We start from the raw sequence: 56,458 nt of genomic DNA on the forward strand, positions 1-56,458 counted from the left end.
CATCAAGCGTAGCCGATGGCTGTTGCTGCGCAATCGTGACAATCTGGACGATGATCATGCCGTCAAACTTGAAGAACTGCTCGCCGCGAATGTCCCTTTGGCCACGGTCTACTTACTCAAGACTGAGCTCAAGGAAATCTGGTATGCGCCGTCCGTTCGTGAGGGTGCCCGGCGTTGGAAGCGTTGGATGAAATTGGCGCGCGATAGCGAGATTGCGCCCGTCATCCAGTTCGCCAAGCGGCTGCGAAAATACGTCCGAGGCATCATCGCTTCGGCCATCTATCCGATGAATTCCTCCATCCTGGAAGGCGTCAATAATCGCATTAAAGTCATCAAGCGCATGGCCTATGGATTTCGCGACTCGGCATATTTCTTCCTGAAAATCAAGGACGCCTTCCCCGGCAAAGTGCGATGAACCTTCTTTTACCCAAATCACAATTTATTTCGATGTCAGTTAGCTACGCTTATTTCATCCGGGGAATTTTGATCCACATCAAAGTTTTTTCGCGGTCAAACACTTACTCTCTGGCCACCATCATAAATAGTAATTCCAGGGAGAGTCTTTGTGGATCAATCGCTGAACTATAACTACAAGATCGTGAAGCAATTCGCGGTCGCTACTGTGGTATGGGGCATCATCGGCATGCTGGTTGGCGTTATCATCGCCGCTCAGTTGGCCTGGCCTGCCCTGAACCTCGACATACCTTGGCTGACATACGGACGCTTGCGTCCGCTGCACACGAATGCGGTCATTTTCGCCTTCGGCATCTGCGGCCTGTTCGCCACCTCGTACTACGTTGTACAACGCACCTGCCAGGTGCGCCTGTTTTCCGACAAACTGGCCGCCTTCACCTTCTGGGGCTGGCAAGCAGTGATTCTGGCAGCGGTGGTCACCCTGCCGATGGGCATGACGCGCGGCAAGGAATACGCCGAGCTGGAATGGCCCATCACCATCCTCATCGCCGTCGTCTGGATCGCCTACGCCATCGTGTTCTTCGGCACCCTGATCAAGCGCAAGGTCAAGCATATCTACGTGGCCAACTGGTTCTTCGGCGCCTACATCCTGGCCGTGACGATCTTGCACGTGGTCAATGGCGCCGTCAGCCCCGCTTCGGCCACCAAATCCTACTCCGCCTACAGCGGCGTGCAGGACGCGATGATCCAGTGGTGGTACGGCCATAACGCGGTGGGTTTCATCCTCACCGCCGGCTATCTGGGCATGGTTTACTACTTCATCCCGAAACAGGCCGAGCGCCCCGTGTACTCGTACCGCCTGTCCATCGTCCACTTCTGGGCGCTGATCTTTACCTACATGTGGGCCGGCCCGCATCACCTGCACTACACGGCCTTGCCTGACTGGACGCAATCGATCGGTATGGTTTTCTCGCTGGTTCTGCTGGCACCAAGCTGGGGCGGCATGATCAACGGCATCATGACCCTGTCGGGCGCCTGGCACAAGCTGCGCACCGATCCGATCCTGAAATTCATGATCGTCTCGCTGTCGTTTTACGGCATCGCCACCTTCGAAGGTCCGATGATGTCGATCAAGACCATCAACTCGCTGTCGCACTACACCGACTGGACCGTTGCCCACGTACACGCGGGCGCCCTGGGCTGGGTGGGCTTCATCACTATGGGTTCGATCTACTATCTGCTGCCACGCCTGGCGGGCCGCACGCAGATGCACAGCACGCGTTTGGTCGACGTGCACTTCTGGGTGGCCACCATCGGCATCGTGCTGTACATCGCCGCAATGTGGATCGCCGGCGTGATGCAGGGCCTGATGTGGCGCGCGGTCAATCCGGACGGCACCCTGACCTACACCTTTGTCGAGAGCGTGAAAGCCACGTATCCGTACTACGTGGTGCGCGTGGCCGGTGGCCTGCTGTACCTGTCGGGTATGTGCATCATGGGCTACAACACCTGGATGACCTTGCGCGGCAGCAAACTCCCCGTCGCCCGCATTCCGGAACTGAACGCGGCGCACGCCTGATAGGAGCGAAAGCAAATGAAATTTTCACATGCATGGATTGAGAGAAACCCCTGGCTGCTGATCGCCCTGGTCACGGTAGTGATCAGTATCGGCGGCGCCGTCGAGATCGTCCCCCTGTTCTTCCAGAAGAGCACGACGGAGCCGGTCGCCGGCCTGAAGCCGTATTCGCCGCTGCGCCTGGCTGGCCGCGACATTTACGTGCGCGAAGGCTGCTACAACTGCCACTCGCAGATGGTGCGTCCGCTGCGCGCGGAAACGGAACGCTATGGCCACTATTCGGTCGCTGGCGAGTTCGTGTATGACCGTCCGTTCCAGTGGGGTTCCAAGCGCACGGGGCCGGACCTGGCCCGCGTGGGCGCCCGCTACAGCGATGAATGGCACCGCACGCACTTGAACAACCCACGCGACGTGGTGCCCGAATCGAACATGCCGGGCTACCCATGGCTGGCGAAGACCAAGCTGGTGCCTGACGACATCATGCCGAAGATGCGCGCCCTGAAACGCCTCGGCGATCCGTACAGCGATGCGGAAATCGCCGCCGCGCCGGCCCAGCTGCAGGACAAGACGGAAGAAGACGCCCTGGTCGCCTATCTGCAAGGCCTCGGTACATTAATCAAAACAAGGAATTAGCATGGCAATCGAAAACCTGTTTGACAGCGCCAGCAGCGTCATGACGGTGGTTTCCTTTACGACGTTCGTAGGCATCCTGTGGTGGACGTTCAGCCGCAGCAATAGCGACTTCGACGCGGCGGCGCGCCTGCCGTTCGACGACGAGGCGCTCGACTACGCGGCCGAGGCCGCACCGGCACAAGGGGAGCGCAACCATGGCTGACTTTACCAATGGCTTCTGGAATATCTACATCATCGTGCTGTCCCTGCTGGGCATCATCGGCTGCGGCGTGCTGCTGTACTCGCAGTCGAAAATCAAAGTGGTCGAAGGCGCGCCTGCCGACGGCACCACGGGCCACGTCTGGGACGAGGACTTGAAGGAGCTCAATACGCCGATGCCGCGCTGGTGGATGTGGTTGTTCTACATCACCATCGTCTTCGCCCTGGCGTATCTGTTCCTGTACCCTGGCCTGGGCAACTATGCCGGCAGCCTGGGCTGGAAATCGACGGGCCAGTACGAAGAAGAGCTGAAGAAGGCGGAAGCCGACTACGGTCCTTTGTTCAACAAGTACCTGAGCCAGGACTTGAAGACGGTGGCCGCCGATCCGCAGGCGCATGCCATCGGCCAGCGTTTGTTCCTGACCTACTGCGCGCAATGTCACGGTTCGGATGCACGCGGCAACAAGGGCTTCCCCAACCTGACCGACAAGGACTGGCTGTATGGCGGTGAACCCGACATCATCAAGACCACCATCCTGCATGGCCGCAATGGGCAGATGCCACCGATGGGCGCCGCCCTGGGCTCCGAAAAGGATGTCGAGAACGTGGCCCATTATGTGCTGAGCCTGTCCGGTTCCACCTCGGACCCCGTCAAATCCGTGCTGGGCAAAGCCAAGTTCGGCGCCTGCATGGCCTGTCACGGTGCCGATGCGAAGGGCAATCAAATGCTCGGTTCGCCTAACCTGACGGACAAGATCTGGCTGTACGGCGGCAGTGCTGATACCATCATGGAAACCATCCGCAAGGGACGCAGCAACACCATGCCGGCCTTCAGCGATTTCCTCGGCGAGTCCAAGGTCCACGTGCTGTCGGCCTATGTCTGGAGCCTGTCGAATCCCCAGACGCCCGTGAAATGATGTAATGGAACCTCAAGTCATCAAGATGTATGCGGCCCGCGAGCAGATCTACCCTCGCGAGGCCAAAGGACGCTACGCTACCTGGCGATGGGTATGCGTATGGCTTACCCAGCTGGCGTTCTACGGCTTGCCGTGGTTGACCTGGAATGGCAGGCAAGCCCTGCTGTTCGATTTGACCACGCGCAAGTTCTACATTTTCGGCGTCGTGCTGTGGCCCCAGGATTTCATCTATCTGGCGGCCCTGCTGATCATCTGTGCGTATTTGTTGTTCCTCGTCACGGCCATCGCCGGGCGGGTGTGGTGCGGGTTCTCTTGCCCGCAAACGGTATACACGGAAATCTTCCTGTGGGTCGAACGCCGCATCGAGGGCACGCGCAGCGCGCGCATGGCCCTCGACAAGCAGGGCCCCTCCGTGCGCAAGGCCTTCAAGAAGACGGCCAAGCACCTGGCATGGGGCGCCATCGCCCTGTGGACGGGCTTTACCTTTGTCGGCTATTTCACGCCGATCAAGGAACTGGCGCGCGAGGTGACCACCCTCAATTTCGGTCCCTGGGAATGGTTCTGGGTCTTGTTCTACAGCCTGGCAACCTACGGCAACGCGGGCTGGCTGCGCGAGCAGGTGTGCAAATACATGTGCCCCTACGCGCGCTTCCAGAGCGCCATGTTCGACCAGGACACGCTGATCATCACCTACGATGCCAAGCGCGGCGAACCGCGTGGCGCCATCAGCAAGAAGGCTGGCAACAACGACAAGCTGGGCGATTGCATCGACTGCACCCTGTGCGTGCAAGTGTGTCCGACCGGCATCGATATCCGCAACGGCCTGCAGTATGAATGCATCGGCTGCGCCGCCTGCGTCGATGCCTGCAATACCGTGATGGACAAGGTCGACCGGCCGCGGGGACTGGTACGCTACAGTACCGACCATGCGATGGAAAACAACTTCAGTTCGAAGCAGATCCGCCAGCGCGCCATGCGCCCGCGCGTGCTGATCTACACTTCCATCCTGGCCCTGATCATCATCGCCGTGTGTACCTCGCTGGCGCTGCGCACGCCCCTGAAAATGGACGTGATCCGCGACCGCGGTTCGATGGGACGCGAAGTGGAAGACGGCATGATCGAAAACGTCTACCGCTTGCAGATCATGAACACCTCGGAGCAAACCCAGCATTTCAAAATCAGCGCTTCCGGCTTGCCGGGCCTGACCTTGCTGACGCGCGAAGAGGTGACCTTGCAGCCGACGGAAACGCTGGGCTGGCCGATCCGCCTGCGCGTACCGCACGGCGTGGGAGAAAAGGGCTCGAACAAGATTGCGATCGAATTGCACTCGCTGGACGACCCATCGCTGCATGTGCGTGAAAGCGCGGTATTCATCGTACCGCGGTGATGTTGATTCGGGGTCGGACCCTCTGGGTCCGACCCCGGTATTTCGCCGTAGGGGTAGCATCAAACATGCGTTAGCTTTACTTTATTTTCAACCCAGAAGCAAAAGCTGGGGTCAGACCCAAAGGGTCTGACCCCAAGGAGAACAAAATGTCCGACAGTCTCAAGCTGCAAGCCCCCGTTGCCCCGTGGTACAAGCATCGCTGGCCATGGCTGCTGATGATCGGTCCCGGCCTGTCCGTGGTCGTCGGCAGCTGCATGGCGTATATCGCGTTTACGCAGCCCGATGCCCTGGTGGTGGGTGATTATTACAAGCAGGGCAAGGCGATCAACCAGGATTTGCGGCGCGACACGATCGCCAGCGACCTGGCGATGGATACCAGCCTGTCGTATGACGTTGCTGCAGCGCGCCTGAGTGGTTCCGTGCACAGCTTCGGCAAGGCTTACCAGGGTCCGCTGCAGTTGCATCTGGCGCATGCGACCTTGCCGGAAAAAGATATCAAGCTGCTGGTGCAGCCCGATGCGGCCGGCAATTTCTCCGTGGCGCTGCCGATGCTCGAGCGCAGCCGCTGGCAAGTACTGGTGGAAAACGACAAACGCGAGTGGCGCCTGTCCGGCATCTGGACCTGGCCCCTGCAGCGCAGCATCGCGCTGCATGCGGATGAAGAGCTATAACGTACAGCGCCGGGAAAAAACCGTAGCGAGCGGCAGTGATTTGTGGCTAAGAAGCGCAGCTGTGCTAGAGCACAGCGAGCATCGCAGGCCGCAAAGCGCGACGCGCAGTAGGTTTTGACGGTGCTGTTATTTACAGACGTCCGTGCCGGCTGTAATGGCCTTCAATTTTGCTGGCTGCAAGATCTCGATCTCGCGGTTGGAGACGCGCAGCCAGCCTTCCTTCTTGAATTTCGACAATAAACGGCTGACGCTTTCGATGGTCAGCCCCAGGTAATTGCCGATTTCCTCGCGCGACATGCGCAGCTGAAATTTGCTGGCCGAATAGCCGCGCGCTTCATAGCGCGAGGCCAGGTTGACGATAAAGGCGGCAAAACGCTGGGTCGCCTGCATATTGCCCAGCAACAGCATGACGCTTTGCTCGCGTGTGATTTCCTGGCTCATCATGCGATGGAAATGGCGCAGCAGGGTCGGCATATTGCCCAGCAACTGTTCCAGGCTGGAAAACGGAATTTCACACACTTCGCTGTCTTCCAGCGCCACCGCATTACAGTGGTGGCGGTCGGCGCTGATGGCGTCCATGCCCAGCAGTTCGCCAGCCATCTGGAAACCCGTCACCTGCTCTTCACCGCCCGGATTGATCTGGTACGTCTTGAAGTGCCCCAGGCGGATCGCGTACAGATTCTGGAACGAGTCGCCGATGCGGAACAGCGAGGCACCGCGCACGATCTTGCGGCGGCGGCCGATGATCTGGTCCAGCCTGTCCATGTCGCCCACATCGAGGCCCATCGGCAGGCACAATTGATGCATGCTGCAGGTCGAGCATCGCGCACGCAACGCTTCCACGGTCACTGTGGGCATGGTGGGAGTGAGTAGCGCTTCAGTCATGTCGGTACCTTTTAGAAAATGCAATAACGAGTTTACTGCATACAGGGTTGCCGTGTGCCAATTTCACCGCATTTCCGCTGAATAAACGACGTTCCAACCTTGATTATATGGCAACATCGTTAAAAGCCCATGTGGGAAAGGCAATTTGCGCGACGCCGCTTGCCAAGTTGATGTATTGATAGGAAAATTCCCGACAGCATTCTCTGCCGCCTGTACCGCCCGGTACTGAAAAGGAAATCATGAAGCCTCTCGGCATCAAAGCAAAAGTCGCGCTGGCCACCAGCCTGACCTCGATCGCCATGATCGCGCTGGTCACCATGATACAGGTGCAGCACATGCGCGCCGACTTCACCCGAGTACTGCTGAGCCAGCAATCTGCCCTGATCAGCCGCACCGCTGCCGAACTCGACGACAAGCTGGGCATGCTGCTGCAGATCGTCACGCTGACGGCCAGGCAGCAGCCGCCGGAATTGATCGCCCAGCCCGCCCAATTACGCGAATACTATTCGCGCCGCTCGATGCTGGTGCTGTTCGACGACGTGCTGGTGCTCGATGCGCAAGGCGCCGTCGTGGCCGACATGCCGGAAGTGGCGGGGCGCGCCGGCATCAACGTCGCCGAGCGCGAGTATTTCCAGACCGTCCTGCGCACGCGCCAGCCCATGATCACCGAGCCGATGCTGGGCAAATCGAGCGGCATGCCCATCGTGCAGATGGTGGCGCCCGTGCTCACGGCCGATGGCCAGGTGGCCGGCGTGGTGATCGGTGTGCTGCGCCTGTACAAGGACAACCTGCTGGGACGCCTGCGTTCGGAAAAGATCGGCAAGAGCGGCTATTACTTCATCCTCACGCGCGGCGCCGTGCCGCGCTACGTGCTGCACCCCGATACCAACCGTTTGCTGCAGCCACGCCTGCCGAACGCCAACCTGACCACCACCGAGTTGTTGAGGCAAGATGGCGAAGGCAGCATGGTCAGCACCAACAGCCGCAGCATCACGGCCGTCAACAGCTTCAAACGCCTGAAATCCGTGAACTGGCTGCTGGCCGCCTCGCTGCCTCTCGACGATGCCTTCGAACCGTTCGATGGCGTACTGTACCGGCTGGTGCTGTGGAGCATCCTCGCTTCGCTACTGGCCGCGTTTATTCTGGGCTGGGTCACCGTGCGCCTGCTGTCTCCGCTGGTGCGCCTGCGTGACACGCTGCAAGCCATGCGCACCAGCGGCAGCCGTTTCACGCCCGTGCCGGTGCGGCAGCGCGACGAGATCGGCGAACTGACGGAAGCGTTCAACGGCCTGATGAGCGAACGCGACCGCCTGCAGCAGGAACTCGAAGCGCGCGCGACGGAGCTGGAACAGGAGCGCGACCGGGCCGAGGCGGCCAACCGCGCGAAGAGCGATTTCGTGGCCAATATGAGCCATGAAATCCGCACGCCCCTGAATGCCGTACTGGGCATGGTGTATTTGCTGGGCAATACCAGGCTCGATACGGAACAGCGCAAGTATCTGACCATGGTGCGCGTGGCGGGCCAGTCGCTGCTGGGCATCCTCAACGACGTGCTCGACTATTCGAAGATTGAGGCGCGCCGCATGGAATTGTCGCCCGTCGAATTCGACCTCGACGAGGTCATGAACACGCTGGCCACGACGATGACCATGAATGCGGGCGAAAAGGAGCTGGAACTGGCCATCGCCGTCGAACCCGACGTGCCGCGGCGCCTGGTGGGCGACGCCCAGCGCCTGCAGCAAATTCTCGTCAACCTGGCCGGCAACGCCATCAAGTTTACCGAGAGCGGCGAGGTGGTGGTGGCCGTCAGCCTGGCCGAAAGCCAGCAAGGCCGCGCCTGGCTGCGCTTCGAAGTACGCGACACGGGCATCGGCATGACGGAGTTGCAGCAACAGCAGCTGTTTGCCGCCTTTTCACAGGGTGACCAGAGCATCACGCGGCGCTTCGGCGGCACGGGCCTGGGCCTGGCCATCAGCAAGCAGCTGATCCACATGATGGGCGGTGATATCGCCGTGGCCAGCAGCGAAGGCAAGGGCAGCCGCTTCTGGTTCAGCGTGCCGTTCGAGATGCTGGCGCAGCCGGCCGAAACGCGGCGCACGCCAGCCCTGGGCCAGTTGCGCCTGCTGGTGGCCGACGATAACCGCACCACGCGCGAACTGATCGTCAAGCTGATCGAGGCCTGGGGCTGGCTGGCCGACGAAGTGGACTCCGGCTTTGCCGCCATCGAACTGTACCGCGAACGCCTGGCGCAGCAGCAGCCGTACGACGTGGTGCTGGCCGACTGGCACATGCCCGTCATGGACGGCCTGGCCACGGCCAAGGCCATCCGCCAGGCGGCCAGCGGCCAGCGCCAGCCCATCGTGGTGATGGTCAACGCCTTCGCGCGCAACCACCTGGAGGAAATCTCCAGCGCGGCCGAGGCCGATGTCGTGCTGATGAAGCCAATCACGGGTTCGAGCCTGTTCGACGCCCTGCACCAGGCGCTGATCGCCAAGAACGACGGCGGCGAACAGCGCATCCTGCACCAGCCGCTGGGCACGGAACTGGCCGGCGTGCATTTCCTGCTGGTGGAAGACAATCATTTGAACCAGGCCGTGGCGCGCGGCATCCTCGAGCACATGGGCGCCACCCTGGACGTGGTGGGCGACGGCTTGCAAGCCGTGGAACGGCTGCGCACGGAGGCGCTGCGCTACGACATCGTGCTGATGGACATGCAAATGCCCGTCATGGACGGTTTCAGTGCCACCCATATCATCCGCACGGAACTGCGCTTGAACTTGCCCGTGATCGCCATGACGGCCGGCGTGCTGGCGTCCGAGCGCGAGCGCTGCATGACGGCCGGCATCAGCGATTTCATCGCCAAACCCGTGGTGGTGGAAGAGATGATGGCAGTCATCCTGCGCCACCTGCCGAAGCGCCCGCCAGTGCAGACGGCCGAGCCGGTGACAGTTGCCGATGAGGAGGTATTTTCCATGGCGCCGCTGATGCGCGTGATGGGCCGCGATGCAAAAGGCCGCGGCGTGCTGCGGCGCATGGTGGAAGACGCCCTGAACAAGGGCATGACGCCCGTGCGCGACGCCGAAACAGCGTTGCAAACGGGCCGCCACAGCGACGTGGCGCGCATCCTGCACGGCGTGCGCGGTTCCGTGGGTACCCTGGGCACGAAGCGCCTGATCCGCGCCGCGTTTGCCACCGAGGAAGCCATCGACGCGGGCCGCCTGGACGCCGTGCCGGCGCTGCTGGCGCACACGGCGCAGGAACTGGAACTGGCGCTGGCGGCGGCGGCCGATTGGTTGTCCAGGCTGAAGGACTAGCACCCAAACGCCTAAGAAAACCGTAGCGAGCGGCAGTGAGTTGTGGCTAAGAAGCGCAACCGTGCTAGAGCACGGTGAGCATCGCAGGCCGCAAATCGCGACGCGCAGTAGGTTTGCTTCGGCATTTTAAGCGGGTACGCCCAGAATCACGCTAGACGCCTTGAAAATCGCCGTCACGCTGCTGCCGATGGCGATGCCCAGGTCGGTGCTGCTCTGGTTGGTGATGATGGCGGCTATCGTGCCGCCGCGCGGCAAGTCCAGCACCACTTCCGTGTTGACGGCGCCCGTCTGCACGCGCGTCACAAGCCCGGCCAACTGGTTGCGCGCCGAAAAGCGCGCCCCTTCGCTGTCCGCCACGAGGATGATCGACGACGCCTTGATCAGCGCAAACGCTTCCGCGCCCGGCACCAGGCCCAGGCTTGCGCTGCTACCCTGCGTGACGATGGCAACGATGTGCTGTCCACCCGGCAATGCCAGGGTCACTTCATCGTTGACGGCACCTTGTTTCAGTTCAGTAACTTTGCCCAGGAATTGATTGCGTGCCGTGGTTTTCATGGCCATTCTCCGTATGAGTAAAAGATCGTCGGCGATGCCTTCGGCCTGGCTGCCCAGTTGGCGCAGGTAGCGCGCATGCTCACGCTCGATGATACGGAAATTGTCGACCAGTTGGCGACCCCGTTGCGTCAGCCGCGTGCCGCCGCCGCCCTTGCCGCCCGTCAAGCGCTCGACCAGCGGCTCGCCAGCCAGGTTGTTCATCGCGTCGATGGCGTCCCAGGCCGCCTTGTAGCTCATCTTGACGAGCTTGGCCGCCTGCGTGATGGAGCCGCACTCGGCGATGGCGCCCAGCAATTCCACCCTGCCGGCGCCGCCCAGATTTTCTCCGCCCACCGTCATCCATACCGAACCTTGCAGGCCGATTTCTGCTGCCGCTGATTTATCCAATGCGTTCACCCAATGCCTTATGTTCTTCCATGCTGTCAATTTGTCCGTCACGCAAGTACAGCACATGTTCACCCAGGATGCGCGCATCTTCCGGATCATGGGTAATCAGGATCATGGGCACGTCCAGGCGCTGCTGCCACTGGCTCAGTTCCAGACGCATTTTGACACGCAGGGCCGGATCGAGGGCGGCAAACGGCTCGTCGAGCAGCAGCGCGTTTGGCTCGGCCACGAGTGCCCTCGCCAGCGCCACCCTTTGGCGCTGGCCACCGGACAACTCGTCGGGAAACTGGTGCGCCAGTTCCTGCAAATGAAACGCGTCCAGCCAATGCTCGACCTTCTGTAATTTTTCGCGCGCGCGCGGGTTGAACCAGCCGCGACTCAGGCCGAAGCCCACGTTCTGGCGCACCGTCAGGTGCGGGAACAGCGCGTAATCCTGGAACAGGTAGGCCACGTTGCGCTGCTGCGGCGGCAGGTTGATGCCGACGGCCGAATCGAACAGGGTGCGGCCGTTCAGGCGAATATGCCCCGCCTCCGGTGTAAACAGTCCGGCAATGGCTTTCAGGGTCATGCTCTTGCCGGCGCCGGACGGGCCATACACGGCGATGCGCTGGCTGCTGGACGTGCATTGCACGTGCATGTCGAAACGGCGTTTGCCGGAGCGCAAGGTGGCGCGAATGTCGAGGTCGAGTTGCATGGGCATCATCATAGGCCTCATTTGTGTGCGATGCGCCCGGGTGCCAGGCGGCCAGCCGACAGCAACACCACGATGCAGACAAGGGAGATAATCACGACCAGCGTATTGGCCACATCGTCCTGGCCCGCCTGCACGGCTTCATACACGGCCACCGACAGGGTCTGCGTCTTGCCGGGGATGCTGCCGGCCACCATCAGGGTGGCGCCGAATTCGCCCAGCGCGCGCACAAAACCCAGCAGCACGCCGGCGAGGATGCCGCGCCAGGCCAGCGGCAAAGTCACGCGGAAGAAAATCGCCATTTCCGAGATGCCCAGCACGCGGGCCGCCTGCTCCAGTTGCCCGTCGACGGCCTCGAAGGCGGCGCGCGCGGGCTTGAAGACGAGGGGAAAAGCCACTACCGTGGAAGCGATGACGGCACCCTGCCAGGTGAAGATGAGGTTGATGCCGAAGTTGTCCTGCAGCCAGATGCCCAGGGTGCCGCGCCGGCCCAGCAGCACCAGCAAGTAATAGCCGAGCACGGTGGGCGGCATCACCATCGGCAGGGTCAACAGGGCGTCGAGCAGCTCACGCCCGGGAAAACGCGTGCGCGCCAGCAGATAGCCCGTACCGATGCCGAGCAACAAATTGAGCGCCGTGGCCCAGGCCGCTACTTTGAGCGACAGGGCCAGCGCGGTCCAGGCGATATCCATGTGCAGTCGTTTTACTTTATGGCTTTTTAAACCCGTATTTGGCGAGGATGGCTTGCGCCGGCGCCGTCTGCAGGTAGCTGACGAAGCGCTTCGCTTCGGCGGGATTGCTGCTGCCCTTGATGGTGGCGATCGGGTACAGCACGGGCGAGGCCAAAGGCACCTCCAGCACCACGTTCACCTTGTCTTTCATGATGGCTGCGTCGGTGGCGTAGACAAAGCCCGCATCGACTTCGCCGCGCGCCACATAGTCGAGCGACTGGCGCACGTTCTGCGTGCCGATGGCTTTCGGCTGCACGGCATCCCACAGCTGCGCCTTCTTCAGCGCGCCTTCCGAATAGCGGCCGACGGGCACGCTGGCCGGGTTGGCGATGGCCACGCGGGTCACGCCCTTGTGCGTCAGGTCGCTCAAGCTCTTGATGCCCAGCTTGCTATCGTGCGGCACGATCAGCACCAGACTGTTGCTGACGAAATCCATGCGCTCGGCCGGCAGCACCAGGCCCTGCTTTTGCGCCGCATCCATGGTTTCCTGGTCGGCCGAAGCAAACACGTCCACGGGCGCGCCCTTGACGATCTGCTGCAGCAGCACGCCCGAGGCGGCGAAGTTCAAGGACACCTTGCTGCCCGGATATTGCGCCTCATAGCCTTGCGCCGCATCCTTGAACGCATTCGTCAGGCTGGCCGCGGCCGACACCACCACTTCGCCGGCAAAGGCGGAGGTGGCGGCGCTAGCGAGCAAAGCGGTGCCAAGCAGGCGGGCGAGGGAGGTGAGGCGCATGATCGTATCCTTGTAAAGTGAACGGTGAACAAGGAGCGTAATATACACTTATATATAGCGTTATGCCATCGTACAGGTCAAGACAGCACAAACCAGATATCCTGATATACTGTATATAAGTACAGTCATATCATTGAGCCCTGGAATTGACGAACCAACTAGCAGGGAGAAGAATGCAACACGTGAAGCCGCAAGCAATCGTCCCCTTGGGCAACATGACGTTAAAGCAGATGCTGCATGATGACACGGCCTCGAAGAGGGTGCTGGCCGGCAAAAATTTGCAAAAATATCATTTAGGCTCATCAACTTAATTTATGTTGGATCTAAATAGCAGACCTCGGCTCTTAATCAAAAAGTAAACTGTAGATAAATTATTACAATCTGCACATTACAAGTCAGCATACCGACGATTGGTAAAGACACTACAAGTTTCGATTCAGTGGCAGAAAACGATCGACTTTTGACGACCAACAAAGTAAAATACAGTTAATTTTTTTGAATCAGTACGAAGTATGGAGAATTACATGAGCCGTCCAATAGGAATCGACTTGTTTGCAGGGGCAGGCGGTTTATCGTTAGGTTTTGAACAAGCTGGATTTGATATTGCTGCGGCTATCGAAATCGATCCGATTCACTGCGCGACGCACGAATATAATTTCCCAAAAACAAAAACGATTTGCGCGAGCGTAGTCGATCTATCAGGTAATGATATTCGCATTCAAAGTGGAATAGGTAATCGCGAAATTGATGTAGTGTTTGGTGGTGCACCATGCCAAGGCTTTTCAATGATTGGAAAACGCGCACTGGACGACAATCGTAATCAGTTGGTCTTTCACTATGTTCGTCTTGTGCATGAACTAAAACCAAAATATTGCGTTTTTGAAAATGTAAAAGGATTGACGCTTGGCAAACATTCACAATTCCTTACTGAGTTAATCGATGCATTAGGTGATGCAGGATATAATGTTCTGATGCCATATAAAGTCTTAAATGCATCTGCATTTGGTGTCCCACAGTCAAGAGAACGACTCTTCCTTATGGCCGCTCGAAAAGATCAAGTGCTCCCTGAATATCCAGTAGCAGCTAAGGATTGTGTGACGGTGGGAGACGCTATAGCTGATTTGCCAGACGTAAATCAACACCGCGCTTTAGAAAACTCAGACTCAGTAAAGCTGCAATGGAAAACCGATTCTAAATACGCACGCTGCTTACGAGGAATGATCAAAGATTCATCCGATTACAGCTACAGGCGTGCTTTCGACGTAAATGAGCTGACATGCAGTTCGATCACCGAACATACAGAAACGTCAAAGGCTCGATTTCTTGCAACAACACCAGGCCAGACCGAAAAAATCAGTCGTTTCTTAAGACTTTCTCTCGAAGGAGTCTGCAACACGCTACGCGCCGGTACAGATAGCGCTAGAGGAGCGCATACATCTCCTCGTCCGATCCATCCAGTTTACCCACGAGTTCTGACTGTCCGCGAGGCTGCGCGTCTTCACTCATATCCCGATTGGTTCCGAATGCATGTCACTAAGTGGCATGGATTTAGACAAATTGGCAATAGTGTTCCGCCATTGCTTGGACGTGCTGTTGCATCGGCTGTTATACAAGCGCTGGGCATCCAACCGACGATTCCAAACGGCACAATAAAGCTTGGTGATCCAGCACTTTTAGCTATGAACATGGGACAAGCAGCGTCTTACTTTTCTGTCCTGCGAACAGTTATTGCCCAGCGAAATAGAAAACCATCGGAAACATCAAAGACTGCAGACCTATTTGAAAAATAGCACCTTTACCGGAGCATACTTCAGTTTATTATTCAATGTCCTTAGCCAATCGCAGGAAACTCCCTGCGATTGAAAAAAATTCTTTGTTTACTATATACCTTGAACCGATGGTTGCAAAACAAACATAGCTTCCCGATGAAAAATTGGTACATCGAACGTTGCGATATCAGCGCGGTGAACCGATTTAAATTCAACGACATACATTCCCTTTCCTTTAATTGCAGCAATTGCTGTGGGAACAATTAAGTCATTCGAAGTAGATTCAAAAGCAGCTTTAACCTGTCGGGCTATCTGCTCAGTCAAAATGCGTTGATTCCCTTGTTTAGCCTCCACTGTGATAAGTACACTACCTGATGGGTTTACAATACTAGGAATACATTTCGCAAGATATAATGCATCGATTTGGACCTTTCGCAATTTAATGTCCATCTGCAGATGATTTAATTCCAATGCCTCAATTTGTCTGTTTTCACCAATAGCAAAATGACTTTCAATAATACGAAGATTCACTGCTACCTGTAAAAGCCACGATTCGTCAGTTCGGCCAAGTGCCTTCGATGCAAGTGGCAGGCTTAAGCTTTGAATCTGATAGCGGGGCGTATCGTCCGTTGGGCGGAAATCAACATCGAAGCTCTCTGAAACACCTGCGACCACAGGCACGAATGCAAATACATTTCCATCACCGGTTCGCTGCTCACCAATAAACCCTAGCTGTCGAACACTGTCAGGCCAAATCTTTGCAGCTCCTGTTCCTCGTACTATGTCTTTCATGAAGTTGTATGGATTACTATCCAACTTGATGGTGGCGCCTAAAAAATCATTGCAGTAACGTTTTGCATCCTCCAAATCTTTTGCAGTAACGACTCTTCTACTTAACTTACCCGTGCTTGGATCGTACAATAAATTAAAGATACGCTCGATAACGATAGTTTTCTGACTTTTTGACATTGATGACCTATTTTTATTTAACATCCTAAATGATTAATTATCTTCAACAATATTGATTTTTTACTTTAGCGAATCATGATAATTTTGATAGTACGCAAGGTTTAATTCAAGTTTAGATCAGTGGTTTTAAATTTGGCAAGGCCAATTGAATAATTATTTTTCACACCGTCAACAGGGATCTGAAAATTGTATATTGGTGATTGAAAAAGTTCTCTATATTTAAGGCGTAGATATCGAAACTTTCGATATCTCATCGCGCCGCGCATAGCGTTGCGCGATCACGGCGCAAATCATCAGCTGAATCTGGTGGAACAGCATCAGCGGCAAAATCACCATGCCCAGCGAGTGGGTGGCAAACAGCACCTTGGCCATCGGCACGCCGCTGGCCAGGCTTTTCTTCGAACCGCAAAAGACGATGGCGATCTCGTCTTCCTTGTTAAAACCCAGGCGGCGGCTGATGAACGTCATCAGGCCCAGGACCAGCGCCAGCAGCAAGATGCTGAACAGGCCCAGCGCCACCAGCGTTTCCACCGAAATCGTATGCCACAGGCCTTCGCTGACGGCTTCGCTGAAGGCCGTGTAGACCACCAGCAAGATCGAGCCCTGGTCGACGTATTTCAGGGTGGCTTTATGGCGGTCGACCCAGCGGCCGATCCAGCGGCGCAGGAACTGGCCGGCCAGGAACGGCAGCAGCAGCTGCATGACGATGGACAGCACGGCGTCCACCGACGACTTGCTTGCCCCGCCTTTCGCCACCAGCAAGCCGACCAGGATGGGAGCAAGAAAAATGCCGATGAAATTCGAGGCCGAGGCGCTGCAGATGGCGGCCGGTACATTGCCGCGCGCCATGGCCGTCAGCGCGATCGACGACTGTACGGTCGATGGCAGGGCGCACAGGAACAGGATGCCCACGTACAGCTCGGGCGTGAGAAAAGTCAGCGCCAGCGGGCGCAGGGCCAGGCCCAGCAGGGGAAACAAGATGAACGTGCTGGCCAGTACCAGCAAATGCAGGCGCCAGTGCATGACGCCGGCCACCACGGCTTCGCGCGACAACTTGGCGCCATGCAGGAAGAACAGGGCGCCGATGGCGACGGTGGTGACGTGACCGAAGACCACGGCCGTCGTGCCCGTGCAAGGCAGGAAACTGGCCAGCGCCACGGTGACGAGCAGGGCGATGGTGAAATTATCGGGTTTCAGATTGCGCAGCAGGGCGGCGGGGGAAAAAGAAGACATGCGGTAGCCTGGTAGCGGCCCAGCCTTGCAACACTGCGCCATGGATGACAAAAAGCGCCGGAAACGGCGCCAGTGCTGGCTATTCTACCGTTGATATGGATTCCTCATCGGTAAAAATCATGCAATGACAATGACGGTGGATTTGCTATGAAGCCGATGTGTACTTCCAATGATTCATCATAAAAGAAACAAAATTTCCACAATTAAAATATTTTCATAGATAAATAAACAATGCCAATTTACACTAATTTGTTTTAAAAATTACAACTACATCTAGGGTAAACATGTATAAATTATCTGTTGTTTTAGCATCACTGGCGTTAACTGGCTGCGCATCCGTCGCGGGCGAAAAATTTCAGCCTGTATCTATTCAAACCATTCATGAGAGCAAGGAAGTGTCCGGCATTGGTTGCAATCTCAGCAACGATGCGGGCAACTGGTTCGTTGTCAGCCCTGGCAGCGTTATGGTGCATAAGAGCACCGGCGACATGATCGTCGACTGCAAAAAAGGCAATCTGTCTGGAAGTTCGACTCTGGTATCGAAGTCGAATGGTGCCGTATGGGGCAATATTCTACTGGGTGGTGGCATCGGCTACATTGTGGACCGGAACACCGGCGCTGGCTTTGATTATCCCAATACGACGACAATCCAAATGCGGGACATCGCCATAGCCCCGGTGGTACTGCCGCCCCCGCAAGCGTCTGCCGAAACTGTCAAGTCCAACTGAAATAGACAAAAAAATGCCCTGTCCGCAGACAGGGCAACCCGGAGTAAAGTACAGCGCGAGGGCGATTAACCGGCGGCTTTGACTTTCAGCTCGTTCTTGATTTCTTTCACGCCGCTCACGGAAGCGACGATCTGCACGACGCGGTCACCCGCTTCGGCGCTCGGTACATCGCCCGACAGGACGACGACACCTTGCTGGGTTGCTACCTTGACTGGCAGGGCAGCGGCTTGCGCATCGGCGCTCAGGGCGGCCTTGGCCGAGGAAGTGATGGTTTCATCAGGGACGGCGGCGGCGGCGTTGGCGGCCACGACAGTGTCAGCAGGAGCTTGTGCTTTTGGTGCGGAGTCAGCGGCATGCGAAGCGGTGATCGAGGCGCCCGACAGTACGATAGCGGCGACCAGGGTATTGAACAGTTTCGATGTTTGCATGGTAGTTCCTCTCAATGAAGTTAAAAGCTTCTTACTTGGATAAAGCAACACGTTGAAGCGTCACATCTACCCATACAGCAAGCACCGTGCCAGCTTTTAAATTTCATTCAAAATCAACGACTTACATTAAAACTCGATTTTTCCAGCGCGTTTCCGCCGGATCTGGCCCGAAAATCGGGGCTTTTTGTCGCCTGACGACGACAGCTTGTGGCAAGACAATCAATATTTAACAGTAAGCCATTGATTATTCACGCTTTATTTTTGTCGCTCATCAGCGACAGGGTCGCCGTCAGCCCGGAACAGGGCCGGCGTCAGCTCGTATTTCTGCAGTAAACGGTAGAACTCCGTGCGGTTGCGGTCGGCCAGGCGGGCCGCATCGGCGACGTTGCCGTCCGTCAGGCGCAGCAATTGAATCAGATAGTCACGCTCGAAGCGCTGCTTGGCTTCGTTATAGCTGAGCGCTTCCAGCGATGGCACGCGCAGCGCACGTTGCACCAGGGACAAGGGCACCAGCGGCGCCGTGGCCAGCGCGCACACTTGCTCGACCACATTGACCAGCTGGCGCACGTTGCCGGGCCATGGCGCCGCCACCAGGGCCGTGAGGGCGTCGGGCGCGAAACCGTTCAGTGCTTTCTGGTACTTGGCCGCCAGTTTCTGCAGGAAATGGTTCGCCAGCAGGGAAATGTCTTCGCGGCGCTCGGCCAGCGGCGGCAGGGTCAGGGTCACCACGTTCAGCCGGTAATACAAATCTTCACGGAACTGCCCTTCCGCCATGGCCACGTCCAGGTCGCGGTGCGTGGCGGACAAGAGCCGCACATCGACCGGGCGCGTCTGGTCGGCGCCCACGGGGCGCACGGCCCGCTCCTGCAGCACGCGCAACAGTTTGACTTGCAGCGGCAGCGGCATGTCGCCGATCTCATCTAAAAACAGGGTACCGCCATCGGCCGCCAGGAACAGGCCTTCGCGGTTGCCGACGGCCCCCGTAAAAGAGCCCTTCACGTGGCCGAACAGCTCCGATTCCAGCAATTGCTCGGGAATGGCGCCGCAGTTGACGGCGATGAACGGCGCCTTGGCGCGGCGGCTGGCGTTGTGCAGCGCGCGCGCCAGCAACTCCTTGCCCGTGCCGCTGGGACCACGGATCAAAATACTGGCGTCGGACCCGGCCACCAGCTTGGCTTCGGCCAGCAACTCGGCCATCTGCGCGCTGCGGCTGATCAGCTCGGCACGCCAGCTCTCGTCACCGGACGCGGGCGCCGGCATGACGGTAGACAAGTTGATGGCATACGCCACTTTTTCCATCAAGAGCTTGCCGTCGAACGGTTTCGTCAGGTACGCAAACGCGCCGCGCGCCGTGGCATCGACGGCATCGGGAATGGTACCGTGGGCGGTGAGCAAAATGACGGGCAGGGCCGCATGCTGGCGGCGGATTTCATCGAACAGGGCCAGGCCGTCGCGGCCCGGTAATTGCACGTCGGTAATGACCAGGGCCGGCAATTCCACGGCCAGGCGCGCCAGCGCCGCTTCCGCGCTGCCCACGGCCGTGACCCGATAATTACCCGCCTTCAAGCGGATGGTCAGCAGGCGCAGCAGGTCGGGATCGTCGTCGACCAATAAGATGTGGGCCTGCTCGCTCATTTCGGCGCTCCCGCGGCAGGGCGCACGGACAGGCTGCGCTCGATGTTTTTCAGCGCCTCGAGTTTTTCATTGAGCAAGTCGTTGCGGCGCTGGGCGTCGCGCAGCTGCGCATTGAGCTTGTCGATACTCTCGTCCTGGCGGCGCAGTTCCGCATACTGGCTGCTGAGCAATTGCACCAGCGGCGCCAGCAGTTGCGCGTCCTTGCCCGTGGCCGTGGCCAGCGGTTCCAGCAACGCTTGCGCGCGGGCCAGGTCGCCGGGGCCGCGCACTGTCGCTTGCAGCATGGCGCGGCGGACGGTGTTGTGCGGCGCGTGATCGGCCTTCGCCAGGTCCAGCTGCGCTTTCACCAGTTCCGACGGCGTCATCAGGCGCAAGGCGCTCTGATACGCGAGCAGTTCGGTCAGCTGGGGGTCCATCACCACCACCACGCGCGGCGGCGTTTGCACCAGCACGGGCGTCTGGATAGGGGGCTTGGCGGCGCAAGCGCCCAATAGCAGCGCGCAGGCGGCCATGCCGGCCAGGGAAGTTCTCGTCATCATAAGGGCAGTTCTATCCGAAAATGCGCGCCAGCCTGGCGCGGTAAAAGAGTGACGCTGCCATCGTGGGCGGCGATATATTCACGCACGATGGACAGGCCGATGCCATTGCCGTTGCGCGCGCCGGCCGCCTGGCGCACTCCCTGGTAAAACGGTTCAAAAATACGCGCGGCATCCTCGGGCGCCACGCCGGCACCCTCGTCGATGCAGTCGATGCGCACGCGGCGGCCTGCACAAGACAGGGTAAAGCGCACGGTGCCGCCTTCCGGGCTGAAGCGCACGGCATTCGACAGCAGGTTCGCCAACACTGTTGCCAGCTTGTCGCGGTCGGCCTGCACGATCAGCGATTCGCCCTGCACTTCGACCGTCAGGCGGCGCGCCAGCCATTGCAGGCGCTGCCCGGCCACCACATCTTGCAGCAAGACCAGCAAGTCGACCTTGCTGTGCGCCAGATGCTGGGCGTCAAAGGCGGCGGTATTGTAGCGCAGCAAGTCTTCAATCTGGTTTTGCAGCGAGGCCGTGTTTTGCTGCAGGATACCGGCGATTTCGCGCTGGCCATCGCTGAGCTTGCCGGCCACTTCGTCCTCCAGCAAGGCCACGCCTTCGCGCAGGGCAGCCAGCGGCGTCTTCAGTTCGTGCGAGATGTGACGCAGAAAACGTTCCTTGTCGGCATCGAGGTCCGCCAGGCGCTGGCGCAGCCAGTCGAGCTGCTGGCCCAGGCGGCGCGTATCGGCCGGGCCGCCGACGACGATGGGCTGATCGTAGCGCTTTTCGCCCAGGCGCCCGATGGCCGACTCGATGCGGCGCAGCGGACGCGACAATAGAAAACCGAAGCAGGTGGCCAGCACGGCCGCCAGCAGCACGGCGCCACCGACCAGCACGCCCAGCACGCGGCGCTGGCGCTCCAGCTCGGCCAGCAGAGCATCGTTGCGGCTGCCGATTTCCGTCTTGCTTTCGCGCGCCAGGCTGTCATTGATCTGTGTCATGCGGGCAAACGCGCGGTACACGACGGCGTGGCCATCGCGCTTGCGGCGCTTACCCGCTTGCAAGACTTCCCACGCCGCTTGCGCCTGCGCCGTCCACTCGTCGGCCAACTGCGAGGCAAATTCGGGCGTGGCGCGGTTCAGCACTTGCAGCGCCGCCGTCGCTTCGTCGCGCGCCGCCGCATAGCGCTCGCGGAACACGCGATCATCGAGCACGAGGAACTGGCGCGCGCTGCGCTCCATGGCCAGGGTGCGCTCGGACAAACGCTGCGACTGTTCCGTCAGGGCAATCGCCTGCGCCGCCGTCTCGCGCCCCAGCCGCGCCAGGTGTTCCAGGGTCAGCAGGGCTTGCACGGAGGTGGCCGTCAAAATGCCCGTCGTCAAAATGAAGGCGGCAAATAACAGTTGGCGAAAGGACAGTCTGGACAAGGTAAGCGCCTTCGGTTCGGTCAGCAAGGGGGAAAAGGCGCATGGTACGCTAAGCTTTCATTCGCAGACGCCACCCACCCGGAAATGATTAATTTTGCAACACTGTCGCTTTTCCAGCCGCCAGCAAGGCCTTGGCGGCGGCGCATGAATACTCCTAGTACAATAGGGAAAAACTTCACGCAGGCATCAAAGTGGCCCCCGGCCCTGGCATTGCGCCGCTTTGCCCCCACATGTGATGCAGCCCACCGACTATCCGTTTCACCTACTGAAGAGATCCCATACCGCATGAGCACATTTGAAAAAGTCAGCAGCAACTTCATTCCAGTCTTGCAGGCAACCATCGAGCAATATGTCGAGCCGGCAACGGGCATGCGCCATATCCACATGCATACCGAGCAGGCTGAGATGGTGTTCCTGGTGGCCTTTCCCACTGTGCCGGAAGTAAGCGACGGCCGCGCCCACATCCTCGAACACCTGGCGCTGTGCGGCTCGTCGCGCTACCCGGTGCGCGACCCGTTCTTCTCGATGCTGCGCCGCTCGACGGCCACCTTCATGAATGCGATGACCTATCCGGACCGCACCGTGTATCCGTTCGCCAGCACCGACCGCAAGGATTTCTTCAACCTGCTCGACGTGTACCTCGATGCGGCCTTCTTCCCGAACCTCGATTACCTGAACTTCCGCCAGGAAGGCTGGCGCCATGCGTTCGAAGGCGACAAGCTGGTGTACCAGGGCATCGTCTTCAATGAAATGAAGGGCGCCTTCAACAGCCCCATGCGCGCACTCGACAGCGGCATCGCCAGCACCTTGCTCAAGGGCACGACGTATGAAGTGGAATCGGGCGGCGATCCGCTGGTGATCCCGGAACTGACGCATGCCATGCTGAAAGAATTCCACGCCAGCCACTACCATCCGTCGCAAGCCGTGATCATGACCGCCGGCAATATCGAAGCGTCGGCCGTGCAGGAACAAGTGGCCGAACGCGTGCTGTCCAAACTCAGCGGTTTCTCCGAACGCCGCCTGCCGCAACTGGCGCCCGCGTGGAGCGCGCCGCAGGAAAATATCGTCAAAATTCCGTCGCAGGAAGCGCGTGACGATGAGTTCGGCCTGCAATTCGCCTGGCTGATGGGCGAATCGAGCGACCCCATCGCCTACTACCACGCGCATTTGCTGTCGCACGGCTTGCTGGGCGAATCGTCGGCGCCTGTCATGCGCGCCATGGAATCGGCCGGCTATGGCCGCCCATCGGACATGAATGGCCGCGACGCGGGCATCCGCCAGATGGTGTTCCACATCGGCATGGAAGGGTTGACGCAGGAACAGATCGCCGACGCGCACCAGCGCATCTGGACGGCCCTGGAAGAGACGGCGGAAGAGGGCATTCCGGCCGCCGTGCTGCACGCGGCCTTGCGCGACATCAAATACAGCCAGCGTGAAATCAGCAGCGGCCGCATGCCGTACGGCCTGGGCCGCTTGCTGCACGCCTTGCCGCTGGCCATGTATGGCGGCGACGTCATGGACGCGTTCGACAATGCGGCGATCCTGGAAACGCTGGAGCAGCAGATCGAAGATCCAGAATTCTTCAAGCAACTGGTGCGCGAGCTGATCGCCAACCCGACCCGTCTGACCACGCACGTGGTGCCCGACAGCGCCTACTTCACGGACCGCGCCGCCCAGGAAGACGCCAAGCTGGCGGCCCTGCAAGCGCGCCTGACGGATGCCGAGCGCGAACACATCGTGGCCGAGTCCGCCGCGCTGGAAGCGCATCAGCAGCTGCCGTCGAATTCCGAAGTCTTGCCGCGCATCCGCCCTGGCGACGTCAGCGCCGCGCCGCGCCCGGCCCTGCCGATTCCCCCCGCCGTCGATGGCGCCGTAGCGTTCAGCATTGCCTCGAACGGCATCAGCTATGCCAACGTGCTGTACGACGTGTCGAGCCTGCCGGAAGCGTCGTGGCCATGGCTGCGCCTGTACACGGACCTGGCGCCGGAACTGGGCGTGGGCGACATGTCGTTCGACGACGCCAGCGCCTGGCGCCAGAGCATGGTGCCCTCGTTCCACATCGGCCTGGAAGCCATTCCCCGCCCGCAGCAAGCCATGCGCGTGGAACTGTCGTTCTCGGCCAGCGGCTTGCGCGAAGAACACGCGGCGATCGCCGCCGTGCTGTCGGCCTGGATCGCCAAGCCCCGCTTCGATGAAGAAGAGCGTCTGGCTTTCCTGATCGAAAGCCTGGTGCAAGACAAATTGAGCAGCCTGGCCGAATCGGGCAACCGCTACGCCATGCTGGCCTCGGCAGCGCCCCTGTCGCCCACGCGCCGCTTCGACGACATCGTCGGCGGCCCGGCCGCACTGCCGTTCTACCGCCGTTTGCAACAGCTGAGCAAGACGTCGTCAGGCTTGCAGGAAATCGCGCGCGAGCTCGACACCCTGCACGCACACATCATCGCCCAGGCGCCAACCGTGCTGTGCGCGGGCCTGGAGCACGATGGCATCGCCCTGGCCCGCTTGCTGGAATTGCCGGCGGCCAGCGTCGACAAGGCTGTCCCTACGGCAACGGAAGTCTCTGCACCGGCGGCCTTGCCGCTGGCCAACACGGCCCTGCATGCGACGAGCCAGATCAACCATTGCTTCGTTTCCTGGGCCGTACCGGGCGTACACAATCCGGACGCTTCCGCCCTGGCCGTGGCCGCCGAACTGATGACGAATCAAGTGCTGCATACGGCGCTGCGCGAAAAAGGCGGCGCGTATGGCGGCAGCGCCAGCTATGCGGCCGGCGCCGGCACGTTTACATTAAGTTCCTACCGCGATCCGCGCCTGGCCGGCACGTTCGCCGACTTCGGCACGACGCTCGATCAAATCCTCGACGGCGATTTCTCGCAAGAGCAAGTGGAAGAAGCCATCATCTGCGTCATCAAGGGCCTCGACAAGCCGCATTCGCCGTACGCGGAAGCGCTGACGGCGTGGAACATGCAGCAACGGGGCACGACGGAAGCCGTGCGCCAGCAGTTCCGCACCGGCGTCCTGACCTGCACCCTGGCGCAGATCAAGGATGTCACGCGCACCTGGCTGAAAAACGGCCAGCAAAGCCGCGCCGCGTTTGCGGGCAACACGACGCAAGACCTGGCCGGGCTGGAAGTGGTTGATCTGTTGGCGCTGGCTTCTTAAGCTGAGCAGACGGATCGTGTCGGATTACGCGGCGTGCCGCCGCTAATCCGACCTACGCTGCTATTGGGGTACCGAATTGGGCTCCATAAACATCAACTCCCACTGATGTCCATCCAGGTCCTGGAAACTGTGGCCATACATGAAGCCGAAATCCATCGGCTCCTTGTAGATGCTGCCGCCCGCCTGGACGGCCTTTGCCACCAGCGCATCGACTTCGCCGCGGCTCTCGGCCGACAAACACACCAGCACTTCCGTCGCCACCTTGGTGTCGCACAGCTGCTTGGGCGTGAACTGCTTGAATTTATCGTGCGTCAACAGCATCACGAAGATGTCGTCGGCAACGATCATGCACGTCGCCGTTTCATCCGTGAAATGGGCATTGAAGCTGAAGCCCAGGGCCGTGAAAAACGCCACGGAGCGTTCCAGCGACTGGACGGGCAGATTGACAAAGATTTTGCGGGCCATCATGTCTCCTTGTAGGTCGAATGAGTACAGCGTGCCCGCCGATTCTACACCGGCTTTTTACCCCCCGGCGCGTCCCACGGTCTTCGGCGCGTAGCCGAAATAGCGGCTGAACGCGGCGCTGAAATTGGCCGGATGGCGATAACCCGTTTGCCAGCCCGCCTGCGCCACCTGACAACCATTTTCCAGCAGCAACTTTGCCCGCTGCATGCGCAGCGCCAGCAGGGTGCGCTGCGGGCTGTCGTTGTAGCGGTAGCGCCACCCCTGCTTGAGTTTAAACAGGCTCAAGCCCGCTTGCGCGCACAGGTAGTCGAGCGTGAGTTCCTGCGCCATCTGTTCCTGCATCAGCGCGTAGGCCCGCTCCAGTTTGGCAATATCGGCCTCGGACCAGCGCGGCACGGGAGAGGGCGCCGGCCGCAGTGCCCGCAGTTGCTCCGCCAGCAAGCTGAGCACGCCGATATGCACGGCCAGCGGGTCCGTCGCGCGCAGCAGCGCGCGCGCGTGCAGGGCCGCAGTGGGTGTGGTGGCCGCATGCGCCAGCTGGCGCGCGCCACCGTTGGGCAGCAGGGAAGTCAAGCCCTCCGGCCAGTAGCGCGCCAGCGCCTCTTCGCCGACCAGCACGCGCAATTGCGCCGCCCGGTGATGCGCCTCGAAACGGCGCTCGCCGCTGACGTGGTGAAACGCCGTCAGCGTCGTATGTCCGCTTCGGAAATACAATTGCCCGCCATCGCGCGTGGTGTAGCCGGACGCGCCTTCCAGGCCGATGGTAATGACCAGGCCGCCCGCATCGTCATGCTGCGACTGCTCGACGAGCGCAAGGCGCGGGCGGTAATCGGAATGCACGAGCAGCAAGCCCTGCTCGACCTGGCGCTGGTCGGCGCGGCACTCTTTCAACTCCGGGTCCAGCTGGCGCCGCGTCCAGCCTGCTGCTTCCCTGTCATATCCTGCCATCGCTCCTCCTGTCCCTGCGCACCGTCGCGCATACGAAATGCGCCGTGTCGCATACAAATGCAAATGATAATTATTCTCATTGTTGCATAAAATGAGCGTCATGCCCACCTTTGCAGGAGCCTTGTCCAGATGACGCCTTTTCTTCCCCGCTATCCCTTGCGGCCCCATTACTTCCTGCCGGCCTTGCTGTTTTCGCTGCACGGCGCCGTGCGGGCCGACGAGAGTGCCATGCCGATGGTAAGCGTCAGCGCCAGCAAGCAGGCGCAATTGCTCAACCGGGTGCCAGCGAGCGTGACGGTGCTCGACGATGAGTCCCTGCGCGCGGCTGGCGCGCGGGGGCTGGAAGACGTGGGCAAGCTGACGCCGGGGCTGTCCTTCCAGCCCTTCGGCCAGGCTGGCGTGCTGTCGCCCGTGATGCGCGGCATGACGGCGAATTTCTTTTCCTTTTCCAGTGCCACCCTGCTGCTCAACGATGGCGTACCCGTGCTGATGGCGCAGGGTTTCGACGACAACCTGCTGGGCATCGACAGGATAGAAGTGCTGCGCGGCCCGCAGGGCACCTTGTACGGCCGCAATGCGGAAGCGGGGGTGATCAATATTTACTCGAGCATACCCGGCAATGTGCCGCGCAGCAGCGTGGAAGTGGAGGCGGGCAGCCGCAAGCGACGTGCCTTGCGCGCCGACCTCGGCCGCGCGCTGGTCGCCGACCGCCTGTATGCCAGCATCAGCGGCGAAAAACGCCGCCAGGATGGGTTTATCCCGAATCGCCACACGGGCCGCAAGGAGGACGGACGCGACAGCGAAAACCTCAAGCTGGCCCTGCGCTGGACGCCCGATGCGCTGACGGACGCCATCGTGCGCTACCGGCATTTTTCCTACGACGACGGCGCTGCGCTCTGGGCCGCTCCCACGGCCGCGCGCGCCACGGTGCAATCGGGCACGCCCAGCTGGAACCATATGCGCGGCAGCAGCGTCTCGCTCGACGTGGCGCGGCAACTGGCGCACGGCATCAAGCTGCGCGCCATCACGGCGCGCAGCGATGTGTTCGACAAGGCGCAGCAGGATACGGATTTCCGCCCGGCCGACCTGCTGCACATCGCGCGCGACCACCATTTCCGCACCACCTCGCAGGAAGTGCGCCTGGAAGGGCGGCTGGGCACGGCGCAATGGCTGGCGGGCCTGTATGGCGACCGCGACGAGCATGACTTGCTGAACGAACAGAAACTGCCCATGGGCCTGAGCCGCAGCGCAGCCAAACTGGGAGGTAATTCGACGGCGGCATTCACGCACTGGAACGTGCCCCTGGGCGGCGCCTGGAGCCTCAACGGCGGCGCGCGCTACGAGCGCGACAAGGTGCGCTACAGCACGCCTGCAGGCTTGCGCCAGGACAGCGCCTGGAGCCGGCTGACACCCAAGCTGGCCGTGCAATATCAAGCGGCACCGGCGCTGCTGCTGTATGCCAGCGCCAGCGAGGGCTTTCGCGCGGGCGGCTACAACGTCTTTGCGCCCTCGTCGCGCTACACGGCGTTCTCTCCGGAAACCGTGCGCGCGCTGGAACTGGGCGCGAAAGGCTGGCTTGCCGGCAAACGCCTGCGTTATGCGGCTGCCCTCTACCGCATGCAGGTGGACGACATGCAGGTGCAGCAAATGCCCAGCCCCGGCCTGGTCTACCTGACCAACGCGGCCAGCGCCCGCTCCACGGGCGCCGAAGCGGAGCTCGATTACCTGCTCGGCGGCGGCTGGCAATTGCAAGCGGCACTGGCACTCAACCGCACGCGCTTCGGACGCTTCCGCGATGGCGCCAACACCTATGACGGACGACACAACCCGTTCGCGCCCGACCGCAGCGGCCAGGTCGCCTTGCGCTACGACGCGGACAGCGGCTGGCATGCACAGGCGGCGCTCAGCGGCACGGGCGCCATCTTCCTCGATGCGGCCAACCGCTACCGGCGCAACGGCTATGGCTTGCTCAACCTGAATGCCGGCTACCGCACGGGCGCCTGGGATGTGAGCGCCTATGTCAGCAACCTGGCCAATCGCCGCTACGACGCGGTGGGCTACCAGAACGGCATCGTCAGCGTCGTCAGCCCGCCCCGCGAAGCGGGCCTGCGCCTGCGCTGGTCACGCTGATCCACCTGCATTTTTTGAAAGGACATCGTATGGCATTCAATACCCCCCATGCACTGCAACCCTACTGGGACCTGGCTGTGGCGCCGGTCCAGGCGGACGCGCTGGCCGCCGCCCTGGAACTGGACATTTTCGATGTGCTGACCACGCCGCACACACCCACGCAGCTGGCGCGGAAATTGTCGCTGCATGCGCCGCATACGGCGCTGCTGCTGGAACTGCTATGGAGCATGCATGTGCTCGAACGCGACGAGGCCCCAGGCTTGGGCGACAGCGAAGCGAGCTACCGCTGCACGGCGACGAGCTTGCACTATTTTTGCCGTGCCTCCGTGACCTTTTGCGGCGATGCCTGGCTGTACCGGCTGCACGCGCTGCGCCATTTCGCCACGCAGCTGGGCACGCTCGTGCGCGAGGGCGGCAAGGCCTCGCCGTCCCCCGGCAACATCGCCAATGGCGTCAACTGGGCCGCCGCCGCGCAACAGCAAATCGGCCAGGAACAGCGCGCCGTCACCATGCGCGCCGCGCTGTCCGTGATGGAGCGCATCGCGCCGTTTGCGGGACGCGACACGGCGCTGCGCCTGCTGGACCTGGGCGGCGGCCCCGGCTGGGTTGCCATTGCGCTGGCGCAAGCCCATCCCGGCCTGCAGGGTAGCGTCTTCGACTGGCCGGAAACCGTGGCCGTGGCCGCCGCCAATATCGCCCATGCCGGCCTGTCGGCGCGCCTCGATACCATCGGCGGCGACCTGGCTGCCGACGATATCGGCAGCGGCTACGACATGCTGTGGTGCTCGTCCGTGCTGCACTTCGTGCCGGACATGCCGGCGGCCCTGCGCAAGATGCATGCGGCCCTGCAAGCTGGCGGCGTGCTGGTGTGCGTACAGGCGGAAATCGCGCCGACGCCGGACGATGCGGCCAGGGTGCTGCCCTACTATTTGCCGATGCGCATGCTGGGCCGCGCCGTTACGCGGCAAGGGGAACTGGCACAGCACTTGCGCAGCGCCGGCTTTGCCCGCATCGAGCAATACCAGGCCAGCGACTTCCCCATGGCGCCCGTGCAAGTGCTGATCGCCCGCAAGGATGGACGGTGAAGGCGGCGCTGCGCATCACGCTGCTGCACGCGCTGTTCGGCTGGCTCAACCTGTCTCTGACGGCGCCCAGCATCTATCTGTGGCTGGGCTTGCCATTGATCATGCGCCAACATGGCTGGTCCGGCATGGATATCGGCCTGTTCCAGCTGGCAGGCTTGCCGGCACTGTTCAAGTTCGCGCTGGCCTTGCCTGTCGAACGCCGGCGCGGCGCGGCCGATGCCAGCGCGCAGCGCTACCGGCCATGGGCGATTGCGCTGTGCCTGTTGCTGGCGGTGCTGATGCTGCTCATGGGACGGCGCGAACTGCTGGGCAGCCGCAACGAACTGTTCGCGCTGGCGTGCGCCGTCGCCTTGCTGACCACCTGGGCCGATATTCCCGTCAATGCGCTGGCCATCCGCGTGCTGCCCGAAGCGCAGCGCCTGCGCGCGGGCGGCATCCGTTCAGCGGCCCTGTCGCTGGGCGCCATCGTGGGCGGCGGCATCATGCTGTTGCTGCAAACGCGCTGGGGCTGGCGCGCGCCATTCTGGCTGATGGCAGCGGGCATAGGCATGGGCGCGGCGGGACTGCTCCTGCTGGGAAAAACTGCGCATACGGCGCATGCCAGCGACGCCGCAGCGCACCGGGGAGCCGACTGGCGCGGCTATTTTGCGCAGCCGGCCGCGCCGCGCTGGAATGCCTTGCTGCTGCTGTGCTTTCCCTTCATCGGCAGTGCCTGGTTTTACCTGAAGCCACTGCTGCTCGACCATGGTTTCGCTGCCCAGCAAGTGGCGCTGATCGCCGGTGTCGGCGGCGGCAGCGTGGCGGCGCTGGCCAGCCTGCTGGCCGTGCGCGTGACGCGCCGCATCGGCGTCGCCAAGGCCTTGCCCGCCGTGACGCTCTTGAGCCTGCTGGCCTTGCTGGCCCTGGCGCTGGCCGTGCTGCTGCGCGCGCCGCCGGCAGGCTTCATCGCCGCCGCCCTGCTGGTGGCGCTGGCCATGGGCGCGGCGGCCAGCCTGGCATTCGGCTTGATGATGTATTTTGCGCGGCCCGGCCATAGCGCCGCCGATTACGGCATGCAGGCGAGCCTGTTCGCGGCGGGGCGCATGCTGGTGCCGCTGGCGGCCGGCGCCCTGCTCGACCAGATCGGCTACGGCAGCATGCTGCTGGCGCTGGCCGTGGCGATGGCGGGCGTGACCGTGCTGGCATTCGACAGCCGCGCGCTGATCGCCCGGCAAGCAGCCAGTTAAGCGTGCGCCTGCAGCGAGGCAATGATCAGGGCCGCCAGCCGCTCGACGGGCGGCCTGGGCACGCTGGAGGCACGCAACAATTCCAGCGACAGCGCGGGCAGGGCGGGCAAGCCCGCGTCCACATGGTCGAGCGCGCGCACGGACGAGGGCAGGCCGTACGCCGTGCGCACCGTCACGCCCAGCCCGGCGGCGGCCGCCGCCCACAGTCCCGCCAGGCTGGGACTGGTAAACGCCGTGCGCCAGGCGATGCCGGCCCCATCGAGCGCCTGCGTGGCGCAGCGCTGGAACAGGCAGTCGCGGTCAAACGTAATCAAGGGTAACGGTTCGCCCGACTCGGGGCGCCAAGCCAGGCTGGACGAGGCGATCCAGCGCATGGCCGGTTCGGCAATCTGCTGGCGCTGCGGCAGCGGATACTGCGCCACATCGGCGATGCAGGCGCCGCCCCACAGCAGGGCCAGGTCCAGCTGGCCCATGGCCAGGCCTTGCATCAAGGCCGTATTGCGCGCCACGTGCGCCTCGATGCGCACTTTCGGATGCGCACGGGCAAAGCGCCCCAGCACCTCGGGCAGCAAGGCTTCGCCAAAATCCTCCTGCAAGCCCAGCCTGATCCAGCCTTCCAGTTCCGCGCCGCGCAGGGCGACGGCCGCCTCGTCATTGAGTTCCAGCAGCCGGCGCGCATAGCCGAGCAAGACTTCGCCGGACGGCGTCAGCGCCAGCCCCCGGCCATCCTTGCGGAACAGCGGCATGCCCGCCTGCTCCTCGAGTTTTTTCAGCTGCGCGCTGACGGCCGAGGTGGAACGGCCCACCTTGTCGGCTGCGCGGGCAAAGCTGCCCAGCTCGATGCCAGCCACATAGCTGCGCAAGAAGGCGATGTCGAAATTAAGCAGGCTCATGGGGCAAATGCAATCGTCCGGTTTTATGGGATGGTGTAGCATAAATTATCTGATATTCAGAATGATCGTACTGCGCAACACTGTCAGGGTCAACCACTTTTCCCTCCCTGCCATGAGTACCAGCTGCCAAGCCATTCCTGTTCCCGTCACCGCGCCCGCGCTGGGTGCTGCCCACCGCTGGAAAGTTCTGGCCGTCGGCGTGGCCGCCAACGCCAGCTTTTCCGCCGCCGCCAACGGCATGCCCACCACGGCCATCTGGCTGCGCAGCGGCTATCACCTGAGCAATACGCAACTGGGGGTGGCGCTGGGCGCCATGGGCCTGGGCGTGGCCCTGACCGAATTGCCGTGGGGTATGGCCACCGACCGCTGGGGCGACCGCCCCGTGCTGCTGACGGGCTTGCTGGGCACCATGCTGGCGCTGCTGACCTTGCTGCTGTGGATTACGCCCGCTGACGGGTCCGTGCCGCCGTTATGGGCGCTGGCGGCCGGGCTGGCGCTGGTCGGCGTGCTGGGTGGCAGCGTGAATGGCGCCAGCGGCCGCGCCGTGATGCGCTGGTTCGGCGCCGGCGAACGGGGTTTCGCCATGAGCATCCGCCAGACGGCCGTGCCGCTCGGCGGCGGCCTCGGCGCCCTGATCTTGCCCAGCCTGGCATCGTCCTATGGCTTCATGCCCGTGTTTGGCGCCCTGGCCCTCGTATGCGGCCTGTCGGCGTTTTTTACGTGGCGCTGGATGCATGAACCAGATTTCTCTGCCGAGGCCGCCACGGGGCCGCAAAACGCGTCCACGGGCGTGCCTGAGGTGATGCCACCGCAACCTTTACGCAATCGTAAAGTCTGGCGCATGGTGGCGGCCATCGGCTTGTTGTGCGTGCCCCAATTTGCCGTGCTCAGCTACGCCACCGTGTTCCTGCACGACCATGGCCACCTGGGCCTGGCCGCCATCACGGCCGTGATGGTGGCCCTGCAGGCGGGCGCCATGGTGATGCGCATCTGGAGCGGGCGCCACACGGACCGCCACGCGAACCGACCGGCCTACTTGCGCGGCTCGGCCCTGGTGGCACTGGCCTCGTTCATTTTGCTCGGATGCATCGCCTGGACGCATGCGCCGGGCTGGCTGCTGATGGCCGCCGTGGTGGCTGCCGGCATCGCCGTGTCCGCCTGGCATGGCGTGGCCTACACGGAACTGGCGATGGAAGCGGGCGGCACCAATGCGGGCACGGCCCTGGGCATGGCGAATACGGCCGTCTACGTGGGACTGTTCCTCACGCCGATGGCCATCCCGCACCTGCTGGCGGCCAGCAACTGGCCCGTCGTGTGGTGGCTGGCGGGACTGGTGGCGCTGCTGACCTGGCCGCTGTTTCCGAAAGACTAGGGCAGCGCCCTGATCCGATACACGCAGCGCATGGCGTTCGCCAGCACATGCTGCTCGCGCACGATGCTGGCGTTCGGCCCCACCACTTCCTGGAACAGCTGCAGTTCGGAGCGGCAAAAGCCCTGGCAAGTACGCGCGGCGGCGCAGATGGGGCAATGGTCTTCGATCAGCAGCCAGTCCTCGCCGTCCGCTTCCACGCGGGCCATATAACCCTCCTCATCGCGCACGGCGGCCAGCTGCTGCAGCCGCGTGGGCAAGTCCGGCGCCGAGCACGCCAGCGCATACGCGCCGCGGCTTTCCTCTTCCCGCTGGGTAATCAATTTATCCAGGCCCGCCTCGCCGAACAGCTGGCGCACCGAGCCGATCAGCTTGATCGTCAGTTGCGCATGCGTGTCGGGAAAGCGCGCATTGCCCGCTTCCGTCAAGACCCAGTTCTGCCGCGGCCGCCCGGCGCCCGCCTGCGCTTCCTGGCGTCCTTCGATCAGACCCGCCGCCACCAGCTTTTGCACTTGCTGGCGCGCCGCCTCGCCCGTCATGTCCAGGGTCTTGGCCAGGGTCGCCGTGGAGACGGGTCCCTTGGTCTTGATGAAATACAGGATGCGCTCCGTCGTTTGCGGTGCCTCGCTATTATCCAAACGTTTACTTGTGTAATTCATTTCGCTCAACTATCATGGGGCCAGTTAACCAACTAATTGCTTGCATAATAGGCCGGTAGCTCCCCGCTGTCGAGGAGTTTCCACGTCCGCATGCAGGCAAGACACTCTTTGGACTGGAATCCCATGCAGCTGCAACACTCCATCTGGCTGTTTCACGCCATTCTCGCTACCGGCCTGGCCATCTGGCTGACCCTGGCCGCCATCAACAACTTGCACGCCTTCCACGGCTCCGTCTGGGCCATCGGCAACACCATGCGCATGGACCCGCTGCGCCAGGACCCGACCATCCAGACGCCGCTGCTGCGCCGCGCCCTCACCTCGCTGACCTTGCACCGGCTATCGCTGGGCGTGGTGCTGGCGCTGCAGCTTGCCGCCGCCATCGCTGCCTGGACGGGCCTGGCGCTGTTTCTCGGCGGCGGCCTGCCCGCTGGCTTGCCCTGGCTGAACCTGGCCCTGTGCGCCATGGCCGCCTTTTTGCTGCTGATGCACCTGGGCGGCCTGTGGTTCGGCTACTGGATCGCCCAGGAAGGCTTGCAGACGACGCACCTGGTGCTGCTGCTGTGGACCCTGGCGCTGTTTTTCACCTTCAACGCGCAGCGGACCTGATCAGCCTCCGCTGCGCCTCTGTCTTTTTGTACTGCTGTAAAGGACTGCATCATGAATACGAAACTCGTCGGCGCCTCCGCGCTGGCCATCACCCTGGCCGTCGCGGGCGCCGCGCTGTACCCGCGCGCTGCATCACAAGCCGCTACGCATGCGGCCGATGCCCCCGCTTACCCGGCCACCAAGGTGGCGCTGGTGCCCGTCGTGCTGGGTACGCAAGAGCGCTTTTTTGCGGGAGTAGGCGAACTGGAAGCGGCGCGCCAGGTGCAGGTGGCGGCCGAAACGGGCGGACGCGTGACGCAGATCCGCTTCGAATCGGGCCAGCAGGTGGCAGCTGGCGCCGTGCTGGTACAGCTGAATGACGCGCCGGAACAGGCGGCCCTGCTGCGCCAACGCGCACAGCTGAAAAACGCGGAAAGCAGCCATGCCCGCACGGTGCAGATGGTGAAGGAAAAGGCGGCCACGCAGGAGCAATTGGATAGCGCCCTGGCCGCGCGCGACGCGGCCCTGGGCGAAGTGCGCCAGACGCAAGCGCTGATCGCGCAAAAGACCATCCGCGCGCCGTTCGCGGGGCAGCTGGGCATCCGCAAGGTGCACGCGGGCCAGTACCTGAACGCGGCCGATACGGTAGCCAGCCTGATCGACACGAAGTCGCTGCTGGTGAACTTCGCCCTCGATGAACAGAGCAGCGCGAAACTGGCGCCGGGCCAGGCCGTGCAAGTGCTGGTGGATGCCTATCCCGGCGACGTTTTTACGGCGAAAATCAACGCCATCGACCCGCTGATCGCCCGTTCGCGCATGGTGCAGGTGCAGGCGGCGCTGACCAATCCACGCGGCGCGCTCAAGGCGGGCATGTACGCGAATGTGCGCGTGGCGCGTGAAGCGGGCCAGCAGCTGACGGTGCCGGAAACGGCGGTGACCTACAGCGCGTATGGCGACACGGTGTTCGTGGCGCAGCAGGAAGGCAAACAGCCGCTCACCGTCAAGCGCGTGGGCGTGAAACTGGGCGAGCGGGCAGGCGGCCGCGTGGCCATTCTGGACGGCTTGCGCGAAGGGCAGCGCGTGGTCGCTTCGGGCCAGCTGAAACTGGCCGACGGCATGGCCGTGCAAGCCGTGGCCAATACCCTGGACGAGGCGAAACGCGCCGCGCCCAGGGCCGGCTCGTAAGAGGAGCGCACGACCATGAAATTTACCGATTTATTCGTACGCCGCCCCGTGCTGGCGCTGGTGATCAGCACATTGATTTTGATGCTGGGCGTGATCGCCATCCTGCAACTGCCGATCCGCCAGTATCCGATGCTCGAATCATCGACCATCACGGTGCACACCACGTATCCGGGCGCCTCGGCGGAACTGATGCAGGGTTTTGTCACGCAGCCGATTGCGCAAGCCGTGTCGTCGGTGGAAGGCATCGATTACCTGACCTCGTCCTCGGTACAGGGTAGCAGCACGGTCACCGTGCGCATGGAACTGAACCGCGATTCCACGCAGGCGCTGACGGAAGTCATGGCCAAGGTCAACCAGGTGCGCTACAAGCTGCCCGAAGGCGCTTTTGACCCCGTCATCGAGCGCGCGGCCGGCGATTCCTCGGCCGTCGCGTATGTGGGCTTTGCCAGCGAGAGCGTCTCGGCGCCCGCGCTGACCGATTATCTGGCGCGCGTGGTGCAGCCGATGTTCGCCACCATCGATGGCGTGGCGAAAGTCGACGTGTATGGCGGCCAGCAGCTGGCCATGCGGCTGTGGATCGACCCGGAAAAACTGGCCGCGCGCGGCTTGACGGCAGCCGACGTGGCCGACGCCGTGCGGCGCAATAACTACCAGGCGGCGCCCGGCAAAGTGAAAGGACAATTCGTCGTCTCGAACATCAGCGTCAACACGGATCTGACCAGCGTGGCGGAGTTCCGCGACATGGTCATCACCAAGGGCGGCGATGCCAAAGACAGCGCATCGCTCGTGCGTTTGAAAGACGTGGGCACAGTGGAACTGGGCGCAGCTGCAACAGAGACGAGCGGCATCATGGACGGCGTGCCGGCCGTGTATCTGGGCCTGTCGCCCACGCCAGGCGGCAACCCGCTGGTGATCGTCGACGGCATCAAGAAACTGCTGCCCGAGATCCAGAAAACCCTGCCGCCGGGCGTGAAAGTCGAGCTGGCGTTCGAGACGGCGCGCTTCATCCAGTCGTCCATCGACGAGGTGGCGCACACCCTGCTCGAAGCGCTGCTGATCGTCGTCATCGTCATCTATTTGTGCATGGGCTCCTTGCGCTCCGTGCTGATTCCCGTCGTGACGATTCCGCTGTCGATGCTGGGCGCGGCCGCGCTGATGCTGGCTTTCGGCTTCAGCATCAATTTATTGACCTTGCTGGCGATGGTGCTGGCCGTCGGCCTGGTGGTCGATGACGCCATCGTCGTGGTGGAAAACGTGCACCGGCATATCGAGGAAGGCAAGACGCCCGTGGCGGCTGCGCTGGTGGGCGCGCGCGAAGTGGCCGGCCCCGTGATCGCCATGACCATCACCCTGGCAGCCGTGTATGCGCCGATTGGCATGATGGGGGGACTCACGGGCGCGCTGTTCAAGGAATTCGCGCTGACCCTGGCCGGCGCCGTGGTGGTGTCGGGCGTGGTGGCGCTGACCTTGTCGCCCGTGATGAGCTCCTTGCTGCTGCAGCCGAAACAATCGGAAGGGCGCATGGCGCGCGCCGCCGAGCATTTCTTCGAAGGCTTGACCACGCGCTATGCGCGCCTGCTGGACCGCTCGCTGCACCACCGCTGGCTGAGCGCCGGTTTCGCCGCGCTGGTGATGGTGAGTTTGCCGTTTTTGTACCTGCTGCCGCAGCGCGAACTGGCGCCGGCGGAAGACCAGGCCAGCGTGCTGACGGCCATCAAGGCGCCGCAGCATGCCAACCTCGATTACGTCGAACGCTTTTCCTACAAGCTCGATGACATTTACAAAAATATCCCCGAAACCGACTCGCGCTGGATCATCAACGGTGGCGAAGGCCCGGCGTCCAGCATCGGCGGCATCAACCTGACGCCGTGGGCCGAACGCTCGCGCAACGCGGCCGTCATTCAGGCCGAATTGCAGCACGCCGTGGGTGACGTGGAAGGCACCAGCATCTTCGCCTTCCAGCTGGCGCCCTTGCCCGGGTCGAGCGGCGGCTTGCCCGTGCAGATGGTGCTGCGCAGCGCGCAGGATTACGCCACGCTGTTCCGCACCATGGAAGACGTCAAGCAGCGCGCACGCGATAGCGGCTTGTTTGCCGTCGTCGACAGCGACCTCGATTACAACAACCCGGTAGTCAAAGTGCGCGTGGATCGTTCAAAAGCCAATAGCCTGGGCATCCGCATGCAGGACATCGGAGAATCGCTGGCGGTGCTGGTGGGCGAGAATTACCTGAACCGCTTCGGCATGGATGGCCGCGCGTATGACGTCATCGCGCAAAGCCCGCGCGAACAGCGGCTCACGGCGCAAGCCCTGACGCAGCAGTACGTGCGCGCCGACGATGGCAGCCTGCTGCCCCTGTCCGCCGTCGTCTCGGTGACGGAACAGATCGAACCGAACATGCTAACGCAGTTCAACCAGCAAAATGCGGCCACCTTCCAGGGCGTGCCGGCGCCGGGAGTGACCCTGGGCGACGCCGTGACCTTCCTCGATGGCGTGGCAAAAACGCTGCCACCGGGTTTCAGCTACGACTGGCAATCGGATGCGCGCCAGTTCGCCACGGAAGGCAATGCGCTGCTGCTGGCCTTCCTCGCGGCCGTCGTCGTGATTTACCTGGTGCTGGCGGCCCAGTATGAAAGCCTGACGGACCCTTTGATCATCCTGATCACGGTGCCCCTGTCGATTTGCGGCGCGCTGATCCCGCTGGCGCTGGGCTACGCCACCGTCAACATCTACACGCAGATTGGCCTGGTAACCCTGATTGGCCTGATCAGCAAGCACGGTATTTTGATGGTGGAATTTGCCAATGAATTGCAGGTGCATGAACAGCTGGACCGCATGAGCGCCATCCGCAAGGCGGCGCAGATCCGCTTGCGCCCGATTTTGATGACGACGGCGGCCATGGTGGTGGGCCTGGTGCCGCTGTTGTTCGCTTCCGGCGCGGGCGCCAACAGCCGCTTCGGCCTGGGCGTGGTGATCGTCTCGGGCATGTTGATCGGCACCTTCTTTACGCTGTTCGTGCTGCCCACCGTGTACACCTTTCTGGCCCGCCGCCACACGGCCGACCATGCCACGCCGCGCGCGCGAGATTTGTCGCAGGCGCTGAAGGAATCCCCATGAAAAATGACCGCTATCTAGCCTCCCTTTTGGCTGCCCTTTTCCCCCTGCTGGCCGGCTGCGCCATCAGTCCCGCCTACGTCACGCCGGGCACGCCCGAGGTCCACCTGGCCAGTCCGCAGCAAGCGCAATTCGCGCCCGCTGCGAGCGCCGTCAGCCAGGCCGCCTGGTGGACATTTTTCGATGATGCGCGCCTGTCGCAACTGATCGCCAGTGCGCTCGAACACAACCTCGATATCGCCCAGGCGCAGGCCAACCTGCTGGCCGCGCGCGCCATCTTCGACGAACGCCGCCTCGATGAACTGCCTGCCGTCACCAGCCAGGCCGGATGGCAGCGCCAGGTGCAGCAAAACACGCCCGATAGCCGCGCCGCCAGTGCGAATACGCGCGTGGGTTTCGACGCGCAATGGGAGATCGACCTGTTCGGCCGCCTGGCGCACATGAGCCGTTCGGCGCAGGCGCGTGCCGAGGCGGCGCAGGCGGACTTGCGGCAAGTGCAGCTGACGATTGCCGCCGAGGTGGCGCGCAACTACTACGAGGCCCTGGGCTACCAGCAAAACCTGGCGCTGACGCAGGCGCAGATACAAAGCTGGCGCGATACGGTGGCCTTGACCGACGCGCGCATCCGAGCCGGCAGCGGCTTGCCGGAAGAGCGCCATAATGCGCTGGCCAACCTGGCGCGCAGCGAGGCGGCCTTGCCGCCCCTGCAGGCGGGCTTGCGGCAGGCGCAGTACCGGCTCGATGTGCTGAGCGGCCAAGCGCCAGGCGCCATCGCGCTGGCCACCACGCCCCGGCAACAGGCGCCGCTGGCGGGCCAGCTGCCGCTGGGTGACGTCAACCTGCTGATCAAGCGCCGTCCCGACGTGGTGCGCGCCGAGCGCCTGCTGGCCGCGTCCAGCGAAGACGTGGGGGCGGCCACGGCTGACCTGTATCCGCGCCTCAGCCTCGGTGGTTTCCTGGGCTTCTTTGCGCTGCGCGGCAGCAGCGTGTTCGACGGCGGCGCGCGCGCCTTCGAGGTGGCGCCCTCCGTCAGCTATCCGGCCTTCCGCCTGGGCAGCGTCAAGGCACGCTTGCGCGGCACGCAGGCCGAGGCGCACGGCGCCCTGGCGCGCTATGCGCAGGCCCTGTTAATCGCGCAGGAAGACGTGGAAAACGCCGTCACGCAGCTGGCGGAAAACCAGACGCGTTTAGCGTCACTGCTGCAATCGGCACGCCACGGCAATGCGGCCCTCGATATCGCCAGCACGCGTTATCAAGGAGGTGCCGGCAGCTACCAGGCGGTGCTGGAAAACCAGCGTGCCTTGTTCGATATCCGGCGCGAAGCGCTGCTGGCGGAAACGGCGTCCTACATCGATGCGATTGCCCTGTACAAGGCGCTGGGATGGGGGCAAACTATGTGATCTTCTTAGATCGGAAAGGCACCCAATGTTCACGCAAGGCAGCTGGCTGAATCCACCGGAAAATTTCACCCGCGACGCGGCGCAATTGCGCGTGACGACCAATGAAAAAACCGATTTCTGGCGCAAGACTTCGTATGGTTTTATCCGCGACAGCGGCCACTTTTTCGGCGCGGAAATCGCCGGCGATTTCACGGCGCAGTTGCACGTGGCGGCGCAGTACTCTGCGCTGTATGACCAGGCCGGCATGATGGTGCGCGTCGACGCACAAAACTGGATCAAATGCGGTGTCGAATTTTCCGACGGCCAGCTGCTATTGAGTACGGTATTGACCTTGGAAAAATCGGATTGGGCCGTCAGCATCGCCCCCGCCATGCCGGACGGTTTCTGGCTGCGCGTGACGGTGACGCAAGGCGTGGTCCGGGTGCAGTATTCGACCGATGGCCAGCGCTGGCCGCTGCTGCGCCTGGCGCCGTTTCCCACGGCATCGCGCTACCTGGTCGGCCCCATGTGCTGCACGCCGGAACGCGGTGGCCTGGAAGTGGTTTTTTCGCAGTTTTCCATCGCTCCGGCGCAGCAAAAAGACTTGCATGATTTGAGTTAAATTAGACCACCCACGTTTCGTGCAGATGGCGCCACAGCAGGGCGCCAGTGGGTGTTTTTTCATACACAACGGTCGACAGGCGCTCGGTGTTTTCTCCGCCCGGCAACGACTGGTATTCGCGGTAGGACACGGTGGCACCGGCAGCGCTGTCCTGGATTAAAACGAGATCGGAAAGTCGCATCTGCAAACCCGGACGGCTACCGCCGGCGGCGCGGAAAAACGCCGTCAAGCCGGCGTGATCGAGCTGCTTGCCACCGGGCGCCACCATCGTGAAAGCGGGTGAAAAATGCGCCAGCAATTGGGCGCAATATTCTGGTGCCGCCGCCTCGCCGGAAAGCCATGTACGGATCAGCACATGCGTGGATAAAACGTCGTCAAAACAGGGGTTCGTGTCGTTCATTTTTTCGCTACTCCATGGTGATGTAAAAGGTCGAGAACGGCGCGGTTATCGATGCGCGCGCACAGCACCAAAGGCAGCACGCACGCGCTAGCGGCCAGCGCAAAACACCAGTGAAAAACCTGCACCGCGCGCGCGTGCTGGGCGGGGTCGTCCAGCGATGCAATGCCCTGCGCCGCCAGCAAGCCATTCAGCAGTACGCTGAGCAGTGCCACGCCCAGGCAAAAGCCCAACTGGCGGTTGATATTCCACACGGCGCTGGCCTGGCTCAATTGCCCGTCCGGCGTGCGCAAAAACGCCGTGCTTTGCGCCGTGCTGCTGCACAAGCCGCCGCCAAAACCCATCACGGCATACGCGCCAGCCAGCCAGAATAACTGGCCCGCCGCATCCACGCGCAGCAGCATCAGCATGCCCGCTGCCTGCAGCAGGGTGCCCGCGATAAACAGCGGCTGCGGACCCACGCGGCGATAGCTTTTGCCGGTCAGTGAAATAGCCGCAAACGAGGCCAGCGCCCACGGCAGCATCAGCGCGCCCGCCGTGGACGCCGGCATGCCCAGCACGCCCTGCAGGTACAGCATGGCCAGCAGGCTCACGCCCATGAAGACGCCCGGTACCAGCAGATACATGAGCATGGCAATGCGCAGCAGCGGTTCGGCGGCCAGGCGCAGGTTCAGCAGCGGCGTGGCTTTGCGCAAGGCGCCGCGCACGTAGCCCCAGGCACAGGCGGCGCCCAGCGCCAGCACGCCGGCGCCAGCAGCCAGCTCGCCCGGCATGCCCAGCATCGTCAAGCCCAGCAACAGCAAGAGGATGGCTGTGCTGCCCGCCGCAAGACCACCCGTGTCGAGCCGGGGCACTTGCGCGCGTGGCGGATCGGGACGCAGCCAGCAGGCGGCCAGCAGCAGCGCCAGCGCGGCGAATGGCACGTTCAGGTAGAAAATCCAGCGCCAGGAAAGACTATCGACGATGACGCCGCCCAGCGCGGGCGACAAGGCGGGCGCCAGCAAGCCCACCAGCATGATGACGGACGACAGACCGGGGCGCTCGGCAGGTTTGTATAACTGGTAAGTCATGCTTTGGCCCAGCGGAATGAGCAAGCCGCCACCCAGGCCCTGCACGCAGCGCCAGATAATCAGCGCCTCGATCGAGGGCGCCAGGCCGGCGCCGATACTGGCGCATAAAAAAGTTAGCAACGATGCCATAAACACGGTTTTGCTGCCATAATAGGCAGCCAGCCAGGCGCTGGCGGGGATGACGATGGTCAGGCCGAGAATGTAGCCGGTGCTGATCCAGGCCAGCTGCGCCACCGAGGCGTGCAGGGCATGGCCGATGTCGGGGTAGGCGACGCTGGTGATGAACATGTTGATCAGGTCAACGAAAAACCCCAGCAGATAGATGGCCGCGACTTTTTTGCGATAGTCCATGGTGCTCCAAATGGCAAACGGCCAGCTTAAGCGCCCATCGTCATTTGCGTAACGGGCCAGCCCCGATTACACTGTCAAAGAAATTTTGACAAACATCTACAACCCGCATGCCTCCTCATTCTTATTTATGATCAGTCTTGACCGCTTGGGTATTTTCATCGCCATCGTCGACGCCGGCTCGCTGACGGCGGCCGCCGCCGTGCTGGGCCAGAGCAAGGCCGTCGTCAGTTTTAATTTGAAACAGCTGGAGGCGGAGCTGGGCGTGTCGCTGCTCACGCGCAGCACGCGCAGCCTGGCGCTGACCGACGTGGGACGGCGTTTTTACGAAGATTGCCAGCGCGTGCTGAGCGAAGCGCACGGCGCCATCGAAACGGCGCGCCAGGGCCAGCAGGGCTTGCGCGGCACCCTGCGCCTGACCACCACCGTCGAGTACGGCAGCCGCACGGTGATCCCCGCGCTGATCGCCTTTGCCGCCGCCCATCCGCAACTGCAGATCCAGCATTCTTCTTCGTCGTCGCATGAAGACCTGATCTCGGGCCGCTACGACCTGGCCATCCGCATGGGTTCACTCAACGATTCGAGCTACCGCGCCGCGCTGATCGAGCCATATGCGATCTGGCCCGTCGCCTCGCCCGCCTACCTGGCCAGCCTGCCCGGCAAGGACATCGCCACCTTGCCCGACTTGCAGCGCGCGCGCTGGCTGGCGCACAGCCGGCTCAGCACCCCGCTGCGCTGGGAGGTGCAGACGCCGGACGGCGCCGCCGCCTTCGCCGCGCAGGACGACGCCGCCATCCATTCCGACTCCGCCTCGGCCCTGCTGGGCTTTGCCCTGGGCGGCTGCGGCGTGGCCCTGCTGCCGCAGTGGCTGGTGGAAGCGGACGTGCGCGCGGGACGTTTGCGCCGCCTGCTGCCCGACGTCGTGTTCCCGCAGCAGGGCGTGTATGCCGTGTATCCGAACACCCAGCACATTGCGGAAAAGGTGCGCGCCTTTATCGACTTTTTGCGCGCATTCGTCGGTACGCCGGACTGAGATTTCACTTCGTCAATATTTGTTGAACACAACGATTTCCAGGGGGCAAACGGGCGCCCCTTTCGCTTGACACGGCCTACACTGGAAGGACGTTGTTCACCGATTGGAGACCATCATGGCACATACATTGGCAGCAGTTTTCGCCCTGCGCGACATGGCCGAGCGCGCCCGGCACGACCTGATCACGGCTGGCTTCCCCGGCGCCAGCATCCGCCTGCACGATGCGGGCAGTGAAGATATGTCCGCCACGGAAAACATCCGCCGCGACGACAGCAACAGCCTGCTCGACAGCGTCAAGCATTTCTTTACGGACCTGTTCGGCAGCCACGCCGACCGCCACATCTATGCGGAAGCCGTGCGGCGCGGGCATGTCGTGCTGACCCTGGAAGGGGCGAGCGACGCCGATATCCAGCGCGCCACCGACCTCGTCGAGCGCTACGCGCCGCTCGACATCGATGCGCACGCCGACCACTGGCGCGCCGGTGGCTGGCAAGGCGCACCGCACAACGACAGCGCGATGCGCCAGGGCGCCAGCATGCAGTCCAGCGCGCCATCGCAGCAAGGCACGTCCGCCGGCAATGTGAACGAGGCGCCAGGGTCGCAGCAGTTTGCCAGCGACATGGCGTCGTCGCCGCCTTCCGGCACGGGCACCAACGTGCGCCGCTATCCCGGCGCCGAGAACCTACCCGGCACCAGCGACGACGACGAGCAGTACTACCGCAGCCACTGGAGCGTCACCTATGTCGCCACCGGCGCGCGCTTCGACGACTACGATCCCGCCTACCGCTATGGCCATTCGATGGCGGGCAGCGCCAGCTACCGGGGGCAAAGCTGGGAGCAGGTCGAGCCTGAACTGCGCAGCAACTGGGAACACACGTATCCGCAGTCGGCGTGGGACGACTTCAAGGCGGCCGTCAAGCATGGCTGGGAGCGCGTGACCTCCTGAGCGCCGGAGGGCGCTGCGGGCTTCCCCCGGTCCTTCAGCGCCCCTCGTGCGTCAGTTGCAGGAAATGGTTCAGGATATGAAAGTGGTCTTCGAAGAATTGCTCTTCCATGGCTGGCAGCGAGGCCACGGGCACCCACTCGGCCAGCGCCGCATCATCGGCCGCCGTCACTTCCGGCAGCTGGCGCGTCTTCAAGTCAAAATAATGCGCATGCGTGATGGTGCGCCCGCGCTGGCTGCGGTCCGGGTGGTCGAACACGGCCACGCCGACCAGCGCCTCGACGAGGGTGGGCGCCAGCACGCCCAGCTGGGTTTCTTCCGCCAGTTCGCGCAGGGCGCCCTGCAGCAGGCGTTCGCGCGGCTCCAGGAAGCCGCCGGGCAAGGCCCACAAACCCTTGCCCGGATAGCCGCCACGGCGCACCAGTAAAACGTGGCCGCCCGTCTGCACCAGCGCGTCCACGGTGCAAAAGATAGGCGCATACGGCGCCGTGCGCCAGCGCGCCTTGTACGCTTCGATGGCGCGGTGTTCCTGCACCAGCGGCGCGTACCACGGCAGCAAGGTCCACGCTTTGACATACTGGCCGATGGCCGCCGGCAGCAGCTGCGCCACGGCGCTCAGCGACACATCCACGTCTTCGGCTTCGAACAGCACGTTGCGGATCGCCGTCGCGCCGATGGGCGCGCCCGCATCGATCTCCAGGTTGAGTAACTGCCAGTGCGGGAAGTGGTGCAGGTAATAACTGGTGGCGTCCTTGAAGCAGGCCACCAGGGTCACGCGCTGCGCTGCGGGCAAGGCGCCCGCCACGGCGCGCCGCACGGCGTCGGCCCACAGGCCATCGTCGTAGTAATCGCGCACGGCCACGTAATGCACGCGCGCGCGCTGCGCCTCGGGTAACGTCGCGGCGATCATGGCGGCCCGTTCCTGCCACGTGAACGGGTTCTTCGGGCTGCGCGCATGGAAGGCGGAACCGAGCACCACCACCACCTGGGCAGCGGTCGTCAACGCCGTTTGCAGCAAGCCGGCATGGCCATTGTGAAAAGGCTGGAAGCGGCCGATCAGGATGGCCGCATCGGCGGGATAGGCGGGATAGGCGAGGGTCATGCGTCGTCTCCGGTAGGGTAGTGGGCGGCGATCGGCAATTGGCGCCCGCTGCCAAAGGCGCGCGAACGCACGCGGATGATGGGCGCCGCCTGGCGCCGTTTATATTCGTTGCGGGCGACCATGCCGAGGATGCGCGTCACCAGGGCTCGACCCTCGTCCGTCTCGCGCAGCTGGTCGACCAGGGTCAGTGCTTGCGCGCTTTCCTGCGCCGGCAAACGCCGTCCCTCGATATGCCACTTCAAAATGTCATCGAGCACGGGGTAGGGCGGCAAGCTGTCCGTGTCGCGCTGGCCCGGCGCCAGTTCCGCCGACGGGGGTTTATCGAGCACGGCGGCGGGGATCAGTGCGCGCCCGGCGCAGGCGTTGAGATGGCGCGACAAGGCGAACACCTCGGTTTTATACAAGTCGCCGATCAGCCCCAATCCCCCATTCGTGTCGCCGTACAGGGTGCAGTAGCCCACCGAGATTTCGCTCTTGTTGCCGGTGGTGAGCAGCAGGGCGCCAAACGCGTTCGAGTATTCCATCAGGATCGTGCCGCGCACCCGTGCCTGCAGGTTTTCCAGCGGCAGCCCCTGCAGCTTGCCGTCAAACGCGCCCGCATAGCCGGCCTCGTACTGCGCCACGATGTCGCGGATAGCATGCGTGGTCAGCGCGATGCCCAGATTGGCGCACAGGGCGACGGAATCGGTGACGGAGCCGGCACTGGAAAACACGGACGGCATGGTGATCGCCGCCACGTTATCGGCGCCGAGCGCCTCGACGGCCAAGGCCAGGGTCAGCGCCGAATCGATGCCGCCCGAGCAGCCGACGACGACTTTCGTAAAACCGCAGCGGCGCGCATAGTCGCGCAATCCCAGCACGATCTGGCGCCGCGCAAACTCCACGGCGGGAATGCCATCCGGGTCGGGCACGGGGAAGGGCTGACCATCGGGCCGCGCGAAATGCCCATCGGCAAAGCGCAGCAATTGAAAATCTTCGACGAAGCGGGCCGCCTCGAATTGCATGCCCAGGCTGGGCGAGAGGGCGAACGAGGCGCCATCGAACACGAGTTGATCCTGGCCGCCCACCTGGTTGACGAACAGCAGGGGCAAGTTGACGCGTGCGCAGGCGGCGCCAAATACGGCGTGGCGCTGCGCGCGCTTGCCGATGTCGGACGGGCTGGCGTTGATGCTGACGATCAGGTCGGGCCGCGCCGCATGCAAGGCCTCGAAAGGGTTGACGGCGTAGGCGCGGCCATCGTCGTTCCAGCCATCCTCGCAAATCATGAAGCCGACTTTACAGCCGGCGATAGCGAGGGTGCAGGCGCCGGGCGGGCCCGGCTCGAAATGGCGGCCCTCGTCGAAGATGCCATACGTGGGCAGCAGCTGCTTGTAGTATTCGGCGACGATCTGCCCGTCACGGATGGCCAGCAGGGCGTTATACAGGGGCTTGCCGACGCCGGGGTTGGGCCGCGCGGTGCCGATGACGGTGACCAGCGCCGGCCAGCGCACGGACGCTTGCAGCAACTTATTCAGCGCCTGCTGCATGGCGCGCAGGAAGGCGGCGTCCTCGAACAGGTCGCCCGGGTAATACGCGCATAGCGACAGTTCCGGGCACACCAGCAGATCGGCGCCATCCTCGCTGGCGCGGGCCATGCGTGCAGTGATGGCGGCGACATTGGCGTCGAAGTCGCCCACGGTGGGATTCATCTGGGCGAGGGCGATGGTCAGCATGGCGATCCTTTATTGCTTACGCGTGAAACCACTATCCTGCCTGAAAACGTTTCTGAAGGTACTGATGCAATCGTGCAAGCGCGCAGGAGCCACTACAAGGTCTTGAGCCAGGCTCGCAAGCGCGTGCGCGCATTCGCATACGGCGACGCCGTATTGAACTGGATCATGCGCCCCATCGTGTAATGCGTGTACCAGGGCTGGCCATACAATTGCGCATCGTCATGCGCCTCGATCAGCGCCAGCAGCTGGTCTTTCGCCTGCTCCAGGCGCTGTAGCAAGTCGTCCATGCTCAGTTCAGCATAGTCCGCATAGAAGCGCTGCGCCAGGGCGCCCAGAGCGTTCCACGTGAAACCTTCGGTGGGAAAGGCGATGTCCTCCATGCGTTTACCCTCGCGCAGCTGCGCGTGCCAATGCAAGACCAGCTCATTCCACCCCACCAGATAGGCGAGCAGATCGCACACGCTCATGCGCGTGCCCTTCACTTGTCCCTCCAGCACGGGTGCGCGCGCCAAGGCCGGTGGCACGCGCGCCAGCTCCTGCGTCAGCTTGGCGTACGTGGTGTTGATGGCGTCGACGAGTTCCTGCTTGCTGTTCGGGATCGCCATCACGCCGCCTTCACGACAGGCAAGCCGGCCGCCTGCCAGTCGTCGTAACCGCTGCCGAGACGGCGCGCATGCAAGCCGTGCTGGCGCAGGGCCGCCACGGCTTGCACGGACAGCACGCAATACGGGCCACGGCAATACGCGGCGATTTCTGCGTTCGCGGGCAATTCGCCCAGGCGGCGCTGCAAGTCTTCAAAGGGAATATTGATGGCGCCGGGCAAGTGGCCGGCAGCAAATTCCTGCGCGGGCCGCACGTCGAGCACGGTGATGCTGGCTTCCTGCATGCGCGCCTGCAGCTCCTCGCCCGTAATCGCCTCCACGTGGTCGCCCCGGCTCAGCGCCTGCAACTCGCTGCGCTGATGCTGCGCATACAGCTCCAGCGCGGCCAGCAGCTGCACGATGGGGCCGCTACCGAGCCGGTACAGCACGCGCTTGCCGTCGCGCCGCGCCTGCACGAAGCCGGCGCGCCGCAGCTGCTGCAGATGCTGGGAGGTATTCGCCACGGACAAGCCCGTCAACGCCACCAGCTGCTCCACCGCAAATTCGCCCTGCGCGATCTGCTCAAGCAGGTGCAGACGCGGCGCGCTGCCTAAAATATGGGCAAATCCGGCGGAACCGGTGAGCAATTCGATATCAGCATTTTTCATTGACACAATGCTAGCACCCTTATAACATTCAAGCAATCAGTTGAATGTTATAGGATGATAACGATGCAAATACTCTGGCTCGATGCGCTGGCGATCGGCGTGGGCGCGACGGCGGTGATGGATGTGTGGGCGGTGGCCTTGAAGCGCTTCTGGTGCATCCCCTCGCTGAACTTGGCGATGGTGGGACGCTGGCTGGGCCACCTGCCGCGCGGTACCTTGACGCATGCCAACATCGCCCAGGCGGCGCCCGTGCGCGATGAAGCCATCCTGGGCTGGACCGCCCATTACGTGATCGGCGTGCTGTTTGCGGCCGTGCTGCTGGCGCTGGCGGGACAGGAGTGGGTGCAAGGGCCGACGTTTGCACCGGCGCTGCTGGCGGGCCTGGTGAGCGTGGCCGCGCCGTTCTGCATCTTGCAGCCGGGCATGGGCGCCGGCCTGGCCGCCAGCAAGACGCCACATCCGACCGCCGCCCGCCTGCGCAGCCTGATGGCCCACACGGCGTTCGGCATCGGCCTGTACCTGGCGGCGCTGCTGTGGTCGACGGTGCGTTAAGACGTCAGGGGTGGAACGGGCACGGGCGCGGGTACCGGTGGCGCTGCCGAGATCGCCGGCATTTCTGGCTGCGCCGGCAGTGTGCTCAGCACCATCGTGCTGGGCTTGGCAATCGCGATATGCGCCTCGTCCAGGCGCTTGAGCAGCTCGAACAGCAGGGCGCTGCGGATGCCCGACGTCAGGCGCGGCGACGAGGCAAAGCCGGTGGCGTTGAACAGCAACAGGCCATTGTCGATGCCATCGAGCTGCACATTCGGCGCCGGCGTATCAAGCACGTCGGGATTGTCGACAAAGACGGACAGGATCAGCGCGCGCGCCGCTTGCGCATCCGTGCCCAGCGGCAACGGCAGCTTGACTTGCACCAGGCCCAGCGGATTGGCGTGCGTGACGTTGCGCACCGTCTTGGTGATGAATTCCGAGTTCGGCACGATCACCGTGGAACGGTCGCCCAGCTGAATTTCCGTGGCGCGCACATTGATGCGGCGGATGTCGCCCTCCACGCCGCCCAACGAGACCCAGTCGCCCACTTTCACAGGACGCTCGGCCAATAAAATCAGGCCGGAAACGAAGTTCTGCACCACTGCCTGCAAGCCAAAACCGATACCCACCGACAAGGCCGACGCCACCCACGCGATGCGTTCCAGGCCGATGCCGGCAGCCGACAGGGCCAGCGCCACGGCCAGCACCCCGCCGATGTAGCCAAACAGGGTAATGAACGACACTTGCATGCCCGTATCGAGATTGGTGGTCGGCAAATAACTGTTTTGCAGCCAGCGCTTGAACAGGCCCAGCGCCACAAAGCCGACGACCAGCACCAGCAGGGCCTGGATCAGCGCGGCAGGGCGGATCGCCACCTCGCCGATGGCCAGGCCATCCTGCAGCTTGCCCACGCGCTGGAACAGCTCGCCCGGACCTTCACCGAACGGCGCCAGCAGCAGCATCAGGGCCAGCAGCACGACGATGGCGCGGCCGATGCCCGACAGCAGCACGGCCGCCTGGTCGCGCGCCTTGGGCGTGGCCAGCACGGGATTGACGACGTCCGGCGGCGGCGGCGTGGAGGCCAGCAGCATGCAGATATCATCAACCAGCACCGTCAGCAGATAGGTGCTGCCCACCACCACGATGACCCAGGCGATTTGCTTGGCAATAAAACTGCCGAAGGCCACATAGCCAACCAGCAAACTGATGACGCTCGACGCCAGCGCCAGCCACAGCAGCACCGTGACGCAACGCAGCCACAGCGGCGTGACCAGGGTGGCGGGATCGGCCTCGCGCAACAAGCGCCAGCTGCGCTCGGCGCGCATCAAGCCATAGGCGAGGGTCGTGCTCATCACCAGGGCGACGATGCAATTGACGGCCACGGCCGTCGACAGGCCCGCATTGATGACGATGGTGACGCGTTCCGTGGCCCATACGAGCACCACGATGAAGGCAAACGTCGATGGAAAATGGCGCAAGCGATGCGCCAGCGCGTCGGGCAGGGGAAGCAAGCGCCACGACACGCGCCAGGGCGACAGCAGCGCGTGGCCCAGGCCCGCCGTAAAACCGGCAAAACAGATGATGCCGATCAAGCTGCTGAGGAAAGTCGAAGTTTTTTCAGACAGGCCGCCCTCCCAGCGCAAGCCCATGGCCAGCAATTCGGCCACCAGGCCCGGCGTGGCCGCCGCCAGCACCAGCACGGCCAGCGCATGCAGCGAACGGCGCAAGCGGCCATGCGGCACGCGCGTGGCCGTGATCACCAGCAGATAGCGCGACACCCAGACGCTGGCGCCGATCACGGCCACGATACCGGCCAGTAAACCGCCCCAGGCCGACCACGGCGTGGCGCGTGCCGCATTCGCCAATTCCAGCTCCAGCGCCCGCAGGCGTTGCAGATTCTGCGGCAATTCGGCATGCAGCTGTTTCCAGAAGGAACCGGCCAAAATCGATGCCGTGCGCTCGCCCAGGCGCGCCTGCAGCTGCGCGCGGCGCGCCGTCGACACCTGCTCGGACGCCTGCGTCGCTTCCACAGCCAGCAAGCGCGCCAGTTTTACTTGCGCATCGAGCGCGCTGCTGGTGCGGTCCAGCTGGCTGCGCTGCGCCGCCACGTCAGGGGCCTCTTTCGTGCCCGCCGCCGGTTTGCCCAGCTCGGCCAGCCGCGCCTGCACGCTCGACAGGGTAGGCGCGAGCGCATCGGCCACCTGGTCCGCCTCGGCGCTGGCCGCCAGCGCATCGGCACGCATCTGCGACAGAGTCGCGTCATCGAGATCGGCATCGCCATCGAGCGCCTTCTGGATGGTCGTAATTTGCTTGCGCAAGCCATCGAGGCGCTGATCGGCTGTGGCGGCATCGTCGACGGGCTGCGACCAGGCCGGTGGCGCCGATAGCGAGCACGCCAGCAGCAGGGTCAATAGCAGCGGCAATAGCCAGCCACGCCAGGGCTGGCGCGGGGGAGAAAAATGGGGGGTACGGAATGAGATCATGCGGTCCTATCGGCCAGGTCAATACGGGTGAAAGCGAAACAGCATCGCGCCGGCAGGCGCTGCTGCAAAGAGCAGCGGCGGGGCGATGGGTATTACGGGAGTTGCTGAACTGTACGGCAAACAGCGACAGCCTAGCGCACTCCAGCGATAGATGGCGGAAATTTTCGTGCGGCAAGAAACTGGGAAATATAGATGAACATAAAATTGTATTTATAATGGTTAAGTTAAATTTTATGTTTATATATCATGAAACAATAACAAACATATTCTTTCAATTAAGGACTACAATATAAAAATTATGTTCAGCTCCTTATCATGACAAAACGTGCCCGCCCGGAAGACGCCATGCCGACGCTCGTCAACGAGCGGCTCAGGATATGGGGCCAGTGCGTGCGCAAGCAGCGGGTGCAGCAAAACATCACGGCACGCGACCTGTGTGCCCGCCTCGACATTTCGCATCCCACCCTGCAACGCATGGAACGGGGCGAAGCATCCGTCAACGTGGGCTTGTTCCTGGCCGCCTTCCACGTACTCGGCATCCTCGCCATCACGGCGCCTGAACCCGACGTGGCGCTGTGGCAAATGGACAGCCCCAACATCCGCAGCCGCCCCGCCTTGAACGAGCACGACGATGGCTACTTCTAGCCGTCCCTTGTTTGTCTATCTGCAGCGGCCCGACAACGGCGCGTGGGTAGTGGTGGGCCGCTATGTGCTCGATGCGCAGACCGGCATCGGCAGCTTTCTGTACGCGCCCAGCTATGCCGATGCAGGCTTGTCCTGGAGCATCGATCCCGTCAATCTGCCTTTCATTCCCGGCATGGAACACCTGGCGCGCCGCTATGGCGGCCTGCATGACGTGCTGCGCGACGCAAGTCCGGATTCCTGGGGGCAGATGCTGATACGCCGCGAACACCAGCTGGGAGAAAAAGCCACGGCGATCCAGTTCTTGCGCCTGTCCGGCAACGGCGACCGCTGGGGTGCGCTGGCCGTGGGCGATACGCCCAAACCGAACATTGCCAAGCTGGCCAGCCCCAGGCTACATCAGCTTGACGCGCTGGTGCAGGAACTGTTGGCCATTGCGGACAGCCGGCCGCCACTCAATGCGCCCTTGCGCAAGCGCCTGTTCGCGACCCCGAGCATGGGCGGCGCACGGCCGAAGGCCACGGCGCAGGACGGTGAAGATTACTGGCTGGTGAAACCGGGACTGATGACCGATACGGTCGACCTGGCACTACTGGAACATGCAACGATGCAATGGGGCAAGGCGGCCGGCCTGCGTTTCGCCGACACGCGCCACCATGCATTGACGGCCGAACGCAGCGTGGTGCGCATCCTGCGTTACGACCGGCGCGGCGCGCAACGCGTCATGACGGTCAGTGCCGCTTCGCTGCTGCAAGTGCAATATCCGCCGGTGGACGCGGCCGACAGCGATGGCGCCAGCTATCCCCGCCTGGCCGAGGAGCTCCGGCGCATCGGCGCGCCACCGGAAGACGCCATCGAGCTGTTCGGCCGCATGGTCTTCAACGGCGTCGTCGGCAACAACGACGACCATCCGCGCAACCACGCCGTGCTGTTTGACCTGGATGAACAGCGCTGGCGCCTCTCGCCCGCGTTCGATGTCGTGCCGGATACGGAAGACGACCCGCAAACGCTGGTCATGCAAGTGAGCGCCGGGCGCCGCGACATCACGCGCGACGCCATGCTGCGCGATCACACCCGTTTCGGCTTCGCCACGCGCCAGCAGGCAGAGGAGTATCTCGATGCCTTGCTGGTGCGCATCGCGGACGCTTTTGCGCAAGTGGCGCCGCTGCTGAACGCAGCCTTGCGGGCACGGATGGCGGAGCGCTTGCGGGGGATGCTGGTGCGGTTGGCTTAGGCGCAGGCGGGGTTTCGGTATTTCCCCAGCCTGTTAAGAGATTTCTCTGCGGATGATTTCCGCACCTGCACTAAGCGCATGCAATTTGCCTCTTGCTACCTGACGCGACAAGGGCGCCATGCCACAGTTGGTGCTCGGATAGAGCTTGTCGGCATCGACAAAGCGCAGTGCCTTGCGCAGGGTGTCGGCCACTTCCTGCGGCGTTTCAATGGTATTGCTTGCCACGTCGATGGCGCCGACCATCACCTTCTTGCCTCGAATGAGTTCAATCAGGTCGATCGGCACACGCGAGTTGTGGCATTCCAGCGAGATGATGTCGATATTCGATTGCTGCAGCTTGGGGAACGATTCTTCATATTGGCGCCACTCGGAGCCCAGCGTATTTTTCCAGTCGGTATTGGCCTTGATGCCGTAGCCATAGCAAATATGCACGGCCGTTTCGCATTTGAGGCCCTCGATTGCCCTTTCCAGCGTGGCAATCCCCCAATCATTGACTTCATCAAAGAACACATTGAATGCGGGTTCGTCAAACTGGATGATGTCGACGCCGGCCGCCTCCAGTTCCCTGGCTTCCTGATTGAGGATCTTGGCGAATTCCCAGGCCAGTTTTTCGCGGCTTTTATAGTGGCTGTCATACAGCGTATCGATCATCGTCATGGGACCCGGCAAGGCCCATTTGATGGGCTGCGTGGTTTGCTGACGCAAAAACCTGGCGTCGTCGACAAACACCGGCTTGGTGCGGCTCACCGCGCCCACGACGGTCGGCACGCTCGCATCGTAGCGGTCACGAATTCTGACGGTCTCGCGCTTGTCAAAATCAACGCCGCTCAGATGCTCGATAAACGTGGTGACGAAATGCTGGCGGGTCTGCTCGCCATCGCTGACGATATCGATGCCAGCCTGCTGCTGTTCCTGCAGTGACAAACGTAAAGCATCTTGTTTGCCCTCAAACAATTCCTCGTCCTGTAATTTCCACGGCGACCAGAGTTTTTCAGGCTGCGCCAGCCAGGAAGGTTTGGGCAAGCTGCCGGCAGTGGATGTAGGCAATAATTTTTTCATGATGGTAATTTCGTATATTGTGATTAAGCAGACAGCGTGGCGGCAGTCCATTGTTCAAGAATATGCTTATAGGGCTTGATGAAGTGCTCTTCCGTATATTTGCCCTGCTTGACAGCCAGCTGGCTGCGCTCTTCCCGGTCATAGACAATTTGCGTCAATGAATAATCCTGATTCTTCAGGCTGGGCTGATAGCATTTCCCCGCTGCGGAATTGGCATTGTAAATTTCGGGCCGGTAGATCTTTTGGAACGTTTCCATCGTGCTGATGGTGCCGATCAGCTCAAGATTGGTGTAGTCGCCCAGCAGGTCGCCGATAAAATAAAATGCCAGCGGTGCCGCACTGTTTGGCGGCATGAAATAGCGCACCTGCATCCCCATTTTCTCGAAATATGCATCCGTCGAGGAGAACTCATTTTGTTGATACTCGACGCCCAGGATGGGATGCTGGTTTTCAGTGCGCTGATAGATCTTGCTGCTCGAGGCGCTGAGGCAGATCACCGGCGCCTTGCTGAAGTGCGCTTTGTAAGTATGTGAATTGACAAAGTGTTTGAACAGCTTGCCATGAAAGTCGCCAAAATCATCGGGTGCACTGAATGCAGATTTATTATTGTTGTGCTCTGCCAGCAGCACGCTGAAGTCGTAATCGCGCACGTAAGAGGAGAAGTTATTGCCGGCAATGCCGTCGATGCGCTCTCCGGTTTTTTTATCCAGGATATTCGGCTTCAATATCTCGATCAATGGGATGTTGCCCCTGCGACAGCAATATTTAATTCTACGGAAATGATTTCAAGCTCAACTGAGTAGCGGTCTGCCTTCGGGTTGTCCCAATGGGCCAGGTTGTTGAAGCGATTGGCTATCATTTTCAGGGTGTTGCGCAAGTTCTCCTGGCGACGCTCTCCCCTGGCCAGATTGGCAAAGTTGGTTGTCAGGCGTGTATTGTCCGATGGGTGATAGTTTTCATCGAAAACAATGCTCTTGATGCTGAATACAAAATCTTGGCTCATGGTGATCTGGTGTCCTGTTTGCTGCGAAAAGATGAATGTGTTGATTGCCTGGTGACCGTGGGGATGCGTATCAGGCCGCGACCAGCTCTTCAGCGGTGGCCGATTGCGCATGGCGCGTCAGGCCGATCAAGGGCAATGCCCGTTGCACCGCCAGTGTCGCCCGCTGGATCAGGGCTTCGCTCTGCAGACGGTAGTCGAGGAAATCCTGGTCGGTCGCGTAGACGCCCAGCGGCAAGGTGCGCGCCTGGAAAAAGCTGAACAGCGGCCGCAACTGGTGGTCGATCATCAGGGCATGGCGCTCGCTGCCGCCGGTGGCCGCCAGCAAAACGGGCTTGTCGATCAGGGCGTCCTGATGAATGAAGTCGAAGAAGTGCTTGAACAGTCCCGTGTAGGCGCCGCGAAAGACCGGTGTTGCCACCACCAGGATGTCGGCTTGCTCGACCGCCGCAAGTTCCCGCTCCACCGTCTCGGGCAGGTGGGAGCGCCAGGTCGCGCCCGCGAGCTGCGGTGCCAGCTGGCCCAGTTCGACCAGGCGCTGTTCGCACAGCACTTCATCGGCGATCAGGTCCATCAGGTGCTCTGCCAGGGCTGCCGCCTTGGAAGGACGTTGCAGCCCGCCGGAGACGGCGACTAGACGCAGGGGACGTGTCATGTTTGCTTTCATAGGGAGTGATGCGCAAGGGCGAAGAATGCCAACAGCAAGAGGATGGATGATAGCGGGGGAATCGATGAAGTATAATGGTCTTATTTCATACATCCATGAATATGGCTCATCTCAATGCTTGAACGCATCCACCTCAGCATCGTCCAGCAGGTCGAAAAACAAGGCTCGTTGACTGCCGCCGCAGGCGTGCTGCACCTGACCCAGTCGGCCCTGAGCCACAGCATGAAGAAGCTGGAGCAGCAACTGGGCACCGACGTCTGGCTGCGCGAAGGGCGCAACCTGCGCCTGACGCAGGCCGGCCAGTACCTGCTGGCGGTGGCGAACCGGGTGCTGCCGCAACTCGACCTGGCCGAAGAGCGCCTGG

51 protein-coding genes and 1 pseudogene (2 of these 52 running past the window's edge) are annotated in these 56,458 nt (G+C 62.3%); 27 read left to right on the forward strand and 25 right to left on the reverse strand.

Annotated features, from left to right (window positions below; genetic code table 11):
- The 7 genes from CNX70_RS01195 to CNX70_RS01225 all read left to right on the forward strand — a co-directional run.
- Positions 1-415, forward strand: the final stretch of a protein-coding gene (locus CNX70_RS01195; protein ID WP_096232802.1) for an ISL3 family transposase. 797 nt of this gene lie to the left of the window's left edge; 415 of the gene's 1,212 nt are visible here — the last part of the coding sequence; its start codon lies beyond the left edge, outside the window; its stop codon occupies positions 413-415.
- Positions 416-565: 150 nt separating this feature from the next.
- Positions 566-1,993, forward strand: a complete 1,428-nt coding sequence (gene ccoN, locus CNX70_RS01200) for a cytochrome-c oxidase, cbb3-type subunit I (RefSeq protein ID WP_096232804.1) — start codon at positions 566-568, stop codon at positions 1,991-1,993.
- Positions 1,994-2,008: 15 nt separating this feature from the next.
- Positions 2,009-2,623, forward strand: coding sequence for a cytochrome-c oxidase, cbb3-type subunit II (ccoO, locus tag CNX70_RS01205; RefSeq protein ID WP_096232806.1), 615 nt, complete (start codon positions 2,009-2,011; stop codon positions 2,621-2,623).
- A 1-nt stretch (position 2,624) separates the two neighbouring features.
- Positions 2,625-2,825 carry a cbb3-type cytochrome oxidase subunit 3 gene (locus CNX70_RS01210; protein ID WP_096232809.1) on the forward strand — a complete coding sequence of 67 codons (201 nt, stop codon included), beginning with the start codon at positions 2,625-2,627 and terminating at the stop codon, positions 2,823-2,825.
- Positions 2,818-3,738, forward strand: coding sequence for a cytochrome-c oxidase, cbb3-type subunit III (gene ccoP / locus CNX70_RS01215; protein ID WP_096232811.1), 921 nt, complete (start codon positions 2,818-2,820; stop codon positions 3,736-3,738). Before CNX70_RS01210 ends, ccoP begins: the two co-directional genes overlap by 8 nt.
- A gap of 4 nt (positions 3,739-3,742) precedes the next feature.
- The gene (gene ccoG / locus CNX70_RS01220; RefSeq protein WP_096232813.1) at positions 3,743-5,125 is read left to right on the forward strand and encodes a cytochrome c oxidase accessory protein CcoG; all 1,383 of its coding nucleotides are present in this window, start codon (positions 3,743-3,745) and stop codon (positions 5,123-5,125) included.
- 146 nt (positions 5,126-5,271) lie between these two features.
- Positions 5,272-5,796, forward strand: a complete 525-nt coding sequence (locus CNX70_RS01225; RefSeq protein WP_096232815.1) for a FixH family protein — start codon at positions 5,272-5,274, stop codon at positions 5,794-5,796.
- Positions 5,797-5,922: 126 nt separating this feature from the next.
- Here CNX70_RS01225 and fnr read toward each other — a convergent pair whose 3' ends face one another.
- Positions 5,923-6,681: a fumarate/nitrate reduction transcriptional regulator Fnr gene (gene fnr, locus CNX70_RS01230; RefSeq protein ID WP_071080086.1), complete on the reverse strand. Its 759-nt coding sequence runs from the start codon at positions 6,679-6,681 to the stop codon at positions 5,923-5,925.
- A 239-nt stretch (positions 6,682-6,920) separates the two neighbouring features.
- On the opposite strand from fnr, the gene CNX70_RS01235 reads away from it, so the two are divergent.
- Positions 6,921-9,995 carry a response regulator gene (locus CNX70_RS01235; RefSeq protein WP_096232817.1) on the forward strand — a complete coding sequence of 1,025 codons (3,075 nt, stop codon included), beginning with the start codon at positions 6,921-6,923 and terminating at the stop codon, positions 9,993-9,995.
- Positions 9,996-10,121: 126 nt separating this feature from the next.
- Here CNX70_RS01235 and CNX70_RS01240 read toward each other — a convergent pair whose 3' ends face one another.
- The 4 genes from CNX70_RS01240 to modA are packed head-to-tail and all read right to left on the reverse strand — an operon-like array spanning position 10,122 to position 13,095.
- Complete coding sequence (locus CNX70_RS01240) at positions 10,122-10,889, reverse strand: TOBE domain-containing protein (protein ID WP_096232819.1); 768 nt, start codon at positions 10,887-10,889, stop codon at positions 10,122-10,124.
- A 40-nt stretch (positions 10,890-10,929) separates the two neighbouring features.
- On the reverse strand, positions 10,930-11,631 hold the full coding sequence (locus CNX70_RS01245) for a sulfate/molybdate ABC transporter ATP-binding protein (protein WP_096238217.1): 702 nt from the start codon (positions 11,629-11,631) through the stop codon (positions 10,930-10,932).
- A gap of 17 nt (positions 11,632-11,648) precedes the next feature.
- Positions 11,649-12,320, reverse strand: a complete 672-nt coding sequence (modB, locus tag CNX70_RS01250; protein ID WP_096232821.1) for a molybdate ABC transporter permease subunit — start codon at positions 12,318-12,320, stop codon at positions 11,649-11,651.
- A gap of 16 nt (positions 12,321-12,336) precedes the next feature.
- Positions 12,337-13,095: a molybdate ABC transporter substrate-binding protein gene (modA, locus tag CNX70_RS01255; protein WP_096232824.1), complete on the reverse strand. Its 759-nt coding sequence runs from the start codon at positions 13,093-13,095 to the stop codon at positions 12,337-12,339.
- Between the two features lie 173 nt (positions 13,096-13,268).
- Here modA and CNX70_RS27935 point away from each other — a divergent pair, with 173 nt between their 5' ends.
- Entirely contained in the window at positions 13,269-13,406 is a 138-nt protein-coding gene (locus CNX70_RS27935; RefSeq protein ID WP_157750871.1) for a hypothetical protein, read from the forward strand.
- Positions 13,407-13,619: 213 nt separating this feature from the next.
- Positions 13,620-14,885, forward strand: coding sequence for a DNA cytosine methyltransferase (locus CNX70_RS01260; RefSeq protein ID WP_096238218.1), 1,266 nt, complete (start codon positions 13,620-13,622; stop codon positions 14,883-14,885).
- Positions 14,886-14,975: 90 nt separating this feature from the next.
- Here CNX70_RS01260 and CNX70_RS27940 read toward each other — a convergent pair whose 3' ends face one another.
- Together CNX70_RS27940 and CNX70_RS01265 are read right to left on the reverse strand one after the other, a co-directional pair.
- Positions 14,976-15,833 (reverse strand): hypothetical protein, encoded by an 858-nt coding sequence (locus tag CNX70_RS27940; RefSeq protein WP_157750872.1) that lies wholly within the window; start codon positions 15,831-15,833, stop codon positions 14,976-14,978.
- Between the two features lie 219 nt (positions 15,834-16,052).
- A complete protein-coding gene (locus CNX70_RS01265; RefSeq protein ID WP_096232826.1) occupies positions 16,053-17,066 on the reverse strand; it encodes a bile acid:sodium symporter family protein in 1,014 nt (337 codons plus the stop codon).
- A gap of 284 nt (positions 17,067-17,350) precedes the next feature.
- Here CNX70_RS01265 and CNX70_RS01270 point away from each other — a divergent pair, with 284 nt between their 5' ends.
- A complete protein-coding gene (locus tag CNX70_RS01270; RefSeq protein ID WP_157750873.1) occupies positions 17,351-17,794 on the forward strand; it encodes a hypothetical protein in 444 nt (147 codons plus the stop codon).
- Positions 17,795-17,859: 65 nt separating this feature from the next.
- Here the strand turns inward: CNX70_RS01270 and CNX70_RS01275 are convergent, their stop codons facing one another.
- From CNX70_RS01275 to CNX70_RS01290, 4 genes are all read right to left on the reverse strand, one after another.
- Positions 17,860-18,222 (reverse strand): BON domain-containing protein, encoded by a 363-nt coding sequence (locus CNX70_RS01275; protein ID WP_034752546.1) that lies wholly within the window; start codon positions 18,220-18,222, stop codon positions 17,860-17,862.
- A gap of 255 nt (positions 18,223-18,477) precedes the next feature.
- The gene (locus tag CNX70_RS01280; protein ID WP_096232830.1) at positions 18,478-19,857 is read right to left on the reverse strand and encodes a sigma 54-interacting transcriptional regulator; all 1,380 of its coding nucleotides are present in this window, start codon (positions 19,855-19,857) and stop codon (positions 18,478-18,480) included.
- Positions 19,854-20,396, reverse strand: a complete 543-nt coding sequence (locus tag CNX70_RS01285; protein WP_244198999.1) for a hypothetical protein — start codon at positions 20,394-20,396, stop codon at positions 19,854-19,856. The genes CNX70_RS01280 and CNX70_RS01285 overlap by 4 nt, the downstream gene beginning before the upstream one ends.
- Positions 20,393-21,805, reverse strand: a complete 1,413-nt coding sequence (locus CNX70_RS01290; RefSeq protein ID WP_096238220.1) for a HAMP domain-containing sensor histidine kinase — start codon at positions 21,803-21,805, stop codon at positions 20,393-20,395. The genes CNX70_RS01285 and CNX70_RS01290 overlap by 4 nt, the downstream gene beginning before the upstream one ends.
- A 285-nt stretch (positions 21,806-22,090) precedes the next feature.
- Here CNX70_RS01290 and CNX70_RS01295 point away from each other — a divergent pair, with 285 nt between their 5' ends.
- Positions 22,091-24,967: an insulinase family protein gene (locus CNX70_RS01295; protein ID WP_096232832.1), complete on the forward strand. Its 2,877-nt coding sequence runs from the start codon at positions 22,091-22,093 to the stop codon at positions 24,965-24,967.
- Positions 24,968-25,027: 60 nt separating this feature from the next.
- Here CNX70_RS01295 and CNX70_RS01300 read toward each other — a convergent pair whose 3' ends face one another.
- Together CNX70_RS01300 and CNX70_RS01305 are read right to left on the reverse strand one after the other, a co-directional pair.
- Positions 25,028-25,432, reverse strand: coding sequence for a VOC family protein (locus CNX70_RS01300; protein WP_096232834.1), 405 nt, complete (start codon positions 25,430-25,432; stop codon positions 25,028-25,030).
- A 57-nt stretch (positions 25,433-25,489) separates the two neighbouring features.
- Positions 25,490-26,380, reverse strand: a complete 891-nt coding sequence (locus CNX70_RS01305; protein WP_096232837.1) for a helix-turn-helix transcriptional regulator — start codon at positions 26,378-26,380, stop codon at positions 25,490-25,492.
- 129 nt (positions 26,381-26,509) lie between these two features.
- Between CNX70_RS01305 and CNX70_RS01310 the strand changes: the two genes are divergently transcribed.
- Genes CNX70_RS01310 through CNX70_RS01320 form a run of 3 tightly spaced genes read left to right on the forward strand, consistent with a single transcriptional unit; the run spans position 26,510 to position 30,821 of the window.
- Positions 26,510-28,510 carry a TonB-dependent receptor gene (locus CNX70_RS01310; RefSeq protein ID WP_096232839.1) on the forward strand — a complete coding sequence of 667 codons (2,001 nt, stop codon included), beginning with the start codon at positions 26,510-26,512 and terminating at the stop codon, positions 28,508-28,510.
- Positions 28,511-28,539: 29 nt separating this feature from the next.
- Positions 28,540-29,595 carry a class I SAM-dependent methyltransferase gene (locus CNX70_RS01315; protein WP_096232841.1) on the forward strand — a complete coding sequence of 352 codons (1,056 nt, stop codon included), beginning with the start codon at positions 28,540-28,542 and terminating at the stop codon, positions 29,593-29,595.
- Positions 29,592-30,821, forward strand: a complete 1,230-nt coding sequence (locus tag CNX70_RS01320) for an MFS transporter (RefSeq protein ID WP_096232844.1) — start codon at positions 29,592-29,594, stop codon at positions 30,819-30,821. The genes CNX70_RS01315 and CNX70_RS01320 overlap by 4 nt, the downstream gene beginning before the upstream one ends.
- On the opposite strand, the gene CNX70_RS01325 is transcribed toward CNX70_RS01320, so the two are convergent.
- A complete protein-coding gene (locus CNX70_RS01325) occupies positions 30,818-31,714 on the reverse strand; it encodes a LysR substrate-binding domain-containing protein (RefSeq protein ID WP_096232846.1) in 897 nt (298 codons plus the stop codon). The two genes, CNX70_RS01320 and CNX70_RS01325, sit on opposite strands and share 4 nt — an antisense overlap.
- Positions 31,715-31,826: 112 nt before the next feature.
- On the opposite strand from CNX70_RS01325, the gene CNX70_RS01330 reads away from it, so the two are divergent.
- The gene (locus CNX70_RS01330) at positions 31,827-33,086 is read left to right on the forward strand and encodes an MFS transporter (RefSeq protein WP_096238221.1); all 1,260 of its coding nucleotides are present in this window, start codon (positions 31,827-31,829) and stop codon (positions 33,084-33,086) included.
- On the opposite strand, the gene CNX70_RS01335 is transcribed toward CNX70_RS01330, so the two are convergent.
- On the reverse strand, positions 33,083-33,742 hold the full coding sequence (locus CNX70_RS01335; RefSeq protein WP_096238222.1) for a helix-turn-helix transcriptional regulator: 660 nt from the start codon (positions 33,740-33,742) through the stop codon (positions 33,083-33,085). The genes CNX70_RS01330 and CNX70_RS01335 overlap by 4 nt on opposite strands.
- Positions 33,743-33,865: 123 nt before the next feature.
- On the opposite strand from CNX70_RS01335, the gene CNX70_RS01340 reads away from it, so the two are divergent.
- The 5 genes from CNX70_RS01340 to CNX70_RS01360 are packed head-to-tail and all read left to right on the forward strand — an operon-like array spanning position 33,866 to position 40,624.
- Positions 33,866-34,348, forward strand: a complete 483-nt coding sequence (locus CNX70_RS01340) for a DUF2165 family protein (protein ID WP_096232848.1) — start codon at positions 33,866-33,868, stop codon at positions 34,346-34,348.
- A gap of 51 nt (positions 34,349-34,399) precedes the next feature.
- The gene (locus CNX70_RS01345) at positions 34,400-35,512 is read left to right on the forward strand and encodes an efflux RND transporter periplasmic adaptor subunit (protein ID WP_096232850.1); all 1,113 of its coding nucleotides are present in this window, start codon (positions 34,400-34,402) and stop codon (positions 35,510-35,512) included.
- Positions 35,513-35,527: 15 nt separating this feature from the next.
- Positions 35,528-38,626, forward strand: a complete 3,099-nt coding sequence (locus CNX70_RS01350) for a MexW/MexI family multidrug efflux RND transporter permease subunit (protein WP_096232852.1) — start codon at positions 35,528-35,530, stop codon at positions 38,624-38,626.
- Positions 38,623-40,023 carry an efflux transporter outer membrane subunit gene (locus tag CNX70_RS01355; RefSeq protein ID WP_096232854.1) on the forward strand — a complete coding sequence of 467 codons (1,401 nt, stop codon included), beginning with the start codon at positions 38,623-38,625 and terminating at the stop codon, positions 40,021-40,023. Before CNX70_RS01350 ends, CNX70_RS01355 begins: the two co-directional genes overlap by 4 nt.
- A 25-nt stretch (positions 40,024-40,048) precedes the next feature.
- A complete protein-coding gene (locus CNX70_RS01360) occupies positions 40,049-40,624 on the forward strand; it encodes a DUF1349 domain-containing protein (protein WP_096232856.1) in 576 nt (191 codons plus the stop codon).
- A 1-nt stretch (position 40,625) separates the two neighbouring features.
- Here the strand turns inward: CNX70_RS01360 and CNX70_RS01365 are convergent, their stop codons facing one another.
- Together CNX70_RS01365 and CNX70_RS01370 are read right to left on the reverse strand one after the other, a co-directional pair.
- Complete coding sequence (locus CNX70_RS01365) at positions 40,626-41,024, reverse strand: DUF4440 domain-containing protein (RefSeq protein WP_096232858.1); 399 nt, start codon at positions 41,022-41,024, stop codon at positions 40,626-40,628.
- A complete protein-coding gene (locus CNX70_RS01370; protein ID WP_096232860.1) occupies positions 41,021-42,442 on the reverse strand; it encodes an MFS transporter in 1,422 nt (473 codons plus the stop codon). The genes CNX70_RS01365 and CNX70_RS01370 overlap by 4 nt, the downstream gene beginning before the upstream one ends.
- 127 nt (positions 42,443-42,569) lie before the next feature.
- On the opposite strand from CNX70_RS01370, the gene CNX70_RS01375 reads away from it, so the two are divergent.
- Together CNX70_RS01375 and CNX70_RS01380 are read left to right on the forward strand one after the other, a co-directional pair.
- Positions 42,570-43,472: a LysR family transcriptional regulator gene (locus tag CNX70_RS01375; RefSeq protein ID WP_096232862.1), complete on the forward strand. Its 903-nt coding sequence runs from the start codon at positions 42,570-42,572 to the stop codon at positions 43,470-43,472.
- Between the two features lie 115 nt (positions 43,473-43,587).
- Entirely contained in the window at positions 43,588-44,418 is an 831-nt protein-coding gene (locus CNX70_RS01380; RefSeq protein ID WP_096232864.1) for a hypothetical protein, read from the forward strand.
- 34 nt (positions 44,419-44,452) lie between these two features.
- Here CNX70_RS01380 and CNX70_RS01385 read toward each other — a convergent pair whose 3' ends face one another.
- The 4 genes from CNX70_RS01385 to CNX70_RS01400 form a co-directional block, all read right to left on the reverse strand.
- Positions 44,453-45,517 carry a bifunctional nicotinamide-nucleotide adenylyltransferase/Nudix hydroxylase gene (locus CNX70_RS01385; RefSeq protein ID WP_096232866.1) on the reverse strand — a complete coding sequence of 355 codons (1,065 nt, stop codon included), beginning with the start codon at positions 45,515-45,517 and terminating at the stop codon, positions 44,453-44,455.
- The gene (locus CNX70_RS01390; protein WP_096232868.1) at positions 45,514-47,229 is read right to left on the reverse strand and encodes an NAD+ synthase; all 1,716 of its coding nucleotides are present in this window, start codon (positions 47,227-47,229) and stop codon (positions 45,514-45,516) included. The genes CNX70_RS01385 and CNX70_RS01390 overlap by 4 nt, the downstream gene beginning before the upstream one ends.
- A gap of 92 nt (positions 47,230-47,321) precedes the next feature.
- Positions 47,322-47,834 (reverse strand): ClbS/DfsB family four-helix bundle protein, encoded by a 513-nt coding sequence (locus CNX70_RS01395; RefSeq protein ID WP_096232870.1) that lies wholly within the window; start codon positions 47,832-47,834, stop codon positions 47,322-47,324.
- Positions 47,834-48,478 carry an ArsR/SmtB family transcription factor gene (locus CNX70_RS01400; protein ID WP_096232872.1) on the reverse strand — a complete coding sequence of 215 codons (645 nt, stop codon included), beginning with the start codon at positions 48,476-48,478 and terminating at the stop codon, positions 47,834-47,836. The genes CNX70_RS01395 and CNX70_RS01400 overlap by 1 nt, the downstream gene beginning before the upstream one ends.
- A gap of 63 nt (positions 48,479-48,541) precedes the next feature.
- Here CNX70_RS01400 and CNX70_RS01405 point away from each other — a divergent pair, with 63 nt between their 5' ends.
- Entirely contained in the window at positions 48,542-49,030 is a 489-nt protein-coding gene (locus CNX70_RS01405; protein ID WP_096232874.1) for a DUF2938 domain-containing protein, read from the forward strand.
- Here CNX70_RS01405 and CNX70_RS01410 read toward each other — a convergent pair.
- On the reverse strand, positions 49,027-51,492 hold the full coding sequence (locus CNX70_RS01410; RefSeq protein WP_167389595.1) for a DUF3772 domain-containing protein: 2,466 nt from the start codon (positions 51,490-51,492) through the stop codon (positions 49,027-49,029). The genes CNX70_RS01405 and CNX70_RS01410 overlap by 4 nt on opposite strands.
- A 315-nt stretch (positions 51,493-51,807) precedes the next feature.
- Here CNX70_RS01410 and CNX70_RS01415 point away from each other — a divergent pair, with 315 nt between their 5' ends.
- Together CNX70_RS01415 and CNX70_RS01420 are read left to right on the forward strand one after the other, a co-directional pair.
- Positions 51,808-52,137 (forward strand): helix-turn-helix domain-containing protein, encoded by a 330-nt coding sequence (locus tag CNX70_RS01415; protein WP_096232878.1) that lies wholly within the window; start codon positions 51,808-51,810, stop codon positions 52,135-52,137.
- Positions 52,124-53,368 (forward strand): type II toxin-antitoxin system HipA family toxin, encoded by a 1,245-nt coding sequence (locus tag CNX70_RS01420; protein ID WP_096232881.1) that lies wholly within the window; start codon positions 52,124-52,126, stop codon positions 53,366-53,368. Before CNX70_RS01415 ends, CNX70_RS01420 begins: the two co-directional genes overlap by 14 nt.
- 33 nt (positions 53,369-53,401) lie before the next feature.
- Here the strand turns inward: CNX70_RS01420 and CNX70_RS01425 are convergent, their stop codons facing one another.
- From CNX70_RS01425 to msuE, 3 genes and pseudogenes are all read right to left on the reverse strand, one after another.
- Positions 53,402-54,427 carry a methionine synthase gene (locus CNX70_RS01425; RefSeq protein ID WP_096232883.1) on the reverse strand — a complete coding sequence of 342 codons (1,026 nt, stop codon included), beginning with the start codon at positions 54,425-54,427 and terminating at the stop codon, positions 53,402-53,404.
- A gap of 23 nt (positions 54,428-54,450) precedes the next feature.
- Positions 54,451-55,430: pseudogene (locus CNX70_RS01430) on the reverse strand (DUF1852 domain-containing protein).
- 70 nt (positions 55,431-55,500) lie between these two features.
- Complete coding sequence (msuE, locus tag CNX70_RS01435; protein ID WP_096232885.1) at positions 55,501-56,082, reverse strand: FMN reductase; 582 nt, start codon at positions 56,080-56,082, stop codon at positions 55,501-55,503.
- Between the two features lie 126 nt (positions 56,083-56,208).
- On the opposite strand from msuE, the gene CNX70_RS01440 reads away from it, so the two are divergent.
- Positions 56,209-56,458, forward strand: the beginning of a protein-coding gene (locus CNX70_RS01440; RefSeq protein WP_096232887.1) for a LysR family transcriptional regulator. The gene runs 650 nt beyond the window's last position; the window shows 250 of its 900 coding nt (coding positions 1-250); its start codon is at positions 56,209-56,211; its stop codon lies beyond the right edge, outside the window.

The sequence above is a fragment of the Janthinobacterium svalbardense genome, from assembly GCF_002327145.1.
Lineage (GTDB): Bacteria > Pseudomonadota > Gammaproteobacteria > Burkholderiales > Burkholderiaceae_D > Janthinobacterium > Janthinobacterium tructae.

What these genes read in the sequence shown, in the direction of transcription:
- CNX70_RS01305 (WP_096232837.1), bottom strand. Translation starts at nt 26,380, where the DNA reads ATGGCAGGATATGACAGGGAAGCAGCAGGCTGGACGCGGCGCCAGCTG.
- CNX70_RS01385 (WP_096232866.1), bottom strand. Translation starts at nt 45,517, where the DNA reads ATGACCCTCGCCTATCCCGCCTATCCCGCCGATGCGGCCATCCTGATC.
- CNX70_RS01240 (WP_096232819.1), bottom strand. Translation starts at nt 10,889, where the DNA reads ATGACGGTGGGCGGAGAAAATCTGGGCGGCGCCGGCAGGGTGGAATTG.
- CNX70_RS01350 (WP_096232852.1), top strand. Translation starts at nt 35,528, where the DNA reads ATGAAATTTACCGATTTATTCGTACGCCGCCCCGTGCTGGCGCTGGTG.
- CNX70_RS01265 (WP_096232826.1), bottom strand. Translation starts at nt 17,066, where the DNA reads ATGTCTTCTTTTTCCCCCGCCGCCCTGCTGCGCAATCTGAAACCCGAT.
- modB (WP_096232821.1), bottom strand. Translation starts at nt 12,320, where the DNA reads ATGGATATCGCCTGGACCGCGCTGGCCCTGTCGCTCAAAGTAGCGGCC.
- CNX70_RS01275 (WP_034752546.1), bottom strand. Translation starts at nt 18,222, where the DNA reads ATGCAAACATCGAAACTGTTCAATACCCTGGTCGCCGCTATCGTACTG.
- CNX70_RS01410 (WP_167389595.1), bottom strand. Translation starts at nt 51,492, where the DNA reads ATGATCTCATTCCGTACCCCCCATTTTTCTCCCCCGCGCCAGCCCTGG.
- msuE (WP_096232885.1), bottom strand. Translation starts at nt 56,082, where the DNA reads ATGACACGTCCCCTGCGTCTAGTCGCCGTCTCCGGCGGGCTGCAACGT.
- CNX70_RS01280 (WP_096232830.1), bottom strand. Translation starts at nt 19,857, where the DNA reads ATGAGCGAGCAGGCCCACATCTTATTGGTCGACGACGATCCCGACCTG.
- CNX70_RS01300 (WP_096232834.1), bottom strand. Translation starts at nt 25,432, where the DNA reads ATGGCCCGCAAAATCTTTGTCAATCTGCCCGTCCAGTCGCTGGAACGC.
- CNX70_RS01380 (WP_096232864.1), top strand. Translation starts at nt 43,588, where the DNA reads ATGGCACATACATTGGCAGCAGTTTTCGCCCTGCGCGACATGGCCGAG.
- CNX70_RS01285 (WP_244198999.1), bottom strand. Translation starts at nt 20,396, where the DNA reads ATGATGACGAGAACTTCCCTGGCCGGCATGGCCGCCTGCGCGCTGCTA.
- CNX70_RS01425 (WP_096232883.1), bottom strand. Translation starts at nt 54,427, where the DNA reads ATGAAAAAATTATTGCCTACATCCACTGCCGGCAGCTTGCCCAAACCT.
- CNX70_RS01370 (WP_096232860.1), bottom strand. Translation starts at nt 42,442, where the DNA reads ATGGACTATCGCAAAAAAGTCGCGGCCATCTATCTGCTGGGGTTTTTC.
- CNX70_RS01295 (WP_096232832.1), top strand. Translation starts at nt 22,091, where the DNA reads ATGAGCACATTTGAAAAAGTCAGCAGCAACTTCATTCCAGTCTTGCAG.
- CNX70_RS01405 (WP_096232874.1), top strand. Translation starts at nt 48,542, where the DNA reads ATGCAAATACTCTGGCTCGATGCGCTGGCGATCGGCGTGGGCGCGACG.
- CNX70_RS01355 (WP_096232854.1), top strand. Translation starts at nt 38,623, where the DNA reads ATGAAAAATGACCGCTATCTAGCCTCCCTTTTGGCTGCCCTTTTCCCC.
- CNX70_RS01210 (WP_096232809.1), top strand. Translation starts at nt 2,625, where the DNA reads ATGGCAATCGAAAACCTGTTTGACAGCGCCAGCAGCGTCATGACGGTG.
- CNX70_RS01375 (WP_096232862.1), top strand. Translation starts at nt 42,570, where the DNA reads ATGATCAGTCTTGACCGCTTGGGTATTTTCATCGCCATCGTCGACGCC.
- CNX70_RS01330 (WP_096238221.1), top strand. Translation starts at nt 31,827, where the DNA reads ATGAGTACCAGCTGCCAAGCCATTCCTGTTCCCGTCACCGCGCCCGCG.
- fnr (WP_071080086.1), bottom strand. Translation starts at nt 6,681, where the DNA reads ATGACTGAAGCGCTACTCACTCCCACCATGCCCACAGTGACCGTGGAA.
- CNX70_RS01270 (WP_157750873.1), top strand. Translation starts at nt 17,351, where the DNA reads ATGTATAAATTATCTGTTGTTTTAGCATCACTGGCGTTAACTGGCTGC.
- CNX70_RS01400 (WP_096232872.1), bottom strand. Translation starts at nt 48,478, where the DNA reads ATGAAAAATGCTGATATCGAATTGCTCACCGGTTCCGCCGGATTTGCC.
- ccoO (WP_096232806.1), top strand. Translation starts at nt 2,009, where the DNA reads ATGAAATTTTCACATGCATGGATTGAGAGAAACCCCTGGCTGCTGATC.
- CNX70_RS01415 (WP_096232878.1), top strand. Translation starts at nt 51,808, where the DNA reads ATGACAAAACGTGCCCGCCCGGAAGACGCCATGCCGACGCTCGTCAAC.
- CNX70_RS27935 (WP_157750871.1), top strand. Translation starts at nt 13,269, where the DNA reads ATGCAACACGTGAAGCCGCAAGCAATCGTCCCCTTGGGCAACATGACG.
- CNX70_RS01315 (WP_096232841.1), top strand. Translation starts at nt 28,540, where the DNA reads ATGGCATTCAATACCCCCCATGCACTGCAACCCTACTGGGACCTGGCT.
- CNX70_RS01395 (WP_096232870.1), bottom strand. Translation starts at nt 47,834, where the DNA reads ATGGCGATCCCGAACAGCAAGCAGGAACTCGTCGACGCCATCAACACC.
- CNX70_RS01225 (WP_096232815.1), top strand. Translation starts at nt 5,272, where the DNA reads ATGTCCGACAGTCTCAAGCTGCAAGCCCCCGTTGCCCCGTGGTACAAG.
- CNX70_RS01235 (WP_096232817.1), top strand. Translation starts at nt 6,921, where the DNA reads ATGAAGCCTCTCGGCATCAAAGCAAAAGTCGCGCTGGCCACCAGCCTG.
- CNX70_RS01420 (WP_096232881.1), top strand. Translation starts at nt 52,124, where the DNA reads ATGGCTACTTCTAGCCGTCCCTTGTTTGTCTATCTGCAGCGGCCCGAC.
- ccoG (WP_096232813.1), top strand. Translation starts at nt 3,743, where the DNA reads ATGGAACCTCAAGTCATCAAGATGTATGCGGCCCGCGAGCAGATCTAC.
- modA (WP_096232824.1), bottom strand. Translation starts at nt 13,095, where the DNA reads ATGCGCCTCACCTCCCTCGCCCGCCTGCTTGGCACCGCTTTGCTCGCT.
- CNX70_RS01310 (WP_096232839.1), top strand. Translation starts at nt 26,510, where the DNA reads ATGACGCCTTTTCTTCCCCGCTATCCCTTGCGGCCCCATTACTTCCTG.
- CNX70_RS01335 (WP_096238222.1), bottom strand. Translation starts at nt 33,742, where the DNA reads ATGAATTACACAAGTAAACGTTTGGATAATAGCGAGGCACCGCAAACG.
- CNX70_RS01345 (WP_096232850.1), top strand. Translation starts at nt 34,400, where the DNA reads ATGAATACGAAACTCGTCGGCGCCTCCGCGCTGGCCATCACCCTGGCC.
- CNX70_RS01245 (WP_096238217.1), bottom strand. Translation starts at nt 11,631, where the DNA reads ATGCAACTCGACCTCGACATTCGCGCCACCTTGCGCTCCGGCAAACGC.
- CNX70_RS01360 (WP_096232856.1), top strand. Translation starts at nt 40,049, where the DNA reads ATGTTCACGCAAGGCAGCTGGCTGAATCCACCGGAAAATTTCACCCGC.
- ccoP (WP_096232811.1), top strand. Translation starts at nt 2,818, where the DNA reads ATGGCTGACTTTACCAATGGCTTCTGGAATATCTACATCATCGTGCTG.
- CNX70_RS01365 (WP_096232858.1), bottom strand. Translation starts at nt 41,024, where the DNA reads ATGAACGACACGAACCCCTGTTTTGACGACGTTTTATCCACGCATGTG.
- CNX70_RS01260 (WP_096238218.1), top strand. Translation starts at nt 13,620, where the DNA reads ATGAGCCGTCCAATAGGAATCGACTTGTTTGCAGGGGCAGGCGGTTTA.
- CNX70_RS01340 (WP_096232848.1), top strand. Translation starts at nt 33,866, where the DNA reads ATGCAGCTGCAACACTCCATCTGGCTGTTTCACGCCATTCTCGCTACC.
- CNX70_RS27940 (WP_157750872.1), bottom strand. Translation starts at nt 15,833, where the DNA reads ATGTCAAAAAGTCAGAAAACTATCGTTATCGAGCGTATCTTTAATTTA.
- CNX70_RS01325 (WP_096232846.1), bottom strand. Translation starts at nt 31,714, where the DNA reads ATGAGCCTGCTTAATTTCGACATCGCCTTCTTGCGCAGCTATGTGGCT.
- CNX70_RS01390 (WP_096232868.1), bottom strand. Translation starts at nt 47,229, where the DNA reads ATGCTGACCATCGCCCTCGCCCAGATGAATCCCACCGTGGGCGACTTC.